55 protein-coding genes and 1 tRNA gene (2 of these 56 running past the window's edge) are annotated in these 56,279 nt (G+C 67.6%); 32 read left to right on the top strand and 24 right to left on the bottom strand.

Features of this window, described 5'->3' with window-relative positions; translation table 11 throughout:
• Nucleotides 1-3,032, top strand: partial view of an error-prone DNA polymerase gene (locus GOY17_RS10790; protein WP_157030406.1) — the 3' portion only. Its footprint begins 247 nt before the window's first position; 3,032 of the gene's 3,279 nt are visible here — the last part of the coding sequence; its start codon lies off the left edge, out of view; it ends in the stop codon at nt 3,030-3,032.
• A gap of 112 nt (nt 3,033-3,144) precedes the next feature.
• The gene (locus GOY17_RS10795) at nt 3,145-3,561 is read left to right on the top strand and encodes a hypothetical protein (RefSeq protein ID WP_157030407.1); all 417 of its coding nucleotides are present in this window, start codon (nt 3,145-3,147) and stop codon (nt 3,559-3,561) included.
• Nucleotides 3,562-3,599: 38 nt separating this feature from the next.
• Here the strand turns inward: GOY17_RS10795 and GOY17_RS10800 are convergent, their stop codons facing one another.
• Entirely contained in the window at nt 3,600-4,025 is a 426-nt protein-coding gene (locus GOY17_RS10800) for a hypothetical protein (RefSeq protein ID WP_157030408.1), read from the bottom strand.
• Between the two features lie 98 nt (nt 4,026-4,123).
• Between GOY17_RS10800 and GOY17_RS10805 the strand changes: the two genes are divergently transcribed.
• Nucleotides 4,124-4,909, top strand: coding sequence for a TSUP family transporter (locus tag GOY17_RS10805; RefSeq protein ID WP_157030409.1), 786 nt, complete (start codon nt 4,124-4,126; stop codon nt 4,907-4,909).
• Here GOY17_RS10805 and GOY17_RS10810 read toward each other — a convergent pair.
• Nucleotides 4,906-5,103 (bottom strand): hypothetical protein, encoded by a 198-nt coding sequence (locus GOY17_RS10810; RefSeq protein WP_115841578.1) that lies wholly within the window; start codon nt 5,101-5,103, stop codon nt 4,906-4,908. The genes GOY17_RS10805 and GOY17_RS10810 overlap by 4 nt on opposite strands.
• 160 nt (nt 5,104-5,263) lie before the next feature.
• Between GOY17_RS10810 and GOY17_RS10815 the strand changes: the two genes are divergently transcribed.
• The 12 genes from GOY17_RS10815 to GOY17_RS10870 all read left to right on the top strand — a co-directional run bounded on the left by GOY17_RS10815 (nt 5,264) and on the right by GOY17_RS10870 (nt 19,509).
• Complete coding sequence (locus GOY17_RS10815) at nt 5,264-5,806, top strand: hypothetical protein (protein ID WP_157030410.1); 543 nt, start codon at nt 5,264-5,266, stop codon at nt 5,804-5,806.
• Between the two features lie 123 nt (nt 5,807-5,929).
• The gene (locus tag GOY17_RS10820; protein WP_157030411.1) at nt 5,930-6,214 is read left to right on the top strand and encodes a hypothetical protein; all 285 of its coding nucleotides are present in this window, start codon (nt 5,930-5,932) and stop codon (nt 6,212-6,214) included.
• Entirely contained in the window at nt 6,201-7,877 is a 1,677-nt protein-coding gene (locus GOY17_RS10825) for a SulP family inorganic anion transporter (RefSeq protein WP_198173656.1), read from the top strand. The genes GOY17_RS10820 and GOY17_RS10825 overlap by 14 nt, the downstream gene beginning before the upstream one ends.
• On the top strand, nt 7,874-8,797 hold the full coding sequence (gene ppk2, locus GOY17_RS10830) for a polyphosphate kinase 2 (RefSeq protein WP_115841581.1): 924 nt from the start codon (nt 7,874-7,876) through the stop codon (nt 8,795-8,797). The genes GOY17_RS10825 and ppk2 overlap by 4 nt, the downstream gene beginning before the upstream one ends.
• A gap of 204 nt (nt 8,798-9,001) precedes the next feature.
• The gene (locus GOY17_RS18800; protein WP_198173657.1) at nt 9,002-9,478 is read left to right on the top strand and encodes a hypothetical protein; all 477 of its coding nucleotides are present in this window, start codon (nt 9,002-9,004) and stop codon (nt 9,476-9,478) included.
• 108 nt (nt 9,479-9,586) lie between these two features.
• Complete coding sequence (locus tag GOY17_RS10840) at nt 9,587-11,920, top strand: arylsulfatase (RefSeq protein WP_157030412.1); 2,334 nt, start codon at nt 9,587-9,589, stop codon at nt 11,918-11,920.
• A gap of 72 nt (nt 11,921-11,992) precedes the next feature.
• Nucleotides 11,993-12,817, top strand: a complete 825-nt coding sequence (locus GOY17_RS10845) for a bestrophin-like domain (RefSeq protein WP_157030413.1) — start codon at nt 11,993-11,995, stop codon at nt 12,815-12,817.
• An 88-nt stretch (nt 12,818-12,905) separates the two neighbouring features.
• Nucleotides 12,906-13,847: an alpha/beta fold hydrolase gene (locus tag GOY17_RS10850; RefSeq protein ID WP_157030414.1), complete on the top strand. Its 942-nt coding sequence runs from the start codon at nt 12,906-12,908 to the stop codon at nt 13,845-13,847.
• Between the two features lie 118 nt (nt 13,848-13,965).
• Nucleotides 13,966-15,984, top strand: coding sequence for a poly-beta-1,6 N-acetyl-D-glucosamine export porin PgaA (gene pgaA, locus GOY17_RS10855; protein WP_157030415.1), 2,019 nt, complete (start codon nt 13,966-13,968; stop codon nt 15,982-15,984).
• 2 nt (nt 15,985-15,986) lie between these two features.
• Nucleotides 15,987-17,738: a poly-beta-1,6-N-acetyl-D-glucosamine N-deacetylase PgaB gene (gene pgaB, locus GOY17_RS10860; protein ID WP_198173658.1), complete on the top strand. Its 1,752-nt coding sequence runs from the start codon at nt 15,987-15,989 to the stop codon at nt 17,736-17,738.
• Entirely contained in the window at nt 17,735-18,991 is a 1,257-nt protein-coding gene (pgaC, locus tag GOY17_RS10865) for a poly-beta-1,6-N-acetyl-D-glucosamine synthase (RefSeq protein ID WP_157030417.1), read from the top strand. Before pgaB ends, pgaC begins: the two co-directional genes overlap by 4 nt.
• Nucleotides 18,988-19,509, top strand: coding sequence for a hypothetical protein (locus GOY17_RS10870; protein WP_157030418.1), 522 nt, complete (start codon nt 18,988-18,990; stop codon nt 19,507-19,509). The genes pgaC and GOY17_RS10870 overlap by 4 nt, the downstream gene beginning before the upstream one ends.
• Nucleotides 19,510-19,522: 13 nt before the next feature.
• On the opposite strand, the gene GOY17_RS19055 is transcribed toward GOY17_RS10870, so the two are convergent.
• Complete coding sequence (locus GOY17_RS19055; protein ID WP_198173659.1) at nt 19,523-20,575, bottom strand: alpha/beta fold hydrolase; 1,053 nt, start codon at nt 20,573-20,575, stop codon at nt 19,523-19,525.
• Nucleotides 20,576-20,732: 157 nt separating this feature from the next.
• Here GOY17_RS19055 and mddA point away from each other — a divergent pair, with 157 nt between their 5' ends.
• The gene (gene mddA, locus GOY17_RS10880) at nt 20,733-21,503 is read left to right on the top strand and encodes a methanethiol S-methyltransferase (RefSeq protein WP_157030419.1); all 771 of its coding nucleotides are present in this window, start codon (nt 20,733-20,735) and stop codon (nt 21,501-21,503) included.
• 59 nt (nt 21,504-21,562) lie between these two features.
• Here the strand turns inward: mddA and GOY17_RS10885 are convergent, their stop codons facing one another.
• From GOY17_RS10885 to GOY17_RS10895, 3 genes are read right to left on the bottom strand one after another with little or no spacing between them, the layout of a single operon-like run.
• The gene (locus tag GOY17_RS10885) at nt 21,563-22,630 is read right to left on the bottom strand and encodes an SDR family NAD(P)-dependent oxidoreductase (protein WP_198173660.1); all 1,068 of its coding nucleotides are present in this window, start codon (nt 22,628-22,630) and stop codon (nt 21,563-21,565) included.
• Entirely contained in the window at nt 22,561-23,895 is a 1,335-nt protein-coding gene (locus GOY17_RS10890; protein ID WP_157030420.1) for an alpha/beta fold hydrolase, read from the bottom strand. The genes GOY17_RS10885 and GOY17_RS10890 overlap by 70 nt, the downstream gene beginning before the upstream one ends.
• A gap of 43 nt (nt 23,896-23,938) precedes the next feature.
• Complete coding sequence (locus GOY17_RS10895) at nt 23,939-24,451, bottom strand: Dps family protein (protein ID WP_157031694.1); 513 nt, start codon at nt 24,449-24,451, stop codon at nt 23,939-23,941.
• A gap of 193 nt (nt 24,452-24,644) precedes the next feature.
• Here GOY17_RS10895 and GOY17_RS10900 point away from each other — a divergent pair, with 193 nt between their 5' ends.
• The 4 genes from GOY17_RS10900 to GOY17_RS10915 all read left to right on the top strand — a co-directional run bounded on the left by GOY17_RS10900 (nt 24,645) and on the right by GOY17_RS10915 (nt 28,648).
• Nucleotides 24,645-26,597, top strand: a complete 1,953-nt coding sequence (locus tag GOY17_RS10900; RefSeq protein WP_198173661.1) for a PAS domain-containing sensor histidine kinase — start codon at nt 24,645-24,647, stop codon at nt 26,595-26,597.
• Nucleotides 26,594-27,250, top strand: coding sequence for a response regulator transcription factor (locus GOY17_RS10905; protein ID WP_157030421.1), 657 nt, complete (start codon nt 26,594-26,596; stop codon nt 27,248-27,250). The genes GOY17_RS10900 and GOY17_RS10905 overlap by 4 nt, the downstream gene beginning before the upstream one ends.
• A 110-nt stretch (nt 27,251-27,360) precedes the next feature.
• Nucleotides 27,361-27,750 carry a response regulator transcription factor gene (locus GOY17_RS10910; RefSeq protein ID WP_157030422.1) on the top strand — a complete coding sequence of 130 codons (390 nt, stop codon included), beginning with the start codon at nt 27,361-27,363 and terminating at the stop codon, nt 27,748-27,750.
• A gap of 67 nt (nt 27,751-27,817) precedes the next feature.
• Complete coding sequence (locus GOY17_RS10915) at nt 27,818-28,648, top strand: alpha/beta fold hydrolase (RefSeq protein ID WP_157030423.1); 831 nt, start codon at nt 27,818-27,820, stop codon at nt 28,646-28,648.
• Nucleotides 28,649-28,817: 169 nt separating this feature from the next.
• Here the strand turns inward: GOY17_RS10915 and GOY17_RS10920 are convergent, their stop codons facing one another.
• From GOY17_RS10920 to GOY17_RS10935, 4 genes are read right to left on the bottom strand one after another with little or no spacing between them, the layout of a single operon-like run.
• Complete coding sequence (locus GOY17_RS10920; protein WP_157030424.1) at nt 28,818-29,591, bottom strand: alpha/beta fold hydrolase; 774 nt, start codon at nt 29,589-29,591, stop codon at nt 28,818-28,820.
• A 27-nt stretch (nt 29,592-29,618) separates the two neighbouring features.
• Nucleotides 29,619-30,449, bottom strand: a complete 831-nt coding sequence (locus GOY17_RS10925) for an oxidoreductase (RefSeq protein ID WP_157030425.1) — start codon at nt 30,447-30,449, stop codon at nt 29,619-29,621.
• A gap of 23 nt (nt 30,450-30,472) precedes the next feature.
• Complete coding sequence (locus GOY17_RS10930; protein ID WP_157030426.1) at nt 30,473-30,979, bottom strand: cytochrome P460 family protein; 507 nt, start codon at nt 30,977-30,979, stop codon at nt 30,473-30,475.
• Between the two features lie 18 nt (nt 30,980-30,997).
• Nucleotides 30,998-32,053 (bottom strand): alpha/beta hydrolase, encoded by a 1,056-nt coding sequence (locus GOY17_RS10935; RefSeq protein ID WP_232338407.1) that lies wholly within the window; start codon nt 32,051-32,053, stop codon nt 30,998-31,000.
• A gap of 429 nt (nt 32,054-32,482) precedes the next feature.
• On the opposite strand from GOY17_RS10935, the gene GOY17_RS10940 reads away from it, so the two are divergent.
• From GOY17_RS10940 to GOY17_RS10955, 4 genes are all read left to right on the top strand, one after another.
• Complete coding sequence (locus tag GOY17_RS10940) at nt 32,483-33,223, top strand: SDR family NAD(P)-dependent oxidoreductase (RefSeq protein WP_198173662.1); 741 nt, start codon at nt 32,483-32,485, stop codon at nt 33,221-33,223.
• 164 nt (nt 33,224-33,387) lie between these two features.
• A complete protein-coding gene (locus tag GOY17_RS10945) occupies nt 33,388-34,569 on the top strand; it encodes a low temperature requirement protein A (RefSeq protein ID WP_157030427.1) in 1,182 nt (393 codons plus the stop codon).
• A 182-nt stretch (nt 34,570-34,751) separates the two neighbouring features.
• The gene (locus GOY17_RS10950; RefSeq protein WP_157030428.1) at nt 34,752-35,219 is read left to right on the top strand and encodes a carboxymuconolactone decarboxylase family protein; all 468 of its coding nucleotides are present in this window, start codon (nt 34,752-34,754) and stop codon (nt 35,217-35,219) included.
• Nucleotides 35,220-35,327: 108 nt separating this feature from the next.
• Entirely contained in the window at nt 35,328-36,260 is a 933-nt protein-coding gene (locus GOY17_RS10955) for an alpha/beta fold hydrolase (protein ID WP_157030429.1), read from the top strand.
• 157 nt (nt 36,261-36,417) lie between these two features.
• Here GOY17_RS10955 and GOY17_RS10960 read toward each other — a convergent pair whose 3' ends face one another.
• From GOY17_RS10960 to GOY17_RS10970, 4 genes are all read right to left on the bottom strand, one after another.
• Nucleotides 36,418-37,053 (bottom strand): alpha/beta fold hydrolase, encoded by a 636-nt coding sequence (locus GOY17_RS10960; protein WP_198173663.1) that lies wholly within the window; start codon nt 37,051-37,053, stop codon nt 36,418-36,420.
• Between the two features lie 114 nt (nt 37,054-37,167).
• Nucleotides 37,168-37,332: a hypothetical protein gene (locus GOY17_RS18805; protein WP_181902729.1), complete on the bottom strand. Its 165-nt coding sequence runs from the start codon at nt 37,330-37,332 to the stop codon at nt 37,168-37,170.
• A gap of 69 nt (nt 37,333-37,401) precedes the next feature.
• Nucleotides 37,402-37,647 (bottom strand): hypothetical protein, encoded by a 246-nt coding sequence (locus GOY17_RS10965; protein ID WP_157030431.1) that lies wholly within the window; start codon nt 37,645-37,647, stop codon nt 37,402-37,404.
• Nucleotides 37,648-37,673: 26 nt separating this feature from the next.
• Nucleotides 37,674-38,018, bottom strand: a complete 345-nt coding sequence (locus tag GOY17_RS10970; protein WP_157030432.1) for a YkgJ family cysteine cluster protein — start codon at nt 38,016-38,018, stop codon at nt 37,674-37,676.
• A gap of 386 nt (nt 38,019-38,404) precedes the next feature.
• On the opposite strand from GOY17_RS10970, the gene GOY17_RS10975 reads away from it, so the two are divergent.
• From GOY17_RS10975 to GOY17_RS10990, 4 genes are read left to right on the top strand one after another with little or no spacing between them, the layout of a single operon-like run.
• Complete coding sequence (locus GOY17_RS10975) at nt 38,405-38,746, top strand: ArsR/SmtB family transcription factor (protein ID WP_157030433.1); 342 nt, start codon at nt 38,405-38,407, stop codon at nt 38,744-38,746.
• Nucleotides 38,743-39,207, top strand: coding sequence for an ArsI/CadI family heavy metal resistance metalloenzyme (locus GOY17_RS10980; RefSeq protein ID WP_157030434.1), 465 nt, complete (start codon nt 38,743-38,745; stop codon nt 39,205-39,207). The genes GOY17_RS10975 and GOY17_RS10980 overlap by 4 nt, the downstream gene beginning before the upstream one ends.
• Entirely contained in the window at nt 39,125-40,036 is a 912-nt protein-coding gene (gene arsN2, locus GOY17_RS10985) for an arsenic resistance N-acetyltransferase ArsN2 (RefSeq protein WP_157030435.1), read from the top strand. The genes GOY17_RS10980 and arsN2 overlap by 83 nt, the downstream gene beginning before the upstream one ends.
• Complete coding sequence (locus GOY17_RS10990) at nt 40,036-40,695, top strand: aquaporin (RefSeq protein ID WP_157030436.1); 660 nt, start codon at nt 40,036-40,038, stop codon at nt 40,693-40,695. Before arsN2 ends, GOY17_RS10990 begins: the two co-directional genes overlap by 1 nt.
• Nucleotides 40,696-41,251: 556 nt before the next feature.
• Here GOY17_RS10990 and GOY17_RS18940 read toward each other — a convergent pair.
• From GOY17_RS18940 to GOY17_RS11005, 3 genes are all read right to left on the bottom strand, one after another.
• Nucleotides 41,252-41,581, bottom strand: coding sequence for an AprI/Inh family metalloprotease inhibitor (locus GOY17_RS18940; protein WP_232338408.1), 330 nt, complete (start codon nt 41,579-41,581; stop codon nt 41,252-41,254).
• 1,443 nt (nt 41,582-43,024) lie between these two features.
• Nucleotides 43,025-43,114 (bottom strand) — tRNA-Ser (locus tag GOY17_RS11000).
• A gap of 113 nt (nt 43,115-43,227) precedes the next feature.
• Nucleotides 43,228-44,256: a LysR family transcriptional regulator gene (locus GOY17_RS11005; protein ID WP_157030437.1), complete on the bottom strand. Its 1,029-nt coding sequence runs from the start codon at nt 44,254-44,256 to the stop codon at nt 43,228-43,230.
• Between the two features lie 105 nt (nt 44,257-44,361).
• Between GOY17_RS11005 and GOY17_RS11010 the strand changes: the two genes are divergently transcribed.
• Entirely contained in the window at nt 44,362-44,943 is a 582-nt protein-coding gene (locus GOY17_RS11010) for an FMN-dependent NADH-azoreductase (RefSeq protein ID WP_157030438.1), read from the top strand.
• 325 nt (nt 44,944-45,268) lie between these two features.
• Here the strand turns inward: GOY17_RS11010 and serS are convergent, their stop codons facing one another.
• The gene (gene serS, locus GOY17_RS11015; RefSeq protein ID WP_157030439.1) at nt 45,269-46,561 is read right to left on the bottom strand and encodes a serine--tRNA ligase; all 1,293 of its coding nucleotides are present in this window, start codon (nt 46,559-46,561) and stop codon (nt 45,269-45,271) included.
• Between the two features lie 139 nt (nt 46,562-46,700).
• Between serS and GOY17_RS11020 the strand changes: the two genes are divergently transcribed.
• The gene (locus tag GOY17_RS11020) at nt 46,701-47,354 is read left to right on the top strand and encodes an energy transducer TonB (protein WP_198173664.1); all 654 of its coding nucleotides are present in this window, start codon (nt 46,701-46,703) and stop codon (nt 47,352-47,354) included.
• A 31-nt stretch (nt 47,355-47,385) separates the two neighbouring features.
• Here GOY17_RS11020 and GOY17_RS11025 read toward each other — a convergent pair whose 3' ends face one another.
• From GOY17_RS11025 to serC, 5 genes are all read right to left on the bottom strand, one after another.
• Entirely contained in the window at nt 47,386-48,924 is a 1,539-nt protein-coding gene (locus tag GOY17_RS11025) for an O-antigen ligase family protein (protein ID WP_157030441.1), read from the bottom strand.
• 47 nt (nt 48,925-48,971) lie between these two features.
• A complete protein-coding gene (aroA, locus tag GOY17_RS11030) occupies nt 48,972-50,288 on the bottom strand; it encodes a 3-phosphoshikimate 1-carboxyvinyltransferase (protein ID WP_157030442.1) in 1,317 nt (438 codons plus the stop codon).
• Nucleotides 50,285-51,472: a histidinol-phosphate transaminase gene (hisC, locus tag GOY17_RS11035; RefSeq protein ID WP_157030443.1), complete on the bottom strand. Its 1,188-nt coding sequence runs from the start codon at nt 51,470-51,472 to the stop codon at nt 50,285-50,287. Before hisC ends, aroA begins: the two co-directional genes overlap by 4 nt.
• Nucleotides 51,469-52,674: a prephenate dehydratase gene (pheA, locus tag GOY17_RS11040; RefSeq protein ID WP_157030444.1), complete on the bottom strand. Its 1,206-nt coding sequence runs from the start codon at nt 52,672-52,674 to the stop codon at nt 51,469-51,471. Before pheA ends, hisC begins: the two co-directional genes overlap by 4 nt.
• A 102-nt stretch (nt 52,675-52,776) precedes the next feature.
• A complete protein-coding gene (gene serC, locus GOY17_RS11045; protein WP_157030445.1) occupies nt 52,777-53,862 on the bottom strand; it encodes a 3-phosphoserine/phosphohydroxythreonine transaminase in 1,086 nt (361 codons plus the stop codon).
• A 190-nt stretch (nt 53,863-54,052) separates the two neighbouring features.
• On the opposite strand from serC, the gene msrP reads away from it, so the two are divergent.
• Both msrP and msrQ read left to right on the top strand, forming a co-directional pair.
• Entirely contained in the window at nt 54,053-55,021 is a 969-nt protein-coding gene (gene msrP, locus GOY17_RS11050) for a protein-methionine-sulfoxide reductase catalytic subunit MsrP (RefSeq protein ID WP_157030446.1), read from the top strand.
• A gap of 189 nt (nt 55,022-55,210) precedes the next feature.
• A complete protein-coding gene (gene msrQ / locus GOY17_RS11055; protein ID WP_157030447.1) occupies nt 55,211-55,855 on the top strand; it encodes a protein-methionine-sulfoxide reductase heme-binding subunit MsrQ in 645 nt (214 codons plus the stop codon).
• Here the strand turns inward: msrQ and GOY17_RS11060 are convergent.
• Nucleotides 55,824-56,279 carry the 3' portion of an FHA domain-containing protein gene (locus tag GOY17_RS11060; protein ID WP_157030448.1) on the bottom strand. It continues 339 nt past the right edge of the window, so 456 of the gene's 795 nt are visible here — the last part of the coding sequence; its start codon lies beyond the right edge, outside the window; it ends in the stop codon at nt 55,824-55,826. The two genes, msrQ and GOY17_RS11060, sit on opposite strands and share 32 nt — an antisense overlap.

Genomic DNA, 56,279 nt, shown 5'->3' on the forward strand with positions numbered 1-56,279 from the left:
GCTCGCTCGCCGGCATCGTGCGCGGGCTGGAAGCGTCCAGGGCGACGAACGTGAAGTTGATCGTCGGCAGCGAATTCCGCCTGGTCGACGACACGCGTTTCGTCCTGCTGGTCGAAAATGCCGCCGGCTACACGCGGTTGTGCGAACTCATCACGCGCGGGCGCCGTGCCGCCGGAAAAGGCACGTACAAGCTCACGCGCGCAGACGTGGAAGCGGTGTTCGGAATCCAAGACCCCGGCGTGTTCGCGCTGTGGCTGCCCGATCACGCGCCGGGCAAAGCTCCGGACGAACCGGCCGGCCGCTGGTTGCGCACGGTGTTCGGCGAGCGCACGCACCTGGCCGTCGAACTGCATCGTGAAGACGACGACGATGCGCGCCTGCACATGCTGATGACGCTGGCCGCTGCGCTCGACATGACGCCGGTCGCGTGCGGCGACGTGCACATGGCCACGCGTCGTCAGCGCATGCTGCAGGACACGATGACCGCGATCCGGCACAACCTGCCGCTGGACGAATGCGGCGCGCACCTGTTCCGCAACGGCGAGCGCCACCTGCGCGCGCGGCGCACGATCGCCAACATCCATCCGCACGGCCTGCTCGATGCGGCGGTAATACTCGCCGCGCGCTGCACGTTCCAGCTCGACAAGGACCTCAAGTACGACTACCCGTTCGAACTGGTGCCCGATGGCGAAACACCCGCCTCGCACCTGCGCAACCTGACGTTCGCCGGCATGCGCCGTCGCTGGCCCGAAGGCGTTCCGGCGAAGATCGTCGGGCAGATCGAATCGGAGCTCGCGCTCATCGCCGAGCTGAAGTACGAAGCGTTCTTCCTCACCGTCGAGGACATCGTCCGTTTCGCCAACAGCCGGAACATCCTCTGCCAGGGGCGTGGGTCTTCGGCCAATTCAGCCGTGTGCTACGCGCTGGGCATCACGTCGGTGGATCCTGCCGAAAGCCGTCTGTTGATGGCGCGCTTCCTGTCGAAGGAGCGCAACGAGCCGCCCGACATCGACGTGGACTTCGAGCACGAACGCCGCGAGGAAGTGCTCCAGTACGTCTACAGCAAGTACGGTCGCGAACGCGCCGCGCTGGCGGCGACGGTGATCCGCTACCGCGGCAAGAGCGCGGTGCGCGATGTCGCCAAGGCGTTCGGTTTGCCGCCGGACCAGGTCGCGCTGCTCGCCGGCTGCTACGGCTGGGGCAACGCCGGCACCGAGATGGAACAGCGTCTGCTCGAGTCCGGCTTCGATCCGAAAAACCCGCTGATCCAGCGCGTGCTGGTCGTGACCGCGCAACTGGAAAACCATCCGCGCCATCTCTCGCAACACGTCGGCGGCTTCGTGGTTTCGCAGGCGCCCTTGTCGACGGTGGTGCCGGTAGAAAACGCGGCGATGGACGACCGCACGATCATCCAGTGGGACAAGGACGACCTGGAGACGATGAAGCTGCTGAAGGTCGACTGCCTGGCGCTGGGCATGCTGACCTGCATCCGCAAGGCGCTGGACCTGGTGGAAAAACACCGCGGCCGGCGTTACGAACTCGCCACGGTCCCCAAGGAAGACAAGCCCACCTACGCGATGATCCAGCGCGCCGACACGGTGGGCGTGTTCCAGATCGAATCGCGCGCGCAGATGACAATGCTGCCGCGCCTGAAACCCGAGAAGTTCTACGACCTCGTCATCGAAGTGGCGATCGTGCGACCGGGACCGATCCAGGGTGGCATGGTGCATCCGTACCTGCGACGGCGCATGGGCAAGGAACCGGTGGAATATCCGTCGCCCGAAGTCGAGGAAATCCTCAAGCCCACGCTCGGCGTACCGCTGTTCCAGGAGCAGGTGATGGAGCTGGTGATGCATGCCGGCTACAGCGACGACGAAGCCGACCGGCTGCGGCGATCGATGGCCGCCTGGCGCGTGGGCGGCGACATGGAGCCGCATCGCGTGCGCATCCGCGAATGCATGCGCAAAAAGGGATATTCCGAAACCTTCATCGAGCAGATCTTCGAGCAGATCAAGGGCTTCGGTTCGTACGGCTTCCCGCAGAGCCACGCGGCCTCGTTCGCCAAGCTGGTCTACGTGAGCTGCTGGTTGAAGCGCCACGAACCGGCGGCGTTCGCATGCGCGCTGCTGAATTCTCAGCCGATGGGCTTCTATTCGCCCAGCCAGATCGTGCAGGACGCGCGGCGCGGTTCGCCCAGACGCGCGCCGGACGAATTCGCCAGCGAGATCGAACGCGCGCGTGCGATGCGCGAAGCCGTCGACGTGCTGCCGGTGGACGTCATGCACAGCGACTGGGATTGCACGCTCGTCGGTGGCGACGAACGCACGCAGCCGGCGATCCGCCTCGGGCTGCGCGAGGTCAAGGGGCTGTCCGAAACATCGGGCAAGGCGATCGCGGCCGCGCGTGCGCGTCGTGCATTCACCGACCTGCAGGACCTGCGTCAGCGCGCCGGCCTGGACGAGAAGACCTGCAAGGCACTGGCCGAGGCCGACGCGCTGAAAAGCCTGGTCGGCCATCGCCACAACGCGCGCTGGTCGGTCGCGGGGCTCGAACGCCGCCGGCCGCTGCTGCCCGGCAGCCCGGACGAGGACGACATCGCCCTGCCCGCGCCGCGCATTGGCGAGGAAATCCTGTCCGATTACCGCGCCACGGGCCTGAGCCTGTCGTCGCATCCGATGGCGCTGCTGCGTCCGCACCTGGAAGCGCAGCGCATCAAGGGATCGCGCGAGCTGCGCGACACGCGCCACGGCCGCGGCGTGCACGTCGCCGGGCTGGTCACGCAGCGCCAGCGTCCGGCCACGGCGAAGGGCACGATCTTCGTCACGCTGGAAGACGAGCACGGGATGATCAACGTGATCGTCTGGCCCGACCTCGCCGCGCGCCAGCGCAAGCCGCTGCTGGATTCCACGCTGCTGTCCGTGCGCGGCCGCTGGGAGCGCGTGGACGGCGTCGAGCACCTCATCGCCGCCCACCTGACCGACCTGAGCGGGATGCTGGGCGAACTGCAGTCGCCGTCGCGGGATTTCCGCTAGCGACAATCACCGGGCTGAATCCCCGCGCGAATGTCCGGTCGAGCCCGCTCGCCACGTCAAACTCGATGTCGGCCCCTTCGGGCCGCGCATCCCCCTGCAGCCGAGGCTGTCCGTGGACGCACCCCGCTACTTCGTCACCTTCCTCGATCCGCGCACCGGCGAGGCGCGCACGCGCGTGTTCGGGCGTTTCGCCGATCCCGAGCTGGCCGACCGCGTCGCACGGGCGCAACTGACTGAGGCCGGTTGCGAAGTGCTCGACGTGCGTGCCGAAACCCCGGTGGAAGCGCTGCGCCATCGCATCTCGCGCTCGATCACACGCACGCTGCGCATCGCACTGGGCACCGGGCTCACGCTGCTGGCCTACCACGCGCTGTTCATGCGCACAGGCCCGCGCATCAGCGACATGCCGCTGGGCCGCCTCACGCTCGGCATGCTGCTGACCTTCGGCTTCCACGGCGTGTTGATGATCGCCGCGCTGGTGTTCTGCTGGGACATCGCCTTCGGCGAAGGGCCTTATAACGGGCGGTGATCCGTACGCGCACCCCGGGTGCGCTCCGCTTACCCGGGCTACAAGAGCTGGCGCTCTCCTTTGCGGACGTCATCGCGCTTTCCGCCGTCATGCCGCTTTTCAGCTGTCATCCCCGCGAAGGCGGGGATCCATCGTTCCGGCGCATCACGCTGGCGGGAAGCGCGCCATCGCTGAAAGATGGATTCCCGCCTTCGCGGGAATGACGAGCAAAGGCAGCACGCCTGCGGAAAGCGTGCCATTGCTGAAGAATCGATTCCCGCCTTCGCGGGAATGACGAGCAAGGCCATCTCGCGGGCGGAAAGCGTGCCATTGCTGAAGAATGGATTCCCGCCTTCGCGGGAATGACGAGCAAAGGCAGCACGCCGGCGGGAAGCGTGCCATTGCTGAAAGATGGATTCCCGCCTTCGCGGGAATGACAGCAACAAAGCAAAGCCGCGATCCCCACCTTCGGCCTGATCACGCATTCGCGGGAACGACAGCAGAAAGCCCTCTCGCGTCGCGACGCACCGTCCACGAAACGCCCGCCTTACAATGCCCGCCCCTCCCCGCGCGCGGACACCCGATGGAACTGGCCACCGACACGATCGCCCTGCTCATGGCGATCGCCTTCGTCGCCGGTCTCATCGACGCCATCGCGGGCGGCGGCGGGCTGCTGACCATCCCCGCGCTGATGGCCGCCGGCATTCCCCCGGTCAACGCCATCGCCACCAACAAGCTGCAAAGCAGCTTCGGCACCGCGAGCGCGGTGGTCGCCTTCGCGCGCAAGGGGCGCATCGATTTCCGGCGGTTCCTGAAGCCCGCGCTCGGCGCCTTCGTCGGCTCGGCGCTGGGCGCGTGGACGTTGCAGCGCTTGAACCCGGCGTTCCTGGCGGGCCTGATTCCGATGCTGCTGATCCTGATGGTGGTGTATTTCCTGCTCGCGCCGAAGGCCAGCGAGGAAGACCGCCAGGGCCGCATGGGACCGATCGCGCTGGTGGCGATCGTCTCGGCGATCGGCTTCTATGACGGCTTCTTCGGCCCGGGCACCGGCTCGTTCCTGACCACCGCGCTGGTGGCGCTGTTCGGGCTGGGGCTGGTGTCGGCCACCGCGCACACCAAGTTCCTGAACCTCTCCAGCAACATCGCCGCGCTCATCACGCTGGTGATCGGCGGCCACGTGCTGTGGACCGTCGGCCTGCTGATGGCGGTGTCGAGCATTGCCGGCGGCCAGGTCGGCGCGCACCTGGCGATGCGCGTGGGCGGCAAGGTGATCCGCCCGCTGCTGGTGACCATGTCGCTGCTGCTCACGATGAAGCTGCTGTCCGATCCCGCCAATCCGCTGCGCGCGTTCGTGATGGCGCACGCCTAGCGACTGCGCGCCTCCTGGCAGGTCGCGCTGCGCAGCGCGACTTCCAGCTTGTACGGCGTGGTAGCGCTCGATACGGCCGAGCGGCATTCGTCGACCGCGCGGGTTGCTACGGCCATCGACCCTAGCACCGCCAGCGATGCGATCGCGACGACGCCCAGGATCAGCTGGCGTCGGCTGGGAAACGTGTCGGTCATGGGCGGCCTCCTCCTCTCTCCGGATATCGGCAGGCCCCGGCGGGACTTTCGGCCAGATTGGGCCCTTCGCCGGCGTGGCCGGTCGGGGCGAGGCCGTTGCGTTCGGCTTATACGAGTGGCCGCCGAACCGCGGCCTGACGCCCTCGAACGGGAGAGACAGATGACCAGGTGGATCGCTCTGGGATGTACCGCCGCCCTCGCCTGCGGCCATGCCGCCCCGTCGCACGCCCAGACCACTGCGGCCGCGACCTCGGCACCCGCGCCAGCCGCCAAGGCCGCCGCCCATGACAACCGCATGGTGCTGGCCGACAACGAGTCCTTCCTGATGCCGCTGGACGACGCGAAGAACGTCCATCCGGACTACCCGCAGGGCCTGCTCGCGCAGAACCTGCCGCCGCGCACCGTCTGCCTGATGGTGGGCATCAGCGAGAAGGGTGCGGTGACCGTGGTCCACAAGGCGCCCGCATCGGAATACTGCGCCACCGATGCCGAACCCGAGTTCCTCGCGGCGTCGGAAACCGTGGCGAAGACGTGGAAATTCGATCCCGCGCTGCGCTGTGTCTTCCGCAACGTGGAGGACAAGGAACGCGCGAATGCCAGTTGCGCCGGCGGCAAGAGCGTCCCGCAGGCGGTCACCCTGACCTATCGGATCCGCTTCGAGCAGGTCAACGGACAGCCGAAGGTGCACGTGATCGGCGGCTGACGGAAACGCCGCGCGCCGCGCCCGGGCATCGATCGTCCGCGCACGTGGGCCAAGGGCCAATACCGGCGCCCGCAGCCCGGTCCTATGGTGGTGGCATGTCGCGGTGGCCGCGAGGAGCCCCCCATGCCCGAGGAACACGACGACGCCGTGCTGCAGACGCTGCTGGACCGGCTGCTCCGGTTCCGGCTTCCGCGCGCGCTCGCGGTCAAGCAGCGCGTCGATGCGGGCGAATGCCTCACCGACGAGGACATCACCTTCCTCAAGGCCGCGCTGGACGATGCGAAGAGCGGCCAGCAGTACGTCAAGCGCAATCCGCAGTTCCATGAACTCGGCGCGCGGATTTCGCAGCTGTACGCCGACATCGTGAACAAGGCGCTGGAGAACGAACAGGAACGTGGCCGTCGCTGAGTCGCCCGTGCCGGGGACCAGGCCGCTGCGCGGCGACGTCGTCGCGGGGCTCACCGCCGCTGCGGTCGTGATCCCGAAGGCGATGGCGTACGCGACCATCGCCGGCCTGCCGATCGAAGTCGGCCTCTACACCGCGTTCGTGCCGATGCTGGTGTACGTGCTGCTTGGCACGTCGCGGCCGTTGTCGGTCAGCACGACGACGACCATCGCCATCCTCACCGGCGCGGAACTGTCGATGATCGTGCCCGACGCCGATCCGGCGCGGCTCATCACCGTCACCGCGACGCTCACGCTGATGGTCGGCGCGATCCTCATCGCCGCGTCGCTGCTGCGGCTGGGTTTCGTCGCGAACTTCATTTCGCTGCCGGTGCTGGTGGGATTCAAGGCCGGCATCGGTGTGGTGATCATCGTCGACCAGCTGCCGAAACTGCTCGGCCTGCATTTCGACAAGGGCACGTTCCTCCACAACATCGGCGAGGTCGTGCGCGGGCTCGGACATCTGTCATGGCCGACGCTGGCGGTGGGCCTCGGCACCATCGCGTTGCTGACGTTGATCGAACGCTTCCGGCCGCAATGGCCGGCACCATTGATCGCCGTCGCGGCCGCGATCGCGGGTGCCGGATTGCTCGGATGGCAGGCCCACGGCATCGATCTGGTCGGCACGGTGCCCAGCGGATTCCCGCACCTGACGATGCCAGACCTCGATCTCGTCGAGCAGCTTTGGCCCGGCGCGTGCGGCATCGCGCTGATGAGCTTCACCGAAACCATCGCCGTCGGCCGCGCGTTCCAGGCGCCGCACGAGCCGCTGCCGCGCGCGAACCGCGAACTGCTCGCCACCGGCGCGGGAAACGCGGTCAGTGCGTTCTTCGGCGCGATGCCGTCCGGCGGCGGCATGTCGCAGACGGCGGTGAACCGCCGCGCCGGCGCGCGCAGCCAGATGGCGCAGGTGTTCACCGCGGGCGCGACGGTCGCCACGATGCTGCTTCTCGCGCCGCTGATCGGGCTGATGCCGCACGCGACGCTGGCCGCGCTCGTCATCGTGTATTCGATCGGCCTGATCCATCCGGCCGATTTCCGCGACATCCTGCGCGTGCGCCGTACGGAATTCCTGTGGGCGCTGGCGGCTTTCGCCGGCGTGATGCTGCTCGGCACGCTCAAGGGCATCCTCGTGGCGATCGTGGTGTCGCTGGTGGCGCTCGCGCAGCAGGCCGCCGATCCGCCGGTGCGCGTGCTCGGCCGCAAGCGCGGCACGAACGTGTTCCGCCCGCCATCGCCCGAGCATCCCGACGACGAAACCTTCCCCGGCCTGCTCCTGCTGAAGCTGGAAGGCCGGCTGTTCTTCATGAACGCCGAACGCGTGGCGGACAAGATCCGGCCGCTCATCGCGCAACATCGCCCGCGCTACGTCGTGATCGACATGTCCGGCCTGTTCGACCTGGAGTACTCCGCGCTCAACGCGCTGGTCGAGGCCGAGCGCCGCTATCGCGCCGCGGGCGTGCAGCTGGTGCTGGCCGAACTCAATCCCGAGGTCTACGCGATGGTCCAGCGCTCGCCGCTGGGCCAGGTGCTGGGCGAGGAACGGATGCTGTTCAACCTTGAAGTCGCGGTTGCGCGCCTGCAGGCAGCCGCGGCCGCGCCACGTCATGCGGAGTCGCCGACATGAAACGCAGCAAGTCCGAAGCCGTATCCCCCGACGGGAACGGCAAACGCGCCGCGAAGAAGACCGAAGCGAAGAAGAAGCACGCTTCGACGAACCACGGGAAGGCGAAACCCGAGGAATCGAAGGCCGCCGCAGCCAAACAGGACACCGGCCGCATGAAGCGCAGCGAGTACGAGGACCAGCTGGAGCGGCTTCACGTCGAACTGGTGAAGCTGCAGCAATGGGTCGTCGCCAAGGGGCTGCGCGTGTGCATCGTGTTCGAAGGCCGCGACACCGCCGGCAAGGGCGGCACCATCAAGGCGATCACCGAACGCGTAAGCTCGCGCGTCTTCCGCGTCATCGCGCTGCCGGCGCCGAGCGATCGCGAACGCAGCCAGATGTACATCCAGCGCTACGTGCGCTATCTGCCTGCCGCGGGCGAGATCGTGATCTTCGATCGCAGCTGGTACAACCGCGCCGGCGTCGAACGCGTCATGGGCTTCACGCCCGAGGACAAGGTGCGCACGTTCCTGCAGATCGTCCCGCTGATGGAGAAGACGATCGTCAAGTCGGGCGTGATCCTGCTCAAGTACTGGCTGGAGGTGAGCGAGGAGGAACAGGAGCGCCGCCTGAAGGAACGCGCCAACGACGGCCGCAAGACCTGGAAGCTCTCGCCGATGGACCTGAAGTCCTACAGCCGCTGGTACGACTACTCGCGCGCGCGCGACGACATGTTCGCCGCCACCGACACGCCGCATGCACCGTGGTACGTCGCACGCACCGACGACAAGCGCCGCGGGCGTTTGAACATCATCCGGCACCTGCTCGAACACGTGCCGTACGAAGAGCTTCCGCGCGAGAAGGTGAAGTTCCCCAAGCGCCAGAAACGCGGCGATTACACCCCGCCGGATTACCCGTACAAGTACGTCGAAGAGCGCTATTGAGCGCGTAGCGGCGCCGATTCTTCAGGTGCCGCACGTGAAAGTTTGACCGTCCGATCACGCGGCAAGGTGTAGACACGCGTTTCACCCTGCGTGGACGGATCGCCCACATGGCGTTCGCGATGCGGATGGAGGCGGTTCCCCCACGCACCTTCGTGCAGGATTCGCCTGCACGTGCGCGACGCATCGTGGCAGGGGCCTGATCCCGTGAATCCCGCGATCCGGCAGTGGACCCGCCATGCCGCGATAGGCTTCGGCGTCGTGGCGCTGTGCTTCGGCACGTATGCGCTGTTCACCGAACCGGGCGTGTGGAAGCGCTTCTGGCTCGACATCGTCGAGCGGCCTTCGGGGCCGATGTCGTTCCGTTTCCTGCTGCAACCGGTCATGGCGATCATCGCCGCCTGGAAGGACGGCAAGAAGGACGCGGAGACGGGTCGCTCGCCCTACTTCTGGACCGTGATGACAGATCCGGTCCGCCGTCGCGCGCGCCTGCTCGAAGGGCTGGACGCGACGGGCAAGATTCTCGCGATGGGCCTGGTGATGGACCTCGCCTACCAGACCTTCGTGCTGAAGCATTTCTATCCGTGGGAGGCGATCGTCGTCGCGCTCCTGCTCGCCTTCGTTCCGTATCTGCTGCTGCGCGGCGGCTTCGCCCGCCTGATCGCCCGACGCAAGCCCCACTGACGAAAGCAGCACGAAGCACACGAACGACTGGAATCCTGACACGCACGCCGCACGACACCTTCCGTCACGGGCGCCACGCGTGCCCACCCCAGCCAGGAGGCTAAGCGCATGGCCAGCAAGCCGTTCAAGGGCGTCATCAAGCTCGACGTCCGCGATTCCAAACCCGACTGGACGCCATACACGTTGGCGAAGGCACCGAAGGGCGCACCGAACATCCTCATCGTGCTCTACGACGACACCGGTCAGGCGGCATGGGAGCCCTACGGCGGTCGCATCAACATGCCGACGTTGCAGAAGCTCGCCGACAACGGCCTGACGTACACGCAATGGCATACGACGGCGCTGTGCTCGCCGACGCGTTCGACCTTCCTCACCGGGCGCAACCACCACCTCAACGCCATGGCGTGCATCACCGAAGGCGCGCAGGGGTATCCCGGATGGAGCGGTCGCCTGCCGGCCGAATGCGCGACCATCGGGCAGGTGCTGCAGGAAAACGGCTTCAGCACGTTCTGGCTCGGCAAGGACCACAACGTGCCCGAGCAGGACATCGCGACCGGCGCGAGCCGTTCGGAATGGCCCGTGCAGAAAGGTTTCGACCGCTTCTACGGGTTCCTCGGCGGGGAGACCAACCAGTGGTATCCCGACCTGGCCGAGGACAACAAATTCATCGACCAGCCGTATTCGCCGGACGAGGGCTATCACCTCTCGCGCGACCTGGTCGACCAGGCGCTGCAGATGATCCGCGACCAGAAGGCGAGCAACCCGTCCAAACCGTGGTTCATGTGGCTGTGCCCGGGCGCGAACCATGCGCCGCACCACGCGCCGAAGGAATACATCGACAAGTACAAGGGCAAGTTCGACGACGGCTACGAGGCCTATCGCGAGTGGGTGATGGCGCGAATGATCGAGAAAGGCATGCTGCCCGAGGGCACGAAGCTCACGCCAATCAATCCCCTGCCCGACGACGTCGCCAATCCCGCCGACGCGGTGCGGCCGTGGGCCACGCTCAACGACGACGAGAAGCGGCTGTTCGCGCGCATGGCGGAGGTGTACGCCGGTTTCTCCGAATACACCGACGTGCAGGTCGGCCGCCTCATCGACTATCTGGAGGAAAGCGGCCAGCTCGACAACACGCTGGTGTTCTACTGCGCCGACAACGGCGCCTCGGGCGAAGGCAGCCCCAGCGGCTCGGTCAACGAGAACAAGTTCTTCAACAACTTCCCCGACGAACTGTCCGAGAACCTGAAGTACCTCGACGTCCTCGGCGGGCAGGAAACCTACAACCACTACCCGACCGGATGGGCGGTCGCATTTTCTACGCCGTACCAGATGTTCAAGCGCTACTCCGAGTATGCCGGCGGCACCGCGTGCCCGATGGTCATCCACTGGCCCAAGGGCATCAAGGCCAAGGGTGAAGTGCGCAACCAGTACCACCACTCGGTCGACATCGTGCCCACGATCCTCGAGGCCTGCGGCCTGGAAATGCCGAAGACGTATCGCGGCGTCGAGCAGTACCCGCTGTCGGGCGTCTCGATGAAGTACACCTTCGACGCGAAGCCCGATGCGCCGACGCAGAAGAAGCGCCAGTACTACTCGATGCTCGGCACGCGCGGCATCTGGGAAAACGGCTGGAAGGCCGCCGCGCTGCACGCGCCGCTCACCGGCAAGGGCCATTTCGACCAGGACCAGTGGGAGCTGTACCACGTCGACGAGGATCGCTCCGAATCGACGAACCTGGCCTCGCAACATCCCGACAAGCTGGACGCACTGATCAAGGCGTGGTTCGACGAAGCCGAGATCAACAAGGTCCTGCCGCTCGACGACCGCAGCGCCGCCGAAGTACTGGGCGTCGAACGCCCGACGGAGGAAGAACCGCGCGAGCGCTACATCTACTACCCCGGCACCTCGCCCGTGCCGGAGGGCGTCGCGGTCAACGTGCGCGGCCGCTCGTACAAGATCCTCGCCGACATCGAGGTCAAGGACAGCCAGTGCTCCGGCGTGATCTTCGCGCATGGTTCGCGCTTCGGCGGGCACAGCCTGTTCGTCAAGGACGGCAAGCTGCATTACGTCTACAACTTCCTCGGCATCAAGCCGGAGCAGAAGTTCGTGTCGAAGACGGTGCTGAAACCCGGCAAGTACACCGTCGGCATGGAGTTCACGCGCGAGAAGGCCGGTGAACACGGCGAATCCCTCGGCAGGACGAAGCTGTACGTGAACGACCAGGTGGAAGCCGAAGGCGACATGCGCACGCAGCTGGGCAAGTTCACGCTGTCCGGCGACGGCCTGTGCATCGGGCGCGACAGCGGCGATGCGGTGAGCGAGGACTACACCTCGCCCGGCGAGTTCACGGGTGGCGAGATCAAGTTCGTCGGCGTGACGGTCGAGAAGTCGCAGTACCTCGACCTGGAGAAGCTCGCGGCGGCGGCGTTCGCCGTCGACTGAGTGGCTTGACGGGCCAGGCGGCGCGGCGGATGGCCGCGCCGTCGATGTGCGTGGACTTCCGGGGAGGATCGCATGGAGTCGTTTTCGTCTTCGTTTCCGTATGCACCGCTGTGGGTGCTGGCGCTGGTCTTCTTCGCCAGCCTGATCCTGGCGCGCGAGCTCGGCGCGTTCGTGCGGGCGCGTCAGGGCCCGAGGGAAGCCGGCGAGTCCGAAGCATTCGCCATGACGTCGGTGCTGGGGCTGCTCGCGCTGCTGATCGGCTTCACCTTCTCCATCGCGCTCTCGCGTTACGAGGCGCGCAGGGAGCTTGTGGTGAAGGAAGCCAACGCGATCGGCACCACGTGGCTGCGCATGCAGATGCTCGACGACGTCGACCGCGCGCGCATGGAAGCGCAGCTGCGGCGATACGTCGATGCGCGGGTCGCGTTCGGGCAGGCGGCGACGGACGCCGAGGAACTCGCCCAGTACAGGCGTACCGAAGCGCTGCAGACGGAGCTGTGGACCGCGCTGATGTCGGTCATCGCGCCGTTCCGCGATTCACCGCGCGCCTCGCTGCTGGTGAGCACCGCGAATGAGTCCATCGACCTGGCGGCCGAGCGCTTCGCCACGCGCCAGGCGCATATCCCCAAACGCATCCTGCGCCTGCTCTGGCTGTTCGCGCTGCTCGCGGCGGCGATGGTCGGCTACGAGCGGGCGTCACATCGCAAATCGACGACGGTGCTCCTGATCCTCTTCACGCTGGCCGCCACGCTGGTGGTCGATCTCGACCGCCCCTCGACGGGAAAGATCAACGTGCCGCAACAACCGATGCTCGATCTGCGCGACTCGCTCGGCCCACCCTCGCCGGCGGCGCGCATCCCGCGCGTGTCGCCTGCCGGCTCGACTACACAGGAATGACCGCGCGGCCCGCGCCGTTACGTTGGAAACAGATGGCCTTGCGGTGATCGCATCACCGCCGACACCCTCACCTCTCGTGGAGATCGCCATGCACCGCTCGCCTTCCACCGTCCGTGCGTTGTTCGCCGTGGTCCTGCTTTCGTCGCTGGCGCTCGTCGAGGCCGCCGCCGATGTACGTCCCTACCCGTCCAGCTTCCGCGAACGCGAGATGGCCGTCACCGACGGCACGCAGCACGTCCGCATCGGGGGCAAAGGTCCGGCAGTGGTGCTGTTGCACGGCTTCGGCGACACCGGCGACATGTGGGAGCCGCTGGCATCCGTGCTGGTGAAGGACCACACCGTGATCGTGCCCGACCTCCGCGGCATGGGGCTGTCGTCGCATCCTGAAACCGGCTACGAGAAGGCCGCGCAGGCGCGCGATCTCGCCGCGATGCTCGACCAGCTCAAGGTGAAGAAGGTGCAGCTGGTGACGCACGACATCGGCAACATGGTCGGCTATGCGCTGGCCACGCACTATCCGGACCGCGTGACGTCCTGGGTCGTCATGGACGCGCCGCTACCGGGCATGGGCACGTGGGAAGCGCAGCTGGTGAACCCGCGCGTGTGGCATTTCAACTTTCGCGGGCCCGACGTCGAGCGTCTGGTCGCGGGACGCGAGCGCATCCTGCTGGACCGGTTCTACAACGACCTGGGCGGCGATCCTTCGCGCATCGACGAAGCCACGCGCCAGCACTACGCCGAACTCTATGCACGCCCCGGCGCGATCCACAACGCGTTCGGCGGGCAGTTCGAGGCGTTCTCGCGCGACGCCGAAGAGAACAAGGCGACCTTCGCGAAGACCGGCAAGCTCACCATCCCGGTGCTCGCGATCGGCGGCGACAAGTCCTACGGCGCGAACATGAAGACCGAACTGGAGTACGTCGCGACGAACGTCGACGGCGCCGTCATCCAGAACTCGGGCCACTGGATCATGGAAGAACAGCCGCAGCAGGCGCTGGACGTGATCCTGCCGTTCCTAGCCAGCCACTGAGCCCTCGCCCCGGCGTCCGGGGGTGGCGTCCGGGCGCTGTGCCCCACTCGGGTTCATTTCACGCCCGCATAACGCCGCTCGGCGCTTCTAGGCCGAGGAACCAAGGTCGGTCCCGCGAATGGACGCTGCAGTTCGACTGGCGTTGTCGTTGCTGCTGTCGGCCATCGCCATGGCCGGCGTTCGTGCGGCCGAACGGGATGCATCGCCGTCGTTCGATGCGCGCATGCAGCAGGGACGCGTCCTGCTTCGCGCCGGCGATCGCCACGCTGCGTTGCGCGAGTTCTCGCTCGCACTCCAGGAGCGCCCCGGCGATCGCGACGCGCGTCGCGCCGTCGCCGACGTGCTGATGGAACTGGGCGCGCCGCAGGCCGCGGCGCGTGTGCTCGGACCGGACGCCGACATCGGCGTGCGCAGCCGCATGGCCGCCGAAACCGTGCGATGGGGCGCGCAGGTGTCGCTCGATCCGGCGCGTGGCTTCGAGACCACCGATGCCGCGATCGCGACACTGGACGCACTGCTCGTCGAAGCGCGCGCGATGCCGGTGCGTGACGTTGGCCTCGAACGACGGCTTCAGGGCGACCTCGTCGTCGCATTGCGCGATCGCGAACGCTGGGCCGATGCGCTGGACATGGCCGAAGCGCTGCAGATGGGCGGCCCGCTGCCGCCTTACGTGCGACAGGCGCAAGCCGATGCGCTGCTCGCGTTGCGTCGGCCGGAAGACGCACTTGTCGCATATCGCGATGTACTGACGCAGGACGCGACGAACCGCGACGCACGCATCGGGCTGTTCTATGCGCAAATCGAGTCGGAGGATTTCGATGGAGCGTTCGCGACGATCGATGCGCTCGCGGCGAAGTCGACGCCGACCCGCCGATCCGGCATCTCGCAGCGCCCGAAACCCGATCCCGACTGGCTCGACACGCAGATCCTGTGGTCGCAATCGCGCCGCTACGGCGATATGCCCGACGAAGCGTGGCGCGTGCTGCATCCCATCGCGCAGCAGGCGCCGGCCGCGCCGCACCTGCGGCTGGAACAGGGCGAAATCGCGAGCGCGCGCGGCTGGCCGCGCCTCGCGCACGACGAGATCCGCATCGCGCAGAGCCTCGCACCGGACGACACCACCCTCGGCATCGCGCTGGCGGAGGCGCAATTCAACCGGCGTCAGTGGAGGGCGGCCGAAGCGCGGGTGCAGTCACTCGCGGCGATCCAACCCGAAAACACGCGACTGCAACGCCTGCAGGAGGAAATCGACGCCTACCACGGCGCGCAGCTGTCGGTGTCGATCCAGCCGCGTCGCGCGGATGGCGGTGGGTCGAACGCACCGGGCAGCGGACTGACCGCATCCGCGCGCGCCTACACGCCACCGCTGGGCGAACGCTGGCGCTTGCTCGCCGCGGCGGACCGTGAAGTCGACGAACCGGACGACGACCGGCTCACGCGCAACCGTTACGGCGCCGGCATCGAAGGGCGATGGCCCGACGTGACGTTCGAACTGGTCGCGTGGTCGAACCACGGCCTGCTGTCGCACGGCGGTGCCGACGCCAGCGTCGAATGGCAACCGGACGATCACTGGACGTTCGGCGCTGGCTACGAAGCGTTTTCCTCGGCCACGCCGCTGCGCGCCGTCGAAGCCGGGATTCGCGCCGATGCCGCGAGGGTCAGCGCGACGCATGCATGGAGCGAATCGGCCGTGACGTCGCTGTCGGCGAGCACGCTGGATTTCACGGACGGCAACCGCCGCTGGGAGGGTACGCTCGATTTTGCAGGCGTCGCGTTCGAACGGCCGGGCCTGGAGCTCGTGCTGCGCCCGGCGGTGTACGCGTCGAAGAACTCGCTGCGCGACGCGCCGTATTTCAATCCCGAGCGCGACCGTTCGGTGTCGCTCACGGCCGACCTGCGCCATCGCCTGTGGCGCCGGTATGAGCGCAGCCTGGGGCAGCGGCTGATCGCGACGATCGGCGACTACTGGCAATCCGGTTACGGGCACGATGCCGTCGGCAGCATCGAGTACGGACAGGTCTACCGGCACGATCCGCGCACCGAATGGCAGTACGGCGTGGCGTGCGGCTGGCAGGCCTACGACGGCGACATGGAGCGCTCGGTGAGCCTCTACGTGCGCCTGGACCAGAGGTTCTGACGATGAAGCGCTTCGGCTACTGCATCGCATCCCTGTTCGTCTTCGTCGCGATGCTCGCGGGCAGCGCGCTGCATGCGGCCGAACCCCGCAACGGCGACGGAACTGCGTTCGTGGCCATCACGCTCCACGACGTGGTGGACACGCCCGCCCAGCTGGACGAAGACAGCATCACGAGCGACCGCTTCGTCGCGTTGCTGGAATGGCTCACCGGCAACGGCTGGACGGCGGTGTCGCTGGACGATATCGATCGCGCCCGGCGCGGCATTGCGCCGTTGCCGCCGAAGGCGGTGCTCATCACCGTCGACGACGGACTCGCCAGCGCCTACACGCGCGTGTATCCGCTGGCGCTGGCATACCGCGTGCCCGTCGTCGTGGCGCTGGTCGGCGCGTGGATGGACGTTCCTGCGAACGGCACGGTTCGCTACGGCGAACGCACCCTGCCCCGTTCGGCATTCATCAGCTGGACACAGGCGCGCGAAATGCAGGCATCGGGCTGGGTGGAATTCGCCTCGCACAGCGATGCGCTGCACACCGTGGTGCGCGCCAATCCGCAAGGCAACCTCCTGCCGGCCGGGCAGAACCGCATCTTCTCCGACGGCGCTTACGAGGGCGACGACGCGTTCCGCGCACGCATCCGCGCCGACCTGTTGCGCGCGCGGGAGCGGATGCGCGTGGAACTGGGTCGCGAGCCGCGCGCGCTCGTATGGCCGTATGGGCGCTACAACGAGGAGACGCTTGCGATCGCGAAGGACATCGGCTTCGCCTTCGCCATGACGCTGGAACCCGGGCCGGCCGACGCGATGCGGCCGTTCGCGATCGAACGATTCCTCCCCACGGGCGACCCGGATCTGTCGACGTGGGTGTCGAACCTGCGGCTGCACGACCCGTGGCCCTCCGCGCGCCGCGTCGTCGCGATCGATCCCGCGCAGCTGGCCGGCGGCGACGCCACGGAGACCGATGCCCGACTCGGTCGTGCGATCGAACGCCTCGTCGCGCTGGGCGCCACGCACGCGATGCTCGACGCGGGTACGGTGTCGGCGGACGGGCGGCTGGAATCCACATGGTTCCCCAATGCCCACCTGCCAGTGCGCGCCGACGTCCTGGGGCGATTCGCGGCGCAGATGCGTGCGCGCGCCGGCGTGGACGTCATCGTCCGCCTGCCGCATGCGGCCGTGCTGCGGAGCGTTGGCGATCCGCAGCGTGCAGTCGCGCTGTATCGCGACCTCGCCGTGCACGTGCCGTTCGAAGGGCTGGTGCTGGAAGACGTGGCTTCGCTCGGCAACGCGATCGCGCGGGCGGACGAGTCTCCATGGGACGTCGCTCGGCGGCGCGAGGCCGAACGCTTCACCGGCTGGCCGGACGCCGATGCGACGGCGATGCGTGCATTCCTCGCGGCAGAACGCATGCGACCGGGCCTGCAGGCGTACTGGCTGGCGCCGGAAGGTCACGGTTTTGATCGTCCTTCATCGCTGGCCGAAGTGACGCTGGTTCCGCGAACGCCCGACGCACGCTCTGACGATGCGGCACCGCCTCCCGCGTTCGCGCGACGGGTCGGCCTCTTCCTTCGCAAGCCCGACGCATCGACGCGCCCGACGCACGATCTCGCGCTATCGGCACGCGCGTTCCAGATCAACGGCGGCACGGTGATCGCGTGGGGCCCTGACGATGCGCTTGCAGCGCCCGCGGACGCGCGGGCAATCGCGCCCGTCGTCTCCGCGCGGCGCTTCCCACCCGTGCAGGATCGCGTGCCATGAACGAATTCACGCTCGAACTCGTGCTCGCAGCGCTCTGTTTCGGCTATCCCTATGTGATGGCGTGGTACTGGATCGTCGGCGGCGTGATGTTCCAGGTGCTGCGCGAACGACGCGAGCCGCCGTTCGACCAGCCGCCGACGCTTGCGGACTATCCGCCGGTGTCGGTGCTGGTGCCCTGCTACAACGAGTCGCGCCAGGTGGACGAAACCATTGCGGCGCTGGCCCGCTTGGCCTATCCCGACTTCGAGATCGTCGCCATCGACGACGGTTCGAGCGACGACACCGCCGAACGGCTTGTCCGGCTCGCGGCGCTGTATCCACGCCTGCGCGTGGTGCGCATGGCGAGCAACGGTGGAAAGGCGACGGCGATGAATTTCGGCGCACTGGCCGCGCGGCATGAACTCGTCGCCTGCATCGACGGCGACACGCTGATGGACCCGCATGCGCTCACCTGGTTCGTGCGACGGTTCCAGAACGATCCACTCATCGGTGGCCTCACCGGCAATCCGCGCATCCGCAACCGCACCAGCGTGATCGGTCGCCTGCAGGTCGGCGAGTTCTCCAGCATCGTGGGCCTGATCAAACGCGCGCAGAGCGTGTACGGAACGCTGTTCACCGCATCGGGTGCGATCTGCGCGTTCCGCAAGCGGGCGCTGCACGATGTCGGCGGCTGGTCGCCGCACACCATCACCGACGACGTGGACATCAGCTGGCGGTTGCAGATGTCGGGATGGCGGATGGCGTTCGAGCCGAAGGCGATGGCGTGGATCCTCACGCCGGAAACCGTGCGCGGACTGTGGCATCAGCGGCTGCGGTGGAGCGAGGGCGGCACCGACGTCGCGCTGCGCGCGATTCCCGCTCTGTTCCGCAGGCGCGGCCTGCGCATGTGGCCGATCTGGCTGAACTGGTTCGTCTCGATGCTGTGGGCGTATTCGATGCTCGCCATGCTGGTGATCTGGTGGATGGGCGGACTGCGACTGGGCCACTTCCTGACGCTGGAAGGATTCGGCTTCTTCCCGGGACAGGCCGGGATGGTGCTGGCGTTCCATTACCTTCTGCAGGCGATGGTCGCGGCGAGCCTGGATCGCGGCTACGAGCACGGGATCATGCGCACGCTGTTCTGGGTGGTGTGGTACCCGATCGTCTTCTGGCTGCTGCAGGCGACGACGGCCGTGGTCGGCCTGCCCCGCGCGGTCTTCCGGCGCGGTCCGCGCGGGCGTTGGATCAGTCCCGACCGGGGATTCCGCGAATGAGATGGCCTCCCCTCATCGATGCCGGCCACCTGCCGCGGTGGGTCGTGGTCCGCGACACGGTGGCGACGCTGTTCGCGTGGGGCGTGCTGCTCTACGTGATCCGCGACCTGCCATGGATGGCCGCGTACTACGCACTGCGCGTGCTCGGCGTCGACGTGCCTCCGCCATGGCCGCCGGGCGAGATGGTGCGCGACACGCTGCCCTTCCTGAAGGTGGTCGCCCTGCTCGTGCTGTGGCTGGTGACGTTTGCCGTCGCGCGATGGCATGCGTTGACCAATCGCGAGAACGCGGCGAGCCAGCCCGAAGCACTCGAACCGGCGCAGCAGGCCGAGGCGTTCGGCGTTTCTGTCGATGTGCTCCGCCGCCTGCAGGCGTCCTCGTCGTGCACGGTGCACGGAGTCGATTCGCAATCGGGGCGAGGCGGGCCGAACGTGTACGTGACCGAAGAATCCGTTGCGCGTAGCGCCAGCGTGCGTGCGGACCGGGATACCACGCCCGGCGGATATCCCGCACCGTGAACGTCCGCCGGCCCTAACGGTCGAGCACGCCGCCGTCGCGCAGCAACGCCATCGCCTGCGTGCGCGATCGCACACCGAGTTTTCCGAAGATGCGTGTCAACGTGTTTCGCACCGTCTTGTCGCTGATGAACAGCGAGGCCGCGATCTCGGCATTGGTGCAACCGGCGACCAGGCGCTGGACGATCATGCGCTCCCGCTCGGTCAGCGCCGCAAGGCGGTCTGTCGCTTCGCCTCCGAGGAACTGCAGCGTCTCCTCGCGAAAACGCGTCCACGCGGGTTCGCTTTCCAGCAGGACGTGGTTGCGCGACTCCAGTTCGATGAAGCGCGCACCGGGAATGTTCGCCGCGAGCAGCCGGCCTTCTTCCAGCGGCACCACGCCGTCCTGGCGGCTGTGCAGCACCAGCGTCGGCACCGTCACCTGCGGCAGCAGGTCGGTGACGTTGATGTGCGCGCGGGCCTCCAGCAGCGCGCCCGCTGCCTCGGCGGTGGTCGTGGTGCGCGCGAGTTCGTTGAACCACTGCACCTGCGCATCGGTGGCGTCGGGAATGAAGCGCGCGGTGAACACCTGCCGAAACACGGGGTTCTGGTCGTTCCAGCCGCCACGCGCGATGTCGACGATGGCTCGGTACATGCGCGCGGCTTCCGGGTTGTCGCGCTCGTACGCGCCACGCGCGTAGCCGCCGTACAGCAGCAGCTTCGAAACGCGGTGCGGGTATTTCACTGCATACGCGAGGCAGGCTGCCGCGCCCTGCGAAATGCCCATCAAGGCGAACGGTTCGTCGAGGCCGGCCGCATCGACCACGCTTTCCAGGTCGCCCAGCCAGTTCAGCAGCGACAGGCCGCGTGGATCGCCGCCGGTCATGCCGCAGCCGCGCTCGTCGTAGCGGATGAAATGGAAGTGGCTGCCGAAGAAACGCGTCCAGTGCTGCCAGATCGGGCTTTCGAGGTCGTACTCGAGGTGGCTGAGCCAGTTGGCGGCCTTCACCAGCGTGACGCCCGACCCCATCGACGACCACGCGATGCGCGTGCCCTCGGGGCTGGTGAGGTAACGGATCGACTGCTTCATGGTCGAGGCCTTCGTCGTGCCCGCCGCCAGTCTAGTCGGGACAAACCTCACCCGGTAGCGCCCGCGCCGGGCAAACGGCGGGACGTCCGTCCCCTGTGGCCGCGCCGCGCGCAGGAGGATGCTGCGGGCACTTTCCCCCACGGCTTTCGAGGCTGTCATGAAGCGATGGTTGATCCTGCTCTACGGCGTGGCGTGCTACGCGGTGTTCTTCGCGACGTTCCTGTACGCGATCGGCTTCGTCGGCGGTTTCGGGGTGCCGAAGTCCATGGACTCGCCGCGCGATACGAGCCTGCCGATCGCACTGGCGATAAACCTGAGCCTGCTCGCACTCTTCGCGCTGCAGCACAGCGTGATGGCGCGGCCGGTGTTCAAGCGCGCATGGACGCGCGTGATTCCAGAAGCCGCCGAACGCAGCACCTACACGTTGCTGTCGAGCGTCGCGCTGATCGTGCTGTTCTGGCAGTGGCGTCCGCTCGGCGGCATCGTGTGGCACGTCGAGAACGAGGCCGGCCGCGTCCTGCTGTACGCCGCCTTCGCGTTCGGCTGGGCACTGGTGCTGGTGTCGACGTTCCTGATCAATCATTTCGACCTGTTCGGCCTGCGCCAGGTCTGGCTGCAGTTCCGCGGCCGCCCGTATCGTCCACTGCCCTTCAAGACGCCCGGCCCCTACCGGATCGTGCGCCATCCGTTGTATGTCGGCTGGTTCTTCGCGTTCTGGGCGACGCCGACGATGACGGTGACGCACCTGGTGTTCGCACTGATGACGACGGCCTACATCCTCATCGCCATCCGCCTGGAGGAACGCGACCTGCTCGATGCACTGCCGGAGTACGCGCAATACCGTCGCGAGGTTCCGATGCTGGTGCCGCGTGCTTCGCGTACTTCGCGCGGCGTCGCGACGCGCCATGTCGGCACCACGGCGCAGTGACCGTAGCGGGCCGACCCTGTGCGGAGCTCCGCTATCGGGATTTCGCGGCGGGAGCGGCGTCAAAGCACCGCCCTGGCGCTCCCGGGATAGTCCGTGCTCAATGCCATCGTTTCGCCGGCGTCCACCTCGGCCTGTAGCAGCGCGAGCTTCGCCTGGATGCGCCGCTGGGCATCGCTGCCGAGCACCACCCAATGCCTGTCGGGCTGTGAGGCGACGACCTCGTAGATCGCCTCCGCCGCGCGTGCGGGATCGCCGGGGAACATGTCCGGGGTCAGCGTTCCCATGAGATCGCGGAAGGCGCCGGACGTGGCCGCGTACGCGGTGATGGATTCGCCCGAGAACTTCGTCCTCTGTTCGATGCCCGTGCGGAACGAACCGGGTTCGACGAGGAACGCGCGCAGGCCCAGCGGCTCGAGCTCCTGCCACAACGCTTCGGTCAACCCTTCCAGCGCGAACTTGCTCGATGAGTAGTAGCCGTTTGCCGGCAGGCTCGACAGTCCATCCATCGACGACATGTTGACGATCGTTCCTTTTCCCCGTGCGCGCATGCCCGGCAAGACGAGGCGGATCATCTCCACCGGGCCGAAGAAGTTGACTTCGAACTGCGCGCGGTAGTCCTCCTCGCGCTGTTCCTCGATGGCACCAAGGAAGTCGATGCCGGCATTGTTGACGAGTACGTCGATGCGACCGAAATGCGCCAGCGCCTGGTCGACGGCTGCGGCGCGTTGCGCGCGATCGGTCACGTCCGTCGCGACGGCAAGCGCGCGCGCCGGAAACGCGGAGACCAGATCGCGGAGGCGTTCGACGCCGCGCGCCGCCAGCACGGCGCGGTCGCCACGCGCCAGGACGGCCTCCGCGAGGGCGCGGCCAAGGCCGCTCGAGGCACCGGTGATGAACCAGATGCGCGCATCGCTTCGCCCGCTTTCCTCGACGGGCACAGCGGCTTCAGCGACGTGATCGGGTTGCCGGCGCATGGGGTCTCTCCGATGGGTTGATGACGCGGTGACATCGCTCAGGGCACGCAGAAACCGGCGCCCACGGAAGCGGCGAGGTTCGATCAGAGCGAAGCCCGCAACGGCCGGAATGCCGCACGCAGCTCGCTGACGAACAGCCGGGGCTGTTCCCACGCGGCGAAGTGCCCGCCCCTGTCCACTTCGTTGAAGTAGTACAGCGTCCGATAGGCCTGCGTCGCCCAACTGCGCGGCGCGCGGTAGATCTCGCCGGGGAACACCGTGATGGCGACCGGGATGCGGATGTCGGCGGTCTTCTGCGCCAGGGCGCTGAAGTTGTTGTTGTGGTTTTCCCAGTAGAAGCGCGCCGCGGAGACGGCGGTGCCCGTCAACCAGTAGAGGCTGATGTCGTCGAGCATCTCGTCGCGCGTCAGCACGCGCTCGGGAACGCCATCGCTGTCGGTCCACTGGACGAACTTGTCGTACATCCAGCCCGCGAGCCCGGCCGGCGAATCGTTCAGCGCGTAGCCGACGGTCTGCGGCCGCGTGACCATCATCGCGCCGTACGCTGCGTTCTTCGAAAAGAACGCATTCAGCGCTTCGAACGCGGCCTGCTCCGTCGCACTCAATCCGGCCGGCGCGGGATCGCCGGCGTTGATCGCGTGGATCACGTCCGGCGGCACCGTGGCCGGCATGTTGAGATGGATGCCGAGCAGTCCCGATGGCGCCTGTCGCGCCATCGTGTCGGAGATGACCGAACCATGGTCGCCGCCCTGCGACACGTAGCGCGCGTACCCCAGCCGCTTCATGAGCACGTCCCATGCACGGCCGATGCGATCCGGGCCCCACCCCGCTTCGCGCGGGCGCTCGGAGAATCCATAGCCGGGGATGGACGGAATCACGACGTGGAATGCGTCCGCTGCCTTCCCGCCGTGCGCGGTGGGATCGGTCAGTGGGCCGATGGCCTTCAGGAATTCCAGTACCGAACCGGGCCAACCGTGCGTGAGGATCAACGGCATCGCGTCCTCATGCCGGGAACGCACGTGGATGAAGTGAACGTCGAGTCCGTCCAGCTTCGTCATGAACTGCGGCAATGCATTGAGCTTGCGTTCCGCCTCGCGCCAGTCGTAACCGGTAGCCCAGTAGGACACCAGCGCCTGCAGTCGCGCCAGCTGCAGCCCCTGCGATTCGTCGCCGACGGTTTCGCGATCCGGCCAACGCGTCGCTGCCGCCCGCCGGCGCATGTCCAGCACGTCGGATTCGGGAACGTGGATGCGGAAGGGCCGGATCGCAGCGTCGCCGGCGGTTGCCGCCAGCGCAGCGCCCGGCAGCAGGCTCCACGCGCCGGCTGCGGCAAGGGTCCGCGCCGCGTTGCCGAGGAAGCGGCGCCGTTCGCCGTCGAAGGGCTCGCGGCCCGGGATGGAATGCTCGATGGAGGTCATGGGAGGTTCCGTTCGATTCGTGGAGGTGCGCGCCGCTGTAGGCTCAACGCGGAGCGCGCGTGGTCTCGAACAGGTACCAGCTGCGGTTCTCGGCCTCGTCGATCCAGGTTTCGAGCAGGCTCGTCGTCGCGACGTCGCCATACGGCTCGCACACCGAATGCGTGGAGCGCAGGAAGGACGCGAGCCGGCAGTTGTCGTCGGCGAGTTCGGCCAGCATGTCCTGGGGAGTGACGTACTCGGCGTCGTTGTCGAGCAGCCGCTGCAGGCGGTGGACATGCCCGATCGAACGCAGCGTCGTACCGCCGACCTCCCGTGCACGCTCGGCGATGGCGTCGGTCGTGGCGAAGATCTCGCCGGCCTGCTCGTCCAGCATCAGGTGGTAGTCGCGGAAATGCGGCCCGGACATGTGCCAGTGGAAGTTCCTGGTCTTCATGTACAGCGCCAGCATGTCGGCCAGCAGCGTGGTGAGTGCGGCAGCGATGTCGAGTCCAGCCTGGGCGCGCAGGTCGGTGCGGGTGTGCAGCGGTGCGGACTGCCGCGTCTTGACGGGAAGCATGTTCACGGTCGATCTCCTTCCTGGATGGGCCGCTAGGGCCGATGGCCGCAGACTAGGCAGGCACGCGCGCGCCGTGTATCGGACGATCGTGTCGCCGCCTCATACTTTGGTTTGCATCGGCGCGATGCAGGCGCGGCGCGACGCCGCGTCGATGCTACTGTTCACCGCGCCGAGCACCGCACCGGAGCCGTCCGTGGCCGCCCTTCCCCGCCTGCAGTCCCATCCGCCCACCGCGCGTGCCGCCGTGCGCGCCCGGACGCGCGAACGCGTCAGCCCGTGGCTGCTGCGCACGTCGGCGGCCGCGCTCATGCTGGGCATCTTCCTGCTCGACACGCTCACCACGCTGGAAGGCGCGGTCGCGGTGCTTTACGTCGTCGCGGTGCTGCTGGTGGCCGGCACGCATCGCCGTGGCGACATCGCGATGGCCGCGACCGGATCCGTGCTGCTGACGATCATCGCCTACGCGCAATCGCACGGCATGGAGCACGTGGGCTCGCAGACCGTGCGCGCGTTCGTGAGCCTGTCGGCCATCGGCATCGCGGCCCTGCTGGCACTTCAGAACCAGAGCGCGGTGCGCACGCTGTCGGCGCAGGCGACGCTGCTGGACGTCTCGCACGACATGATCTTCGTGCGCGACATCGCCGGAACGATCACCTTCTGGAACGCGACCGCCGAAAGCGTCTACGGATTCCCCTCGGTGCAGGCGCTGGGCCGCCGTGCGGACGAACTGCTCGGCACGCGCTATCCCGATCGTCGCGAGAACGTCGAGGCGCAACTGCTCGCCACCGGGCGCTGGGAAGGCGTGCTCGAACAGGTCACGCGCCATGGAAACACGCTCGTGCTCGACAGCCGCTGGGTGCTGCAGCGCGACGACAAGGGGCGTCCTGTCGGCGTGCTCGAAACGCACACCGACATCACCGAACGCAAGGCCGCATACGCGGCCCTGGTGCGCAGCGAGCAGCGCTTCCGCCGGATGTTCGACGAGAGCCGCATCGGCGTGCTGCAGCAGGACTGGAGCGCGGTGCGCGCCGAACTGGACGCACGCGGCCTGCGCGATGCCGATGCGCTGGCGCACCACATCGCCGGGCATCCCGAGTTCGTCGGCCATGCCCGGCGGCTGGCGCGCATCGAGGAGGTGAACCCCGCCTTCGCGATGATGTTCGCCGACAGCGAGTCGATGACGGCACCGGCGTCCGTGCAGGACATCATCGGCGATGCCGACCGCACCTTCGCCGCCGCCTTGCTGGCCTTCGCGCGCGGCGATGCGTTCCACGAGGGCGAAACCGAGATCGTCCGCCGCGGTGGCGATCGGGTGCCGGTGCTGTTCACCATCACCTTCCCGTCCGCCGGGGACGCCGACGCGAGCGTGCTGGTGTTCGTGGTCGACAACACCGAACGCCAGCGCGCACAGGACGCGTTGCTGCTCGCGCAGACCGAACTGGCGCATGCCTCGCGCGTGTCGACGCTGGGCGAGCTGACAGCGTCGATCGCGCACGAGGTCAACCAGCCGCTGATGAGCGTGGTCACCTACGGCGAGGCCGGCATGCGCTGGCTGCGCCGCGACCCGCCGGACCTGCACGAAGTGGACACCGCGATCTCGCGGATCGTGTCCGAAGGCCGTCGCGCGGGCGAAATCGTGCAGCGCATCCGCGCGTTCCTCGGCAAGGCAACGGCCGGGCACGAAACGCTCGACATCGGCCACGTCATCGAGGAAGCGACGCGGCTGGTCCAGCACGAACTGGCGCGTGGCGCCGTGGAGCTGCACCTGGAACTCGAACCGCACCTGCCGGCGGTCCGCGGCGACCGGGTCCAGCTGCAGCAGGTGCTGGTGAACCTGATGGTCAACGCAAGCCAGGCGATGACGGGACAGGCGGGTCGCCGGCGGCTGTCGGTGGTCGCGGCGGCAACGGTCGACAGCCGCATCGACATCGCCGTCGCCGACACCGGCCCGGGCATCGCGGCCGAACACCTGGAGCGCCTGTTCGATCCCTTCTTCACCACGCGCCCGGAAGGCATGGGCATGGGGCTGGCGATCTGCCGCACCATCGTCGAATCGCACGGCGGTCGGCTCGGCGTCGAAAGCACGCCCGGCGACGGCGCGACGTTCCGGCTTTCGCTCTCCACCGCGACGGAGACTTCCGCATGAACACGTCCCTGGATCCGCCGGCGAATCCGCGCGGTGCCGCGCCCGTTGCCCCGCTGGTCGTCATCGTCGATGACGAAGCTGCGGTGCGCGACGCGCTGGACAGCCTGTTCCGCTCCATCGGCCTGCGTACGCTGCTGTTCGCCTCGCCCGCCGCACTCCTGCAGGCGAGCGTGCCCGACACGCCGGGCTGCCTGATCCTCGACGTGCGGCTGCCGGGCATCAGCGGCCTGGACCTGCAGGAACAACTGGCGCGCCATGGCATCGCGCTGCCCATCGTGTTCATGACCGGACATGGCGACATTCCGATGTCGGTGCGCGCGATGAAGGCCGGGGCGGTGGACTTCCTCCCCAAGCCTTTCCGCGACCAGGACATGCTCGACGCGGTGGCCGGCGCGATCGAACGCGACGCGCAGCGACGCGCGGACAACGCGGCGCTGGACGAGGTTCGCGCGCGCTACGCGACGCTGACGCCGCGCGAGCGCGAGGTGATGGCGCACGTCGCTTCGGGCCTGATGAACAAGCAGGTCGCCGGCCTGCTCGAACTGAGCGAGATCACGGTGAAGATCCATCGCGGCAACGTCATGCGGAAGATGGGCGTGCGCACGCTGGCGGACCTGGTGCGCCAGGCCGAAGCGCTGGCGCTGGGCGCATGACGCGCGGACGGACATACGTCCGTATGATTTCGCACCGCGACGTGCAGGCGTAACGTTCGCATGCCGCCACCCGATGCGCGATTCTGCGCACGGCGGCACGAAGGGCCTTGATGAAGCACGCATCCATGATCGCGATCCTTGACGACGACGAAGGCGTCAGGACGTCGCTCTCCAGCCTTGTGCGATCGCTCGGCCACGACGTCTGCACGTATGCGTCGGCGGCAGCGTTCCTCGCCAATGCCGATGCAGGCGATCCCGACTGCCTCATCACCGACGTGCAGATGCCGGGCATGAGCGGCGCGCAGTTGCTGGAAGCACTGGCCATGGCGGGACGGCGGTTTCCGGTGATCGTCATGACCGCGTTCCCGTCCGACGCCACGCGCCAACGCGTGCTCGCCGCGGGTGCCCTCGCCTACCTGATCAAGCCGGTCGAGGGCCCCACCGTGGCGCGCTGCATCGACGCGGCGCTGACCCGGGGCGAACGCCACGACCATACGTAGGTAGGATTCCGCCGCGCTGGTGCACGCCGTAGTTTCCCCGTGTGTCCACCCCACGGAGAAACCCGCAATGAGCTTCATCACCACCGACGACGGCACCCGCATCTTCTACAAAGACTGGGGTCCGAAGAACGCACAGCCCATCGTCTTCCATCACGGCTGGCCGCTATCGAGCGACGACTGGGACGCGCAAATGCTGTTCTTCCTCGCGCAGGGTTATCGCGTGATCGCCCACGACCGCCGCGGCCATGGGCGCTCCAGCCAGGTCAGCGACGGCCACGACATGGATCAGTACGCCGCCGATGCCGCGGCCGTCGCGGAGCACCTGGACCTGCGCAACGCCGTGCACATCGGCCATTCCACCGGCGGCGGCGAAGTCGCGCGCTACGTTGCCCGCCACGGCGCAGGCCGCGTCGCGAAGGCGGTGCTGATCGGCGCCGTCCCGCCGATCATGCTGAAGACCGACGCGAATCCGGGCGGGCTTCCGATCGAGGTGTTCGACGGCATCCGCGCCGCAGTTGCCGCCAATCGCGCGCAGTTCTTCCGCGATTTCCCCGCCGGCCCGTTCTACGGCTTCAACCGCGACGGCGCGAAGGTCGACGCGGGCGTGATCGACAACTGGTGGCGCCAGGGGATGTCCGGCAGCGCGAAGGCGCATTACGAGGGCATCAAGGCGTTCTCCGAAACCGACTTCACGCAGGACCTGCAGGCGATGGACGTGCCGACGCTGGTGCTCCATGGCGACGACGACCAGGTCGTGCCGATCGCCGATTCGGCGCTGCTGACCATCAAGCTGCTCAGGCACGGCACGCTGAAGGTGTATCCGGGCTACCCGCACGGCATGTGCACCACGCACGCGGACGTGATCAACGCGGACCTGCTGGCGTTCGTGCGCGGCTGATCGCATCGGCGTCGCATTGCTGGGTTCGGAGGCGGCAACCGCGCTGGTTGCCGCCTTCTCGTGTCAGACGCGGGACGCAGCGCATGCCTGCACGAGTCGTGCGGTTCGTGGAATGAAAAAAGCCCCGGGCACAAGGCCCGGGGCAACGTGGGAAGCGAAGCGTGGGGGGTTACTTCGCTTCCGCAGCGCGCTCGATCTGCCGTGCCACGACGTCCGGGTGCGACACCATCACCACGTGCGAGGCGCCGGCGACGACCTCGGTCTTTTGCGACTTCGCCCGTTCGGCCATGAACGCCAGGGCTTTCGGCGGGATGTTCAGGTCCTTGTCGCCGTAGACGAACCACGACGGAATGCTCGTCCACGTCGGGCTGCCGGATTTCTCGTTGAGCGCGGCCTCGGTGATGGGCCGCTGCGTGGCGGCCATCAGCGCGGCATCGGCCTTCGGCACGTCCGCCGCGAACTGCTGGTGGAACTTGTCCTGCCGGATGTACAGGTCGTTGCCGCCCGTCGCCAGCTTGACCGGCGGCGCGATGGCCGGGCCGAGCGTGCTGCCAGGGAATTTCCCCGACAGTCCGGCGGCGGTCTCGCCCGCATCGGGCGCGAATGCGGCGACATAGACGAGCGCCTTCACGTTCGACTTGTCGCGCGCGGCCTCGGTGATGACGCTGCCGCCGTAGGAGTGCCCGACCAGCACGACCGGCCCGGCGAGACTGGTCACGACGTCGCCGACGTACGCGCCGTCGCTGGCAACGCCACGCAGCGGGTTGGCCACGGCGACGACCGGGTAGCCATCCTTTTCGAGGATGCGGATGACGCCGTTCCAGCTGGATGCATCGGCAAAGGCGCCATGCACCAGCACGACGGTCGGTTTGGCGGCCTGCGCCGATGCGTCCGTGGCGAACGCGGCGGCGCCGAGCGCCATCGCAAGCAGAAGGTGTTTCATGTTCGTCTCCTTTCGTGGGGTGAGGGGTCAGGCGGGAAAGTCGGTGGACGCGCTGAGCTCGCGCCACCGGGCCAATTCGTCCAAACGTGCATGTTCGACGCGTTCGATGACCGAAACCGCATCGCTGCCCAGCGCCAATCGCAACGGCGGTGCGTCCATTGCGGCGACCTGAAGGATCGCGCGCGCCGCACGCGCGGGATCGCCCGGCTGCCGGCCGTCGTACTCGCGCTGCATGCGCGCCGCCTTGCCGACGACGGCGTCGTACTCGGCGCGCCCTTCGGCCAGCGACGTCGACGCGCCGGCGAAGTCCGTGCGGAAGCCGCCCGGCTCGATGATGGTCACGCGTACGCCGATCAGGGCCATCTCCTGCGCGAGCACTTCCGAGAACCCCTCGACGCCCCATTTCGCGGCCGAGTAAGGCGCGCGCCCGGGCGCACCGACGCGACCGCCGACGGACGAGAACTGGATGAAGTGACCGCTGCGTTGCTCGCGCATGAGCGCTATCGCGGCCTTGGTCATGATGATCGTGCCGAACAGGTTGGTTTCGATCTGGTGGCGGAATTCGTCGAGCGGGGTGTCCTCGACGGAGTTCACGTTGCCGTAGCCGGCGTTGTTCACCAGCACGTCGAGGCCACCGAATGCTTCGACGGCCTGCCGGACGGCGGCGTCGGCCGCGACGGGATCGGTCACATCCAGCGCCACCGCGCGCACGGCGTCGCCGTAACGCGCGACCACGTCGTTCAGCTGCGTCGGATCGCGCGCGGTGGCGATCACGCGATGTCCGGCTTCCAGCGCGGCCTCCACGAGTGCGCGGCCCAGGCCGCGGGAACTGCCGGTGATCAGCCATCGTTGCGTCATGTCGTCTCTCCTGGCGGTTGCGCTCACGGTGCGAGCCGCGTGAACACGTAGTCGCGACCCCGCACGCGCGCCTGGTGGCAGGCGAAACAGGTTCGATGCTGCGCTTCGTCGGTCGGCACGCCGGCGACGAAGCGGCCAAAACCCCATCCACCGCTTGCGGCGTACCGCTTCGAATCCTTCACCATGACCTGCACGGTCGTGGCCGCGCCGGGAATCGTCGCCGATGCGAAATCCGGCGACTGCACTTCCTTCCAGGCGAGCTTCACCAGCACGCTGCCATCGGGAAATGGCAGCGAGCCCTGGCGATACGCGCGCACGGCGATGTCGTTGCCGAGCACCACACGCAGTTCATCGAACGGCGCGGCTTCGCGCGCGGGTGCGATGAGCTCCCATCCGCGGTAACCGTCGGGCACGGTGACGCCGTAGATCGGCGAAGCGGGCCTGGCGGCCTTCGCATCATCGGCGGCGGTGATCGCGATCAAGCCGAGCACCACCAGCGCGATGGGAAGTGCGACCCATCTGGTCTTCATGGTCGTCGTCTCCGCGGGTCAGAGCCGGTCCGCGTCGACGATCGCCTGGGCGAACGCGTGCGGATCTTCCTGCGGCAGGTTGTGGCCGATGCCGCCGGTGATCAGGCGGTGCTCGTACTTCCCGGTGAAACGTTTGGCGTAGGCTTCCGGCGGCGGATGCGGCGCGCCATTGGCATCGCCTTCCATGGTGATGGTGGGCACGCCGATCGACGGGCTCTGCGCGAGGCGGCTTTCGAGCGCGTCGTACCGCGATTCGCCCTGCGCAAGGCCAAGTCGCCAGCGGTAGTTGTGGATCACGATGTCGACGTGGTCGTCGTTGGCGAACGAGGCCGCGCTGCGGTCGAACGTGGCATCGTCGAAGTTCCACTTCGGCGAGGCGAGCTTCCAGATGAGCCTGGCGAAGTCGTGGCGGTTCCTGTCGTAGCCGGCGCGACCGCGTTCGGTGGCGAAGTAGAACTGGTACCACCATTGCAGCTCCGCTTCCGGCGGCAATGGCGCCTGCCCGGCGGCCTGGCTGCCGATGAGATAACCGCTGACGGCGACCAGGGCTTTCACGCGTTCGGGCCAGAGCGCGGCGACGATGTCGGCCGAACGCGCGCCCCAGTCGAAACCGCCCAGCACCGCGGTGCGGATGCGCAGTGCGTCCATGAACTGCACGACGTCCTCGGCCAGCGCCGAGGGCTGTCCGTTGCGCAGCGTGTCGCCGGAGACGAAGCGCGTGCCGCCATATCCGCGCAGGAACGGCACCAGCACGCGGTAACCCAGCTTCGCCAGCATCGGCGTCACTTCCACATAGCTGTGGATGTCGTACGGCCACCCGTGCAGCAGGATCACCACGGGGCCATTGGCGGGACCTGCTTCGGCGTACTCGATGTCGAGCACCCCGGCACGGACCGTCTTCAGCGGTGCGAACGCGGTTGCCTGCACGCGTCGTGCGAGCGGCGTTGCCAGCGACGATGGCGCGGCATGCGCGCTGCGTACCAGCCCGAGCGGTGCGGCCGCGACGCCCAGCGCCGCGGTGGCGAGCATCTTGCGGCGGAGCGGATCAAACGGTGCGGCGGCGAGCTTGTCCATGGTGATCTCCGTGTCGTGGGATGCGCGAACATCGGACACGACGCGTCAAGGCGTCCCGTCCGGCGTGGCGCCGTCAGCGCTGGTGTGTGAACAGCTTCACTGGCCCGTGTATCCCGGATGTGTCCGGGCAGGCCGCCCTTCGTATCGAAATGTTCGAAGGGCCGATCGCCGGTCGATGCGCGAGTCCAGCGGTCATCGCCATCTAATCAGCCGCACGCCCGCCACGCGATAACACGTTGGTATGGACCCATACGCATGTATGCCGTCGCGATTCGCGCGTACGCCCGATATGTATCCCGATGTAGCCAGGCGACGCCGGGATGCAGTGGCTGACAATCGCGCCCCGCTTCGACATGGGCCGGATACATGCGGGCCCTCCAATGCGTGCACCCGGCGGGTCGTCCGCCGGCCCACCCTGAGGATCCAGACATGACTGACCAGCCATCCCCGCCGCTCAAGGCGGCGATCGTCTTCGGCGGTTCGCGCGGCATCGGCGCCGCCATCGCCCGCCGTCTTGCACAGGAGGGATATGCAGTCGCCCTCACCTACGCCTCGCGTGCCGACAAGGCCGACGAGGTCGTCCAGTCCATCCAGGCCGACGGAGGCATGGCCATCGCGTTGCAGGCAGACAGTACCGACGCCGGCGCGATCGCCGCTGCCGTTTCGGATACCGCCGAACGCTTCGGACCGCTCCATGTTGCCGTGGTCAACGCCGGCATCTACGAAGGCAGTCCGCTGGAGCAGTTTCCGCTGGACATGCTGGACCGGATGCTCGCCATCAACGTAAGGGGCGTGTTCCTCGCCGTGCAGGCTGCGGCTTCGCGGATGGCCGACGGCGGCAGCATCATCACCATTGGCAGCAATACAGCCGCACGCAGCGGTGTGGTCGGAAGCAGCGTCTACGCGATGTCCAAGGCCGCCGTGGCGACACTGGTCCGCGAACTGGCGCTGGATCTGGCCCCGCGCCAGATCACCATCAACAACATCCAGCCAGGGCCGGTCGAAACCGACATCACGACGGGTTTCCTCGATTACCTGATCGAACGAAACCCGCTCAAACGCGTCGGTCGTCCCGAGGAGATCGCGGCCCTCGCCGCCTTCCTTTCGAGCGCCGACGCGCGCTACATGACCGGTGCGAGCCTGACCGTGGACGGCGGCTATTCGATCTAGGCCGAACGGGGCCCAGCGCGTCCGGTGCGCCCGGCGCGAGGTTGCACCAGGCGATTCCGGGAAGGACCGGCACCACGCCGCTCGTCGCGCGACGGCGTGGGTGCCGGTCCTGTGCGACCCTTGCGCCACCCCAAGCCGACACGCCGACGCGCAAGCCAGCCCGCATGACGCCCGCCTCTCCCCTCCTTCGCCAGCGCGGCACCGCCGACGGCAACCGCGTCGCGATGGTCGAGCTGTTCTTCGACCTAGTGTTCGTGTTCGCGGTGACGCAGCTCTCGCACACGTTGCTGGAACACCTCACGGTGCAGGGCGCGCTGCAGACGCTGCTGCTGTTCCTGGCCGTGTGGTGGCTGTGGATCTTCACCTCGTGGGTCACCAACTGGCTCGATCCCGATCGCACACCGGTGCGGGTGATGCTGTTCGTGCTGATGCTCGGCGGTCTGCTGCTGTCGTCTTCGATCCCGCAGGCATTCGGCGAGCGCGGGCTGATGTTCGGCGTGGTGTTCGCGGCGATGCAGGTGGGGCGAACCGCCTTCGTGGCGATTGCGATGCGCAACCACCATCGCGTGCTGCACGAGAACTTCGTGCGCATCGCGTTGTGGCTGGCGCTGTCGGGAACGCTGTGGGTCGCCGGCGGCCTGAACGAGGGCGCCACGCGCGTGGCGTTGTGGACGGCCGCCGTCGCCATCGAATACTGCGCACCTGCGCTGTACTTCTACGTGCCGGGGATGGGGCGATCGAGCACCATCGACTGGGACGTCGACGGCCATCACCTGGCCGAACGCTGCGCGCTGTTCGTGATCATCGCGCTGGGTGAATCGATCCTGGTCACCGGCGCGACGTTCGCCGCGGGGGCTTGGACCACGCCGACCATCGCAGCGTTCATCGTGGCCTTCCTCGGCAGCGTGGCGATGTGGTGGATCTACTTCGACACCGGTGCCGAACGCGCCAGCCAGCGCATAGAACATTCCGACGACCCCGGACGCCAGGCGCGGCTGGCCTACACCTACCTGCACCTGCTGATCATCGCCGGCATCGTGGTCTGTGCCGTGGCGGACGAACTGGCGCTGGCGCATCCGGATCACTTCGAAGGCGACGGCCGCGCCGCGATCGCGGCGATGATCGGCGGGCCGATGCTCTACCTGCTCGGCGTCGCGCTGTTCAAGTGGGTCTGCAACGAACGCCGCGGGCCGCCGCTGTCCCACTGCGCGGGCATCGTGATGCTCGCGGTACTCGCGCCGATCGCGCTGGCGCATCTGCTCTCGCCGCTCGCGTTGGCGACGGCGACGACACTGGTGCTGATGATCGTCGCCATGTGGGAGACCCTCGCGCTGCGCCGAAGGTGAGCATGCGCGCCACATGAATGCGGCGCGACGTGGTGATGGGCCGTGTTGTGACAGGTTCGCCGGAAAAAGCGGCGCAACGATGCGTCATGCCACAGGTAGTGCACAGGCGAACCGAAGCGCGCGAGCATGCGCTCCCGCGCCGGAAACCGTGCGCATCGCACTGACCACATCGAGGAATCGACATGACCCATCGCCTGGACTACACGCAGATCTCGCCGAAGGGCATCAAGGCGCTCGGCGGCGTCTACGGCCACGTGATGCAGAGCGCGCTGCCCGCCGACCTGGTGGACCTGACGTACCTGCGCATCTCGCAGATCAACAACTGCGCCTACTGCCTGGACCTGCACACGCGCGACCTCATCGGGCGCGGCGTGGCGATCGAAAAGCTCGCGCTCGTGCAGGCGTGGCGCGAAGCCGGCACGCTGTTCAGCGAACGCGAACGCGCCGCGCTGGCGTGGGCCGAAAGCGTCACGCGCGTCGCGCAGACCGGTGTGCCCGATGACGACTACCAGGCTGCGCTGTCGGTATTCGGCGAGAAGGACCTCGTCGACCTGACCATCGCCATCGGGCTGATGAACACGTACAACCGCCTCGCGATCAGCTTCCGCAGGACGCCTCAGGCGGTGGCAGGCGTACACGGCGATACATGAACAGGCCGGCGGCGACATATCGTCGATACGTAGCAGGCGCCCAATGCGATGGCGGACGCGATGCAGCACCAGCGGTCCGCCCTCCACCGACCTGACCGGATTGCCGCCATGAACTTCGCCCACCTCCTGCTCGCGACCGCCATCGCCAGCACGCCCGTCGCCGGCGCGAACGAGAAGCCGACGTCGGCCGAAACCGGCTTCGTTCGTCTCGATGACGACATCACCCTTCGCCAGCTCGTCGTCCGCAATGCGAATCCGCAGGGCACCGTCCTGTTCCTGCATGGCTTCCCGGAATCGAGCCTCGCCTTCAAGGACATCGCCATCGCGCTGGGCGACGATTACGAAGTGCATGCGTTCGACTGGCCGGGCTACGGACAGTCATCGCGTCCCTCGCCCGATCGCTTCGCCTATGCTCCCGCCGATTACGCCCGCGTGCTGAAGGCGTACATAGCCCATGAGCGCATCGATACCTCGCAGCTGACGATCTACGCGACCGACATCGGCGCCCTGCCCGCGCTGCTGCTCGCATTGGACGAACCGCACATCGCGCGGGGCATCATCGTCGGCGATTTCGCACCGTTCGACCGGCCGCAACTGATGCACGAAAACCTGCGAAACCTGAAGTCCCCGGGCAGCGCCGGGCCCACGCGCGCGGCGATGAACGCCAACCAAGCCGACATCATCGAGAACGTTCACCGCCGCGACCTTCCGCGGGAATCGCAGTACGACCTTGAGCCGGAATTCCAGGCCGACATCGCGAACAACTGGAACCGCGACGGCGTGACGACCGTCGATGCGTTCGCGCACTACTACGCCCACTTCACCCGGGACCAGCAGTACTTCGAAGCGAATGTCGCGAAACTGCAGACGCCGGTTCGGGTGGTGTGGGGCGAGCGCGACCTCTACATCCGGCCGGACATGGGCCTGGAATTCGCGGCGAAGGCGCGGCTGCAGATCGACGTACTGCCCGGCATCGGCCATTTCCCGCACCTGCAGGATCCGGCCCGCACGGCACTGGAAGTGCGCGCATCGTTCCGCTGACTTCGGCCATCGGGAAGAAGCCGTCGCCGTTGTGGAGGCTAATGGACCAGAACCCGTCGACCGGCACTTCGACGCTGCGCGATGGCGAGGCGATGTTGTGGTTGAGCCCGGTTACCTGGTGTGAAGTCGGCGCTGCGCGAAATCCAGGATCGGCTTGTTACCGACGCACCCAATCCAGCAACGTTTCGGCCAGTTCCCGCGGCGCTTCGAGCGGGATCAGATGCCCCGCGCCCTCGATGATCCTAAGATCCGCGCCGCGTATCGCATCGACGAGTTCGCGCGATTCGTCGATGGAGCGGAGCTGGTCATCGCGCGCGGCGATGACCAACGTGGGACATGAGATTCCATCGAGCGGAACGTCGGTTCGATCCAGCGCCGATTGCCAATCGAACGCGTCCGCACCCAAACGGATGCTCATCGCGCGTACGCGCTCGATCAGCGCCTCATCGTCCGCATCGTTGGGGCCCAGCGATCGCTGGATCGCACGACGGCTGAGTCCGGCGAACGTGGCGCGCCCCGTCGAACCCGAGAGCGGCGCGGCCGCACGCTCGCCTCGCGCGGATGTCGCGACAAGCACGAGCGCTTCGGCCAGTTGCGGATGCGCCGCTGCGAGCGCACGCGCGACGTAGCCGCCCATCGAGAATCCGAGCAGTACGGTCGGGCCGTCAAGCTGCGCCGCCACGGCGTCCGCGACATCCCGTACCGTGCGACCGCGCGGCAGCGCGATGCGCTGCACGCGCCAGTCATGGGGCAGATGCGGAACGAAGTCGTCCCACAACGCGTCGTCGAGCATGAAACCGGGCAGCAGGGCGACGGTTTTCATCGACGCGTCCACGCGCACTCAGCTGCGATCGACGATGCGGCGGATCTTGCGGTCGTCGAACGAAGACTCGCCGCTCTGCCGCGCTCAACGCTCGCCGGAAGGCGGAGCGCGATCGTCGTCGTTGTCGCTGCGGGTAGCGGGTTTGTTCGCCTCGCGCGCGGCGGCCTTCTTCGCGGCCTTCTCGTCCTGCTGCTTCTTCTTGGCGATTTCGCGCTGGCGCTTTTCGAATGAGTAGTTGGGCTTGGGCAAGTGGGCTTCTCGCTTTGTGTTGGGTGGAGTCGACGACCATGCCGTGGTCGTGGGCAATCTGATTGTGGCTCAGCGGGCCTTCGGGCGCGCGGGAGCGGCCTTCTTCGCCGCTGCCCCGTTCGTCGAGGCCACGGCGTCCTTCTCGGGTTTGCGACGCAGCGGCGTGACACCCAGGACTTCCACCTGACCGCCGGCCTTGCTGAAGGCGTCCATGTCGGCGGCGATCCGTTCGTGCGTCACTTCCTTGTCGGGCGACGGCTTGCCGAACGGGGATGTGGTGTATCCGTTCGCCCCGGTCGGGCGATAGCTGGACATGGGTGAGCCTCCGGTGGGTGTGTACATCATTGAAGAACGAGCTCGATCGTGCGCGCATGGTCGCGTGCGTAGTCTTCGCGGATCGCGTCGCAATACGGGCCGCCCATCGCGAAACGGCGGCAGACGTCGGGCCGGCTGTCGTAGATCCCGCAGTTCATGCGCGAGCCGTCCACCGCCACGCACCAGCCATCCTCGTCCTTCGCCATGACCCGCAGCCCGCCGGGGAGCTCGGTCGTCAGGTGGGACGGAATGTGGTCTTCGGGCTGCACCACCACCGTCAGCCGGCAACAAACGGCATCGCACCGCGCGCAGTCGGCCGCCGCTAGAACAGGCGCTGGCTGCTTGGCGGGGCTTCGTTGTCGATCCGGCATCTGGGGTGTGGCTCCTGGAGACGAGGCGCCCGTAGGGCTGTGGAAAAGACGCACTGGCCGTCAGGCCCGTGCAGAGGCGGCGGCGGCGTTGGAGCGGGCGCTCCTTACTTGTGCCACCTGGAGCGGGAAGTCGCCGTGAATGCAGCCTTCACTGCGCTTGCCGGCGGAAGGCTTGGCGGTGCGGTCGCGGGGATCGGCGCAGTGCGCCGGAGAGCGCCAGATGGGCTGGCCTGAGTGCAGTGTAGCCCGGATGGGGCTTGCGCGTGGGCGAGCACGCGCGATGCGCTCTGCACGGACGCGCTCTCCGTGAGCTGACGTACTGTGATTCCGCTGTGTCACCCGCTCCATTAGTTGACACGCTTCCACATTTCCATAAACATGGAATTATGGAAACCGACACCGCACTCAAGAGCCTCGCCGCGCTCAGCCACGACGCGCGCTTGGCAGCCTTTCGCGAACTCGTCCAGGCCGGGCCCGATGGGTTGTCGGTCGGCGAGTTGCGCGACCGCCTCGACCTTCCCGCCGCGACGCTCACCGCGCAGCTCAATATCCTGCGCAACGCCGCTCTGGTGCACGACCAGCGCGAGGGGCGCGTCATCCGCGTGCGGGCCAACTACCTGCAGATGAACGGCCTGATCGCCTACCTCACCGAAAACTGCTGCAGCGGCCAGTCCGCCTGCGAGCCCGCCAGCGGCTGCACGCCGCGCAAGAAAGGAGCCTCGAAGTGAACCGCTTCCACGTACACCTCAACGTGTCGAACCTCGACGACAGCATCCGTTTCTACTCGCAGCTTTTCGCCAGTGCGCCCGCAGTGGTCAAGGGCGATTACGCCAAGTGGATGCTCGAAGATCCGCGCGTGAACTTCGCGATCTCCACTACGGGGCGCGCGCCCGGCATCGATCACCTGGGCATCCAGGTCGATAGCAGCGATGAACTCGTCGCGCTCGGCCGCCGCCTCGACGCGGCCGGCAGCACCGTCGTTCCCGAACCGGACGCCACGTGCTGCTACGCGCGCTCCGACAAGATGTGGACCGAAGACCCGCAAGGCACGCGTTGGGAAACCTTCCACAGCTTCGGCGACGCGGTCACCTACTACGCCGCCGACGATGCGTGCTCGACCGACGCCGCATGCCGCCCCGCGCCGGCTGCCGTGCAGAGCCGCTGCGCGCCCGCGTCCGGCTGCTGCTGAGACCAACATGGAACTGCGCCTCCACCGTTCCGACGATCGCGACGCGATCCGCTCGCTGCTCGCCGATGCCGGGCTTCCGGTCGACGACCTCGATCACGCCAACGTGCAGTTCATCGTCGCCATCGACGAGGGCGTGATCGTAGGCGTGATCGGCATCGAGTCGTTCGAACGCGCCGGCCTGCTGCGTTCGCTCGCCGTTCGCCCCGGCCTGCGTGAAAGCGGCATCGGCGGTCGGCTCGTCGATGCGCTCGAAGCGTTCGCCCGCGAGCGCGGCATCGATCGACTGCTTCTGCTCACGCAAACGGCCGCGCCGTTCTTCGGCAAGCGCGGTTATCGCGTCATCGATCGCAAAGACGCGCCGGACGACGTGCGTGCAAGCGCGCAGTTCCGTTCGCTCTGCCCGCAATCCGCCACCTGCATGACCAAACCGCTCGATCACGGGAAGAGGAAGCGCGTCCTGTTCGTCTGCGTGGAAAACGCCAATCGCAGCCAGATGGCCGAAGCCTTCGCGCGCATCCATGGTGGCGACCAGGTCGAGGCCTTCAGTGCCGGGTCGCGACCTTCGGGGCTGATCAACCCGAAGGCCGTGCGCTTCATGTCCGAACTCGGTTATGACCTCACCGCGCACGCGTCGAAATCGCTCGACGAAATCGCCGGCGAATTCGACGCCGTCATCACCATGGGCTGCGGCGACAACTGCCCGTGGGTGCCGGCCAAACGACGCGAGGACTGGGCTCTGCCCGATCCGAAGCACATGGACGACGACGCCTACCGCGCGGTGCGCGACGAGATCTCCGCGCGAGTGCGTGCGTTGCTGGCCGCGTTGTGATGCCGCTGTCGTGTCGCCTGACGGCCGAGTTCATCGGCACCTCGCTGCTGCTCGCTGCGATCGTTGGCTCAGGCATCATGGGCGAAGCGCTGTCGCACGGGAACGCCGCCGTCGCGCTTCTGGCGAACGCTGCGGCCACGGCGGGCGCGCTTTACGCGCTCATCGTGAGCCTGGCGCCGATCTCCGGCGCGCACTTCAACCCGGCGGTGACGGTCGTCGCGCATCTGCACGGCGACCTGAGCCGCCGCGATGCCGTCGCGTACATCGTCGTGCAGACCGTCGCCGCCATCGCAGGCGTGCTGCTCGCACACGCCATGTTCGATCTGCCGCTACTGCAGCCCGGCACGCACGTCCGCACCGGCGCGTCGCAGTGGCTCAGCGAAGCGGTGGCGACGTTCGGTCTGATCATGACGATCGTGCTCGGCGTGCGTCATCGCCCCGCGGCGATACCGGCGCTCGTCGCCAGCTACATCTTCGCCGCGTACTGGTTCACCGCCAGCACGTCTTTCGCCAATCCCGCCGTGACGCTGGCACGTGCGCTCACGACGACGTTTGCGGGCATCCGGCCCGAGGACGTCGCCGCCTTCATCGCGGCGCAGGCGGTCGGGACGTTCGTTGCGATCAAGACTGTCGGGTTTCTGCGGCCCGCGCATGCCTAATCCGCGCGCCGTAGACGTCGGTGTTCTCGACGTGGTCGGACGCGACGTCCGACGCGACGCCTGCTCCACGTCCACTCGCCGTCAACTGCGCATGCGTTACGAGCGGCAAAGCGCGGCGCTTGAGAGATTTTGCTCGGCTGTCCGAGCTTCGAGCTTGGTGTGTGGAGCTATTTGCTCGGAAGGTCGAGCTCCGAGCTCGGCGCATCGAGCTATTTGCTCGGAAGGTCGAGCTGCGAGCTCGGTGCGTAGAGCTTTTTGCTTGGAAGGTCGAGCTCCGAGCCCGGTGCGTCGAGCTATTTGCTCGGAAGGTCGAGCTCCGAGCTCGGCGCATCGAGCTATTTGCTCGGAAGGTCGAGCTGCGAGCTCGGTGCGTAGAGCTTTTTGCTTGGAAGGTCGAGCTCCGAGCTCGGTGCGTCGAGCTTTTTGCCTCGCGATCCGAGCTTCGAGCTTGGGACGCCGAGCTCCGAGCTCGGCATGTCGAGCTTTTAGCCCGGATGCCCGAGCTGTGTGATCCACACGTGCCTCGCCTGCCCCGCCCCGCGCTCGCGACCGCCGCCTACCGATTGAGGCTCATACGCGCGCCGTCGGACTCACGCTTGCCGGACCAGCGGCCATCGCCGGCGGGCCAGAAGCGGCCGATGATGCGGTTATTGGTGTCGGTCAGTTGCAGCTGGTTGCCGGACACGGTCCAGCGGTTCACGTCGAAGAAGCCGTCCGGACACCCCGCCGGGGTGTAGGCACGATGGCCGCCGAACCATTCGTCGGCTTTCAGTTCGATCGTGCAGTTGTCGCCGCCGTCCTGGGCCAGCGACCAGGCGACCGACGATGGCCGCGTTCGGCGGCGCGGTGTTGTTCCACCCGCCGCCGTTGTCGATGCTAATGCCACCCCAGCTGTCGTGGCTGCGGCTTTCGCTGTGCGAATGGCCGCTGCTGGACGTTGTGGTTTCCACGCTGCCGGCGTTGGTCCACGAATCGCTGCGCGTGTCGGTGGTGTCGGTGGACGTGCCTGAGCCGGTGATCGACTGCTCCGTGTGCTGGAACTGGTCGGTGATGCTCTGTTCGGCCGCGCGGATGTCGGCGCCCGGGTCGGGCATCGCGGTGGGATCGTCCTGCGCGGCCGCGGAACCGGAGGCGGCAAACAACACGACCGCGACGGAGAGGCGCTGGATCAGGGGGAACGCGACGGTGCGCATGGGCGGACTCCAGGCAGAAAGCGTGGGCCTACGACGGTCGTTCGCGCGAAGCGTGCGGCAGGCGAGCTCAGTCGAGTGTGAAGAGGCCGGTGCCGGTGCTGATGGCAACGCCGGAGCCGGGCCAAGGCTAATGCCTATGCCGAAGCCGGCACGGTGCAGATGCAGATGCCGTCGCTCTTGCTCGTCATTCCCGCGAAGGCGGGAATCCATGGACTTTCCACGCTTTCCTGTGGCGCCAAGAGACCAAGAAAGACACCAGCCAATCTTGCGACCGCGCGCCGGCAATCGGCGCGCCGCGCGCACAACACGCAAACGCCGCGTCAGCACCATCCATGCGCGACGCTCATGCGACAAAGGCTGAGCAACGCACGTCTCACTTTGCACCAATGCAGCGTTGACCGCCGTTGCATGCGTGCGCACGCTGGAACTGCACCGGCGAACTCCGGTGTCGGGATTGGCGTCCCGAACAACGAGGCGTGCAGCAGCCTTTGATGCGAGGTCTGCACGAGTTGACGCATCAGCCGCAAGGCATTCGTCCGTCCCTCGTTTGGCGTCGCGGTGACGGAATTCCCATCCAACGAGAATTCCAATTCATGACTAACAAGAAGCGCGCCCGTCGGCAGCGACCGGCCGAACCGTCGTCTTTCCCCGCCCTGCCCTTCGTCTCACCACGCGAGCATGGTCGCGCACACTACTGGACAGTCCCTCCAGTAGGCGGTCCAGTCGGAGACTACGCAGAAGCCGAACGAACCGGCCGCGAATACGCCCTGCAATTCGTGCAATGGCTGCAAGCCAATCCGCGCTCGGCGTTCGAGTGTTTTCGCTCGGAGCGTCGAGCTCTGCTTCCCGGCGGCGAGGTATCTGCGCCCGCAACGCCGAGCAGGGAGCTCGGCCAGCCGAGTAACTTGCTTCGACATCCGAGCTCAGAAACTCGAACGCCAGGCTCCCGAACTCACGCGCGAATCGGCTTCGACTTGCCTTTCAGGCTCAGGGGCTCGCACGCGAGGCTTTGAACTGCGTACGCCGAGCTTCGAGCCTCGTGCACGAGGCTCCGACTGTGGCGCTCCGAGCTCGCACGGTCGAACGCCGCCAACACTCGCGGGAGCGGCGGATCAGTCACCGTCGAGAGGGGGAAATGGCGGAGAGAGTGGGATTCGAACCCACGGAAGGTTTGACCCTTCGGCGGTTTTCAAGACCGCTGCCTTAAACCACTCGGCCATCTCTCCGTATCGGCGTTGCCGCCTTGCACCGATGCCGCGTTGCACGGCGATCGCACCCGGTGGCCCGGGTGCACCGGGCCCTCAAACGAAGCGGCCCGCGTGGTGCGGGCCGCATTCTCTCATGCCTCGGTGACGATGCGGGGTGCGGGCGCGGGGGGCGCGGCCGCGGACAGCTTCGCGACGTCCTCCGGGCACGGCTTGCCCTTGATCTCGCTGCATTGCAGGCGCGCGGATTCGACCAGGCCCGGCGCCTTCTCGGCGATGAAGTCGATGAAGACGCGCACGGCCGGCAGCAGGCCGCGCCGCGAAGCGAACACGGCATGGAAGATGCCCTGCGGCAGGCGCCAGTCAGGCAGCACCACTTCCAGCTCGCCGCGGCGCACGGCTTCGGCGCAGATGGTTTCCGGCAGCAGCGTGATGCCCACGCCCTGCTGCGCCAGCTGCATCAGCATGGGGAAATCGAAGCCCATCACGCGCGGCTTGAGTTCGACGCGGCGCACGTCGCCATCGGGGCCGTGCAGCTCCCAGCGCTGGCGGGCGTCGTCCTCGCTCATGCTGAGGGTGACGTGGTCGCTCAGTTCGTCCGGGTTCTTCGGGCGGCCCATGCGCTTGAGGTAATCGGGGCTGGCGACCAGCAGTTCGGCGATCTGGCCGAAGCTGCGCATCACCAGGCTGCCGTCGTCGTCGAGCTTGGAGCGCACGCGCAGGGCGACGTCGATGCCTTCATTGATGATGTCGACGCGGCGATTGCTCACCAGCAGCTGCACGCGCACCTGCGGGAAGCGCGCGAGGAATTCCGGCAGCAGCTTGGGCATCTGCTGCTGCGCCATGCCCACCGGCACGCTGACGCGGATGACGCCGCGCGGCTCGGCGCTGAGGCGGTCGACGACTTCGTGCGCCGCCTGCGCTTCGGCCAGCATCGATTGCGCATGCCGATAGACGCTGTTGCCGACGTCGGTAACGGCGAAGCGGCGCGTGGAACGCTGCAGCAGGCGCACGCCCAGGTCGGTTTCGAGCTGGCTGATGCGGCGGCTCAGGCGGGACTTCGGGATGCCCAGCGCGCGCTCGGCCGCGGCGAAGCCGCCGTGCTCGACGACCATGGCGAAGTAGTAGAGGTCGTTCAGGTCCTGCATGGCCATAATTCCAATTCCGGAACAGTTAGTGATAGTTGACCAGATTTATTCCATCCCTGCAACGACCTAGATTGGTCCTCGAGCCGGCAACCCCGCCGATCGTTCCATTCGAGGCCCATCATGAAGCTCCTGCATCTGGATACCAGTGCCCTTGGCACCAATTCGGTTACCCGCGAACTGACCGCCGCCGTCGTGGCCCGCTGGCAGGGCGCCCATGCCGACCTGACCGTCGAGTACCGCGATCTCGACTCCGACCCCCTGCCGCACCTCACCGGGCGCTCGCTGGCCAAGGCCGATCCGGCCCAGGCCGAAGCGGACGAAGCGACGCTCCAGCAGTTCCTGTCTGCCGATGTAGTGGTGATTGGCGCGCCGTTTTACAACTTCAGCATTCCGTCGACGCTGAAGGCGTGGATCGACCGCGTCGCCGTCGCCGGCCGCACCTTCCGCTATACCGAAGCCGGTCCGGAAGGCCTGGCGGGCGGCAAGCAGGTGATCATCGTCAGCGGTCGGGGCGGCCAGTACGGCGACGCGAGCCCGGCGGATTTCCAGGAAGCCTACCTGCGCCAGGTGTTCGGCTTCATCGGCATCAAGGACGTGGAGATCATCCGCGCCGAGGGCGTGGCGTACTCGCCGCAGCATCGCGCCGATGCGCTGGCCGCTGCGCATGCGTCCATCCGTTCGCCTCTGGCAGAGGCTGCCTGAGCTTCAGGCATCCAGGAGACGCGCGCCGGCCCACCCCTCCCCGCTTGAGCCGGCAAACGCGAACGGGCCCGCTTGCGGGCCCGTTTTTTTGCGCGTGGTTGTTCTGTCTGCTTTGAAAGGGAGGGCTCTTGGCCGCTTTCTCCCTGCGGTGCGGTGCTTTCGCCCCTCTCCCCTCGGGAGAGGGGTTGGGGTGAGGGGTAACGAAGCGGTTGCTTCAAAAACCAGTAGCACGGTGATGCACTGCTGGTTTGCCGCTGTGGCTTCGTTGCCCCTCATCCGCCCTGCGGGCACCTTCTCCCGAGGGGAGAAGGAAACAGCATGCGGCTCAGGCGATGCGTTCCTGACCGCCCATATACGGCCGCAGCACCTCCGGCACGGTGATCGAGCCGTCGGCGTTCTGGTAGTTCTCCATCACGGCGATCAGTGCGCGGCCCACGGCCGTGCCCGAGCCGTTGAGCGTGTGCACCAGCTCCGGCTTGCCGGTCGCCGGGTTGCGCCAGCGGGCCTGCATGCGGCGGGCCTGGAAGCTTTCGCAGTTCGAGCAGGACGAGATCTCGCGGTACGTGTCCTGCGAAGGCAGCCAGACTTCCAGATCGAACGTCTTCGTCGCCGCGAAGCCCATGTCGCCCGTGCAGAGCAGCACGCGGCGGTATGGCAGGCCCAGTTTTTCGAGCACTACTTCGGCGCAGCGCGTCATGCGCTCGTGCTCGACATAGCTTTCTTCCGGGCGCGCGATCGTCACCAACTCGACCTTCTCGAACTGATGCTGGCGGATCATGCCGCGCGTGTCGCGGCCGTGGCTGCCGGCTTCGGCGCGGAAACACATCGAATGCGCGGTCATGCGGATCGGCATCGCGTCGGCTTCGACGATCTCGTCGCGCACTATGTTGGTCAGCGGAACTTCCGAGGTCGGAATCAGGTAGCGCTTGTGCGCGTTTTCGCCGTCGCCGATGGTCGTGGCGAACAGGTCGTCCTCGAACTTCGGCAGCTGGCCGGTGCCGCGCATGCTGTCGGCGTTCACCAGCAGCGGGACGCTGGTTTCCTGGTAGCCGTGCTCGTTGGTGTGCAGGTCGAGCATGAACTGCGCGAGCGCACGGTGCAGGCGCGCGAGCGAGCCGCGCAGCACGGTGAAGCGCGCGCCGCTGAGCTTGGCGGCGGTGTCGCCATCGAGCCAGCCGTTGCGCGCGCCGAGTTCGACGTGGTCCTTCACCGGGAATTCGAACGTGCGCGGTGTGCCCCAGCGGTGCTGTTCGACGTTGTCGTTCTCGTCCTCGCCCTGCGGCACGGACTCGTGCGGCAGGTTCGGGATGGTCAGCGCGATCGCCTCGATCTCGCCACGGATGACTTCAAGGCGCGCTTCGCTGGCCTTGAGTTCGTCGCCGAAACCGGCGACTTCGGCCATCAGCGCGCTGACGTCCTCGCCCTTCGCCTTCGCCTGGCCGATGGCCTTCGAGCGCGTGTTGCGCAGGTTCTGCAGTTCCTGCGTGCGCACCTGGATCTGCTTGCGCTCGGACTCCAGCGCTTCCAGCACGCCGGCGTCGAGTTCGTAGCCCCGGGTCTCGCGCAGGCGCGCGGCAAGTTCGGCGGGGTTGTGGCGCAGCAGGTTGGGATCGAGCATGGGAGCGTGGGGCCGAACGAGTGATCGAGGTCGCGATTATCGCGTGGAACCACCGCCAAGGGCGACGGATTGCCGAAACGTTCACGTCCTGAAGGGCCGCGATGGGCAGAATCGGGGCAGGTTTCCCACCGGTTCACGCATGTCCACACCTGCTCCCGCGCCGCATCGTCCCGCCTTCGATCTCGGCCGCTGGCTGCCGGCGGGGCGATCCTTCCTGTGGGTTCTGCTGGCCTTCGTCATTGGGCTGGTGCTGTTCGCGCTGGTGCTGTCGGCGGGACGCAAGGACGACGACGCGCTGTTCCGCGTGGGCACGCCGCCGACGGCGGATGCGCCGCGCTATTCGCCACTCCCCGCCCCGCTTCCCGCCGGCAGCGACAACGCGAGCGGCATGGGCGCACCGCCCGCGCAGGCGCCGGGCGAAGAGGAAGAACGTCCGAGGCTGGTCGAAACGCGACCGGCTGCACCGCCGCCGTCGCTGCCGCAGCCCGCCGCGCCGGCAGTGCCGAGCGGGCCGGTGTCGCGGCCGGAGCCTATCGCCGGGCAAACGCCGGCACCGCGTTATCCGACGCAGTCGCTGCGTCGTGGCGAAAGCGGCACGGTGACGGTGCGGGCGCAGATCGGCCCGGATGGCGTGCCGAGCGAGGTCGCGGTCGCGAACGGTAGCGGCTCGCGCTATCTGGATCGCGCTGCCGTGGACGCGGTCAAGCGCTGGCGCTTCCGCCCGGCGATGCAGGGCGGCCAGCCGACCACGGGAACGGTGATGGTGCCGATCGAGTTCCAGGCGCAGCGCTGAGGCGCGCCTCCAGAACCGACGCGAGCCGCGATCAGCCCTCTCGGGCGCGACGTTCGCGGATCAGGCCGTAGGCCATGCAGCAGCCGAACAGCAGGCCCAGCGGCGCACGCACGTATTCGAAGCGCCACAGCAGCGAGTCGAAGTTGTTGGCGATCAGCACGATGCCGACGCAGCCCGCGAGCCCCCAGAAGCTGGCGGTCGAGACGATCCCCGTACGCCACGCCAGCCACAACTCGCGCATAAGCATGGCGAACACGGCGAAGAGCAGTGCCGCGCCGACCACGCCCAGGCCGACCAGCGCATCCAGGTAGGCGTTGTGCAGGTGGACGAACTGCTCGCCGCCGGTGGGCAGTTGCGCGCGTTGGATCAGCAGCGGAATCGTGTCCAGGCCCCAGCCGAAAAGCGGGCGTTCGAGGAAACGCTCCACACCTTCGCGGTACAGCATCATGCGGATGCCCACGGCCTTGTTGCCGGGGATCGCGGTGTCCAGGCCGTCGATGTCGCGCGGCAGGGCGCGCGGATCGGCCGGCGTCTGCGCGATGGCATCGGAAGCGGGCGCGTCGATGGTCGAACCCGGTGCCGGCGTGGGCGCCGGTCCTGCGGGTACGGCGTTCGCATCGCTCGCCGACTTGCCTTCCAGCAGCGATTCCACCCACGCCGGCACGAGCTGGTTCGCCCCGTCGAACCGCAGCGCGAAGATGCGATGGGCGGCGGTGAGCAGGATCAGGCACACCAGCAGCGCGAGCACGATCGGCTGCCACGGGAGTGGCCGTCTGCGCGGACCGCGCGTGAACGCGTAGCCGATGATCGCCAGCGGGACGGCCACGATGAAAGACAGCCATGCGCCGCGCGACTGCGAGAACAGCAGTACGCAGAAGCAGCCGGCGAACGCCAGCAGCGCCAGGACGAGCAGCCAGATGCGACGCGACCCGCGCGGGTAATCGCGCCAGATACCGATGAGCAGGCAGAGCGTGAGCCAGCCGCCGACGGCGGCGATCATGCCGCTGAGGTTCTGCGAAATGCCGAACCACGGACGCATCTCGCCGGACCAGATCGCCGGCATCGCGCTCCATGGCATGTGGTAGAGCACCGCGGCGAGCAGGCCGAGGATCAGCACGCCGAGCAGTTTCGGAATCGCGCGCGGGTTCACCGACATCCACCAGCCGATGACGCACGTCTGGAACCCCAGTCGGAGCAGCTTGGCGACGACGGTCAGCTGGTTCGACCAGCGCACCTCCGGCAGCAACCAGGCGATGTACGCCGCATGCACGATCAGGACGACGGCCAGCACGCCGAGCAGCCGCACCGCCGGGTGCGCCGCCAGTTCGCGCCAGGGGCGGGAACCGGCGAACGCCATGGCGAGCAGCGCCACGAACGTGCCGTACTCCGGGTGCATGTTCGGGACATGCCGGCCCAGGTCGTTGATCGCGAAGAACGCCTGGAATGCCACGCCCGCGAGCGCGATCCATGCCAGCGTCCGCGAGACGCCCAGGGCCTCGGGACCCGCGAGGCTCGGACCTCGACCGCCGAAGGAGTCGCGTGCGTCGGGGTCGGTGGCGGAGCGATGCACTTGGGTCGGGGATTTCGCTGGGGGAAACGGCAGGCGGTGAGTCTAAGTCACGCGCCTGCGGCCAGCCAGATACCGCTATCACGGGCCAGGGAATCGAAACCCGGGAAGGAAGTCGCCACGTTGGCGACATCGTCGATCCGCACGTCGCCCGACGCCCGCTGCGCCGCGACTGCGAAGCTCATCGCGATGCGGTGGTCGCCAAGGCTGTCCACCCTGCCCGCCCGCAGCGCACCAGGCACGATGGTCGCGCCGTCGGGATGCTCGTCCACTTCGATGCCCAGCGCCCGCAGGCCCTGCGCCATGGTGGCGATGCGGTCGGATTCCTTGACCCTCAGCTCCGCCGCGTCGCGGACGGTCGTGACGCCCTCGGCGCATGCGGCGGCGACGAACAGCGCGGGGAACTCGTCGATCATGTCCGGCGCGAGTTCGCCGTCCACTTCGATACCGTGCAGCGGCGCGTGGCGAACGACCAGATCCGCCACGGGCTCGCCGCCCTGCTCGGTTGCGTTCTCCTCGCCGATGTCGGCGCCCATGCGCCGCAGCGCGGTGAGCAAGCCGGTGCGGCGCGGATTCATGCCGACCGCCTCCAGCCTCAGCTCCGAGCCCGGCACGATGCTCGCCGCGACCAGGAAGAACGCGGCAGACGAGAAGTCGGCGGGCACGTTGACGTCGGTCGCGCGCAGACGCCCGCCGCCGGACAGCCTCGCATAACCGGGCGAAAACTCGATCGGCCAGCCGAACGCCGCGAGCATGCGCTCGGTGTAGTCGCGCGTGGGATGCGGCTCGTGCACGACGGTGTCGCCGCTCGCGTATAGCCCGGCCAGAAGCAGCGCGGATTTCACCTGCGCGCTCGCGACGGGCAAGGTGTAATCGATACCCGTCAGCGACTCCGCTCCGTGGATGCGGAGCGGCGGCAAACCGCCTTCTTCCGAATCGATGCGCGCGCCCATGAGCGACAACGGCTCGATCACGCGACGCATGGGGCGCTTGGAGAGCGAGGCGTCGCCGATGAGCGTGCTGTCGAATGCCTGCCCAGCCAGCACGCCGGCAAGCAGCCGCATGCCGGTGCCGGCATTTCCGCAGTCCAGCGGCGTACTGCTCGCGCGCAGGCCGTGCAGGCCCACGCCGTGGACGATGCGCTCGCTCGCGCTCGGGGTTTCGATGCGAACGCCGAGCTGCTCGAACACGCGAGCCGTCGCGCGCGTGTCTTCGCCTTCGAGGAAACCACGCACGTGCGTGGTCCCTTCGGCGAGCGCGCCGAGCATCACCGCGCGATGCGAGACCGACTTGTCGCCCGGCACGCGGATGCTTCCGCGCAACGGCTGCCCGGCACGTGCGATCCAGTGCTGCGAACCGCCGCTCATGCGCCCACCTCGCCCAGCACCGCGTCGATCGTCGCGAGCAGGCGTCGGTTTTCGTCGACTGTGCCGACGGTGACGCGCAGATACTCAGGCAATCCGTAACCGCCCATGGGACGCAGCACGACGCCGCGTTTCGTCAGTTCGGCTTCGATGCGCGCCGTCTGTGGCCCAAAGCGGACCAGCACGAAATTCGTCTGCGACGGCATGACACGCAGGCCGCGGCGCTCGAAAGCCTCTGCGAGCGCCTTGCGCTGTTCGGCGTTGCGTTCGCGCGCCCATTCCAGATGCGCGACATCGCCGCCCAGCGCCGCTTCGCACGCCGCGAGCGCAGGCCCGTTGACGTTGAAGCTTTCGCGTAGGCGCTCCATCACCGCCACCAGCCCGGGCGCGGCGATGAGGTAACCAACGCGCAATCCGGCAAGGCCGTACGCCTTGCTGAAGGTGCGGGTGAGCGCGAGGTTGGAATGCGACGCGAGCAGCGGCAGCGCGGTCGCGGCATCAGCGGCGGCATCGGCCAGTTCGGCGTACGCCTCGTCCATCACGACGATGACGTCCGCCGGCACCTTCGCCAGGAACGCCTCGAACGCCGCGCGGCCGAACCACGTGCCGGTCGGATTGTTGGGATTGGCGAGGTAAACGAGCTTCGTGCAGTCGGTGATCGCCGCGGCGATCGCGTCCAGGTCGTGACCCAGCGGCATCGTCGGATGATCGTCGGGCAATGCGGGCACGATGCGCATCGTCGCGCCCGCCGCCTGCGTCGCCAGCGCGAAGACGGCGAAGCCGTAGCGCGAGAACACCACGTCGTCGCCTGCGCCGGCGAACACCTGCGCCAGCTGCATCAGCAGTTCATGCGAACCGTTGCCGAGCAGGATCTGTTTCGTATCGACGCCATGCTTTGCCGCGAGCGCGCGCTTGAGATCGGCTCCGAGCGGGTCGGGATAGCGATGCAGCGAATGCAGCTGGTCGAGGATCGCCGCGCGTGCATCGGGCGACGGACCGTATGGGTTCTCGTTCGAACCGAGTTCGACCAGGTTGGCCTCACCAAACTGGCGACGGAAAGCCACCAGGTCGTGCCCCGGATCGTAGGCCTTCAACCCCTGCACGCCACGCGATGCGCGCGCGGCGAACCAGGCTTCGTCGCGCGTGGGCTGCGTTGCGTCGGTGTCCATGTCGCGCACGGCGCTCATGCGATGGCGACCGGGTAGGAACCCAGCACCTTCACTTCCTGCGCGTAATCGGCGAGTTCGTCGAGCGCCCGACGCATCGCCTCTTCCTGCACGTGGCCGCCGATATCGATGAAGAACGCGTACTGCCAGAGCCCGGTGTGACCCGGACGCGACTCGATGCGGTTCATGCTCAGGCCGTGCTTCGCGAACGGCGCCAGCACGTGGTACAGCGCGCCGGGCTGGTCCTTGATGAAGATCATCAGCGAGGTGCGGTCGTTGCCCGAAGGCGGGAACAGCTCGCGGCCGATCACCAGGAAGCGCGTGGTGTTGTCGGGGCGATCCTCGATCGGGCCAGCGACGGATTTCAGGCCGTACACGTTCGCCGCGCTGATGCCGGCGATGGCGGCTGCATCGTCGGACGCGCGGGCGCGGCGCGCGGCCTCGGCGTTGCTCGACACCGGGATCTTCTCGGCCTTGGGCAGGTACTGGCGCAGCCACGCCTTGCACTGCGCGAATGACTGCGGATGCGAATACACGCGCTCGATGCCTTCCAGCTGGTCGTTCCGCGACAGCAAATGCTGGTGCACGCGAAGCTCGACTTCGCCGCAGATCTTCAGCTTCGAGGTGAGGAACATGTCGAGCGTCGACTGGATCGTGCCCTGCGTGGAGTTCTCCACCGGCACGACGCCGAAATCGGCATGTCCGGCTTCAACTTCCTGGAACACTTCCTCGATGCTCGCCAGCGGCAGGCCGTGGATCGAATGGCCGAAATGCTTGTAGACGGCCTGCTGCGAATGCGTGCCTTCCGGGCCGAGGTAGCCGATCTTCAGCGGCTCCTGCTGCGCCAGGCACGCGGACATGATTTCGCGGAATAGCCGCACCAGCACTTCGTCGTTGAGCGGACCGTCGTTGCGATCGACCACGCGGCGCAACACCTGCGCTTCGCGTTCGGGGCGGTAGTAATCCACCGCCGCGGCGAGCTTGCCCTTCGCCTTGCCGACCTGGTTGGCGAATTGCGCGCGCTCGCCGATCAGTTCCTGGATGTGGCGGTCGATGCCGTCGATGCGCTCGCGCAACGTGGCGAGATCGAGCGGCGCGGCGTCGGTCTTCGAAGGCACGGCGTCGGCCACGTCCTTCGTGGGAGCGCGCTTGGAGGGAGCGCGCGTGGTGGCCGTCTTCGTCGTGGTCTGCTTCTTCGGTGCGGCCTTGCCGGTCTTCTTCATGGGGGAGTTGTCCGTGTTCTGTCTTGCGTTGCCCGGGCGAAGGACCTGCCGGGTACTCGTGCCGCGACCCGGGGTGCTTCGCTGGCCCGGGCTACACGACACTCATCCGTATCGCTTCTGGAAATCGCGCATGAAGTCGACCAGCGCCTGCACGCCGGCTTCCGGCATCGCGTTGTAGATCGATGCGCGCATGCCGCCGAGCACGCGGTGGCCCTTCAGCGCGAGCAGCCCTGCAGCCTTGGATTCCTTCAGGAACGCGGCATCCAGCGCCGGATCGTGCAGGAAGAACGGCACGTTCATGCGAGAGCGCGCGGCAGGCACGACGTCGTTGCGATAGAAGCCGCCGGAGCCGTCGATCGCGCCATACAGCAGCGCCGACTTACGCGCGTTTCGACGCGCGAATTCCTCGACGCCGCCTTCGGCCAACATCCACTTGAACACCAGTCCGGCCAGGTACCAGTTCCACGTCGGCGGCGTGTTGAGCATCGATTCGCCCGCGACGTGCGAGCGGTAATTCATGATGTCCGCGCGCGGCTGGCCGGCGCGTTCGAGCAGGTCGCGGCGCACGATCACCACGGTGACGCCCACCGGGCCGAGATTCTTCTGCGCGCCGCCGTAGATCACGCCGAAGCGCGACACGTCCAGCGGTTCGGCGGCAATGGACGAGCTGAAGTCGGCGATCAGCGGCGCATCGCCGACGTCCGGGATATCGCGGAATTCCACGCCGTGGATGGTTTCGTTCGCGGTGTAGTGCACGTACGCCGCGCCGGGCGTGAGGCGCCACTCGCTGCGCGGCGGGATGTCGTGGAAGCCGGTCGATTCGCCGTCGGCCGCGATGCGCGCATCGACGTACGTGCGCGCCTGCTTGATCGCCGTCTTGCCCCAGTGGCCAGTCACGACGTAGTCGGCGGCCTGCCCCGGCGCGGCGAAGTTCAGCGGGATCAGCGCCTGCTGCAGCGTCGCGCCGCCGGCGAGGAAGAGCACGGCGTAGTCGTCGGGAATCGACATCAGCGTGCGCAGGTCGGCTTCGGCCTGTCGCGCGACTTCCATGAACTCGGCGCCGCGGTGGCTGATTTCCACGATGGAGGCGCCGACGCCGTTCCACTCCAGCATTTCCTCCTGCGCCTGGCGCAGCACCGCCTCGGGAAGGGTGGCGGGGCCAGCGGCGAAGTTGAAGGCGCGGGACATGAAATCTCCGGTCGGACAGGCGAAGGACGGGCGGGAACGCGCGAGCGGCCAAGTATGCCGCACCGCAACAGCGTGCGGATTCATGGTTTCCACCGCAACTTTTTGCTCATGCTGCCCCTCTATAGTGGAACCGGGCGCACGTGTGCGTCCGCCCTCCCCGCGATACTCCAACGCGAAAACCGGAACCGACATGTCACTGCGCGACGCCTTGAGGATTCCCGCCGCCGAAATCACGGACGAATCGGTCTATCGCGAACGCCGCCGCCTGCTGGCCGCGCTCTCCGTCGCGCCCGCGATGGCGCTGTCCGGCTGCGGCCAGGCCGAGCCGCCCCCGCCGCCGAAGGTGGCGCTCACGCCGGCGCAGGCGCGCTCGGGCTTCCGCACCGACGAGACGCTGACGCGCTTCGAGGACGTCACCACCTACAACAACTTCTACGAGTTCGGTACCGGCAAGGCCGATCCGTCGAAAGCCAAGCGCACGCTTCGCACGAGTCCGTGGACGGTCGCCGTCGGCGGGCATTGCGCCAAACCCGGCAAGGTCTCGATGGAGGACCTGCTGAAGGGCTTCAAGCCGGAGGAGCGCGTGTACCGCCTGCGTTGCGTGGAAGGCTGGTCGATGGTGATCCCGTGGCTGGGCGTGCCGCTCGCCGATGTGCTCAAGCGCTTCGAGCCGACCTCGCAGGCGAAGTACGTCGCCTTCACCACCATCGCCGATCCGAAACAGACGCCGGGCGTGGTCTGGCCTTCGCTGGACTGGCCGTATCGCGAAGGCCTGCGCATCGACGAAGCCATGCATCCGCTGACGCTGCTGGCCACCGGCCTGTACGGCAAGACGCTGCTGCAGCAGAACGGCGCGCCACTGCGGCTTGTGGTTCCGTGGAAGTACGGCTTCAAGAGCATCAAGTCGATCGTCGCGATCGACTTCGTCGAGACGATGCCCGAAACCGCCTGGCACCAGGCGCAACCGAGCGAATATGGCTTCTTTTCCAACGTCAATCCGACGGTGGACCACCCGCGCTGGAGCCAGAAGACCGAGCGCCGCATCTCGGGCACCGCGAGCAAGCTGTTCGCGGAGAGGATTCCGACCCGGATGTTCAACGGCTATGCGGACCAGGTGGCCGGGCTGTACAAGGGGCTGGATCTGAAGAAGTGGTTCTGAAGCTCTGAACGCTGCTCCCCGTTCCACCGCTGCGCCCTCTTTCCGAGCGTTCCGCATGCCGTCATCCCCGCGAAGGCGGGGGATCCAACTGTCAGGCCTGTCACGCTCTGCGGCGAGCGTGATTCGCCGGACAGTTGGATTCCCGCCTTCGCGGGAATGACGGTTCACATGGCCGACGGTTCATCAAGAATGCCCCTCTCCACCCGCACCCTCATCGCCACCAAGACCCTCGTCCACGCGCTGGCGCTGATGCCGGCGGCGATCCTCGCCTGGCAGATCCGCGCGGAATTCCTGACCGGCAGCGGCGGGCTGGGCGCCGATCCGGTGGCGGAGATCGAACACCGCCTCGGCCTGTGGGCGCTGCGCTTCCTGATGCTGACGCTGGCGATCACGCCGCTGCGGCAGCTCACCGGCCAGCCGGTGCTGATGCGCTTCCGGCGCATGCTCGGGCTGTACGCGTTCGCCTACGCGACGCTGCACTTCACCGCGTACCTGGTGCTCGACCTGCGCGGCTACTGGACGCAGATCTTCGAGGAGATCGCCAAGCGGCCGTACATCACCGTCGGATTCGCCGCCTGGCTGCTGCTGGTGCCGCTGGCGCTGACCTCGACGCAGGCGGCGATCCGCTGGCTCGGCCGCAACTGGGCGCGGCTGCACAAGCTGGTCTACGTCATCGCCGTGCTGGCGGTGCTGCACTTCTGGTGGCTGGTGAAGTCGGATGTCCGCGAGCCGGCGCTCTACGCCGGGATCCTTGCGGTGCTGCTCGGCTGGCGCGCCTGGAACGCGCTGAAGAAGCGGAAACTCAGCGCGCGCCGTAAAGCAGCAGCAGGCTGAGGGCCGCCGAAAGCAGGATCGCCGCCAGCAGCAGCCACGGGATGCGTCGCGCCGAACGCTTGATCGGCGCGACGGCGCGCGTGTCCTCGATGACCGGCACGCGCGCCTTCGGTGCGGGCACGTCGGGCGCGACGGTGCGCTGCATCGGCGCTTCGACCACGAAACGATGCTGGCTTCCGAACACGACCTGGTCGCCCGCCTGCAGCAGCGCGTGACGAACCGGTCGGCCGTTGACCAGGCTGCCTTCGACCGAGCCGAGGTCGCGGAGGATCACGCCGTCGGCATGGCCTTCCAGCCGCGCGTGACGCTCGGCGAAATTCGGATCGTTGACGCGGATGTCGCTCTCGCCGGCGCGGCCGACCAGTCGCGGCGCGTCCAGCGTGAAGCTGCGGCCGTGGTGCGGGCCGCCGATGCCACGCAGCAG

The organism is Lysobacter soli (assembly GCF_009755585.1).
GTDB lineage: Bacteria > Pseudomonadota > Gammaproteobacteria > Xanthomonadales > Xanthomonadaceae > Lysobacter_J > Lysobacter_J soli.

Coding starts and splice junctions, on each gene's coding strand:
- aroA (WP_157030442.1), bottom strand. CDS start 50,288: ATGAGCGGCGGTTCGCAGCACTGGATCGCACGTGCCGGGCAGCCGTTG.
- GOY17_RS10975 (WP_157030433.1), top strand. CDS start 38,405: ATGGAAACCGACACCGCACTCAAGAGCCTCGCCGCGCTCAGCCACGAC.
- GOY17_RS10925 (WP_157030425.1), bottom strand. CDS start 30,449: ATGACGCAACGATGGCTGATCACCGGCAGTTCCCGCGGCCTGGGCCGC.
- pgaC (WP_157030417.1), top strand. CDS start 17,735: ATGAACGAATTCACGCTCGAACTCGTGCTCGCAGCGCTCTGTTTCGGC.
- GOY17_RS10895 (WP_157031694.1), bottom strand. CDS start 24,451: ATGCTTCCCGTCAAGACGCGGCAGTCCGCACCGCTGCACACCCGCACC.
- GOY17_RS10905 (WP_157030421.1), top strand. CDS start 26,594: ATGAACACGTCCCTGGATCCGCCGGCGAATCCGCGCGGTGCCGCGCCC.
- GOY17_RS10890 (WP_157030420.1), bottom strand. CDS start 23,895: ATGACCTCCATCGAGCATTCCATCCCGGGCCGCGAGCCCTTCGACGGC.
- GOY17_RS10960 (WP_198173663.1), bottom strand. CDS start 37,053: ATGCTCGACGACGCGTTGTGGGACGACTTCGTTCCGCATCTGCCCCAT.
- pgaA (WP_157030415.1), top strand. CDS start 13,966: ATGGACGCTGCAGTTCGACTGGCGTTGTCGTTGCTGCTGTCGGCCATC.
- GOY17_RS10810 (WP_115841578.1), bottom strand. CDS start 5,103: ATGACCGACACGTTTCCCAGCCGACGCCAGCTGATCCTGGGCGTCGTC.
- GOY17_RS10945 (WP_157030427.1), top strand. CDS start 33,388: ATGACGCCCGCCTCTCCCCTCCTTCGCCAGCGCGGCACCGCCGACGGC.
- GOY17_RS10915 (WP_157030423.1), top strand. CDS start 27,818: ATGAGCTTCATCACCACCGACGACGGCACCCGCATCTTCTACAAAGAC.
- mddA (WP_157030419.1), top strand. CDS start 20,733: ATGAAGCGATGGTTGATCCTGCTCTACGGCGTGGCGTGCTACGCGGTG.
- GOY17_RS10920 (WP_157030424.1), bottom strand. CDS start 29,591: ATGAAACACCTTCTGCTTGCGATGGCGCTCGGCGCCGCCGCGTTCGCC.
- pheA (WP_157030444.1), bottom strand. CDS start 52,674: ATGAAGAAGACCGGCAAGGCCGCACCGAAGAAGCAGACCACGACGAAG.
- pgaB (WP_198173658.1), top strand. CDS start 15,987: ATGAAGCGCTTCGGCTACTGCATCGCATCCCTGTTCGTCTTCGTCGCG.
- GOY17_RS10935 (WP_232338407.1), bottom strand. CDS start 32,053: ATGGACAAGCTCGCCGCCGCACCGTTTGATCCGCTCCGCCGCAAGATG.
- GOY17_RS10845 (WP_157030413.1), top strand. CDS start 11,993: ATGGAGTCGTTTTCGTCTTCGTTTCCGTATGCACCGCTGTGGGTGCTG.
- ppk2 (WP_115841581.1), top strand. CDS start 7,874: ATGAAACGCAGCAAGTCCGAAGCCGTATCCCCCGACGGGAACGGCAAA.
- GOY17_RS10970 (WP_157030432.1), bottom strand. CDS start 38,018: ATGCCGGATCGACAACGAAGCCCCGCCAAGCAGCCAGCGCCTGTTCTA.
- msrQ (WP_157030447.1), top strand. CDS start 55,211: ATGCCCCTCTCCACCCGCACCCTCATCGCCACCAAGACCCTCGTCCAC.
- GOY17_RS10955 (WP_157030429.1), top strand. CDS start 35,328: ATGAACTTCGCCCACCTCCTGCTCGCGACCGCCATCGCCAGCACGCCC.
- arsN2 (WP_157030435.1), top strand. CDS start 39,125: ATGCGTGCTCGACCGACGCCGCATGCCGCCCCGCGCCGGCTGCCGTGC.
- GOY17_RS10910 (WP_157030422.1), top strand. CDS start 27,361: ATGAAGCACGCATCCATGATCGCGATCCTTGACGACGACGAAGGCGTC.
- GOY17_RS10815 (WP_157030410.1), top strand. CDS start 5,264: ATGACCAGGTGGATCGCTCTGGGATGTACCGCCGCCCTCGCCTGCGGC.
- GOY17_RS10820 (WP_157030411.1), top strand. CDS start 5,930: ATGCCCGAGGAACACGACGACGCCGTGCTGCAGACGCTGCTGGACCGG.
- GOY17_RS10800 (WP_157030408.1), bottom strand. CDS start 4,025: ATGCGTGATCAGGCCGAAGGTGGGGATCGCGGCTTTGCTTTGTTGCTG.
- GOY17_RS10965 (WP_157030431.1), bottom strand. CDS start 37,647: ATGTCCAGCTATCGCCCGACCGGGGCGAACGGATACACCACATCCCCG.
- serC (WP_157030445.1), bottom strand. CDS start 53,862: ATGTCCCGCGCCTTCAACTTCGCCGCTGGCCCCGCCACCCTTCCCGAG.
- GOY17_RS11020 (WP_198173664.1), top strand. CDS start 46,701: ATGTCCACACCTGCTCCCGCGCCGCATCGTCCCGCCTTCGATCTCGGC.
- serS (WP_157030439.1), bottom strand. CDS start 46,561: ATGCTCGATCCCAACCTGCTGCGCCACAACCCCGCCGAACTTGCCGCG.
- GOY17_RS11010 (WP_157030438.1), top strand. CDS start 44,362: ATGAAGCTCCTGCATCTGGATACCAGTGCCCTTGGCACCAATTCGGTT.
- GOY17_RS10950 (WP_157030428.1), top strand. CDS start 34,752: ATGACCCATCGCCTGGACTACACGCAGATCTCGCCGAAGGGCATCAAG.
- GOY17_RS10940 (WP_198173662.1), top strand. CDS start 32,483: ATGACTGACCAGCCATCCCCGCCGCTCAAGGCGGCGATCGTCTTCGGC.
- GOY17_RS10805 (WP_157030409.1), top strand. CDS start 4,124: ATGGAACTGGCCACCGACACGATCGCCCTGCTCATGGCGATCGCCTTC.
- GOY17_RS10990 (WP_157030436.1), top strand. CDS start 40,036: ATGCCGCTGTCGTGTCGCCTGACGGCCGAGTTCATCGGCACCTCGCTG.
- msrP (WP_157030446.1), top strand. CDS start 54,053: ATGTCACTGCGCGACGCCTTGAGGATTCCCGCCGCCGAAATCACGGAC.
- GOY17_RS19055 (WP_198173659.1), bottom strand. CDS start 20,575: ATGAAGCAGTCGATCCGTTACCTCACCAGCCCCGAGGGCACGCGCATC.
- GOY17_RS10930 (WP_157030426.1), bottom strand. CDS start 30,979: ATGAAGACCAGATGGGTCGCACTTCCCATCGCGCTGGTGGTGCTCGGC.
- GOY17_RS10850 (WP_157030414.1), top strand. CDS start 12,906: ATGCACCGCTCGCCTTCCACCGTCCGTGCGTTGTTCGCCGTGGTCCTG.
- GOY17_RS10840 (WP_157030412.1), top strand. CDS start 9,587: ATGGCCAGCAAGCCGTTCAAGGGCGTCATCAAGCTCGACGTCCGCGAT.
- hisC (WP_157030443.1), bottom strand. CDS start 51,472: ATGAGCGCCGTGCGCGACATGGACACCGACGCAACGCAGCCCACGCGC.
- GOY17_RS10870 (WP_157030418.1), top strand. CDS start 18,988: ATGAGATGGCCTCCCCTCATCGATGCCGGCCACCTGCCGCGGTGGGTC.